Annotated in this window: 59 protein-coding genes, 1 tRNA gene and 2 pseudogenes (1 of these 62 only partly in view); 20 read left to right on the forward strand and 42 right to left on the reverse strand. The window is 58.1% G+C overall.

From position 1 onward, the window contains the following. The 4 genes from RYC18_RS06770 to RYC18_RS06785 all read right to left on the reverse strand — a co-directional run. Positions 1 to 65, reverse strand: partial view of a methyl-accepting chemotaxis protein gene (locus tag RYC18_RS06770; RefSeq protein WP_122358955.1) — the 5' end (the start) only. It extends 1,558 nt beyond the left edge of the window; 65 of the gene's 1,623 nt are visible here — the first part of the coding sequence; the start codon lies at positions 63 to 65; its stop codon lies beyond the left edge, outside the window. 392 nt (positions 66 to 457) lie between these two features. Next, positions 458 to 1,933, reverse strand: coding sequence for an FGGY-family carbohydrate kinase (locus tag RYC18_RS06775; RefSeq protein ID WP_316884656.1), 1,476 nt, complete (start codon positions 1,931 to 1,933; stop codon positions 458 to 460). Between the two features lie 30 nt (positions 1,934 to 1,963). Then, positions 1,964 to 2,896 carry a transketolase family protein gene (locus tag RYC18_RS06780; protein ID WP_316884575.1) on the reverse strand — a complete coding sequence of 311 codons (933 nt, stop codon included), beginning with the start codon at positions 2,894 to 2,896 and terminating at the stop codon, positions 1,964 to 1,966. Further along, positions 2,886 to 3,722, reverse strand: coding sequence for a transketolase (locus RYC18_RS06785; protein ID WP_005753658.1), 837 nt, complete (start codon positions 3,720 to 3,722; stop codon positions 2,886 to 2,888). Before RYC18_RS06785 ends, RYC18_RS06780 begins: the two co-directional genes overlap by 11 nt. Before the next feature lie 360 nt (positions 3,723 to 4,082). Here RYC18_RS06785 and RYC18_RS06790 point away from each other — a divergent pair, with 360 nt between their 5' ends. The 6 genes from RYC18_RS06790 to RYC18_RS06815 all read left to right on the forward strand — a co-directional run bounded on the left by RYC18_RS06790 (position 4,083) and on the right by RYC18_RS06815 (position 10,290). After that, a complete protein-coding gene (locus tag RYC18_RS06790; protein ID WP_316884579.1) occupies positions 4,083 to 5,087 on the forward strand; it encodes an ABC transporter permease in 1,005 nt (334 codons plus the stop codon). A gap of 63 nt (positions 5,088 to 5,150) precedes the next feature. Continuing rightward, positions 5,151 to 6,083, forward strand: a complete 933-nt coding sequence (locus tag RYC18_RS06795) for a sugar ABC transporter substrate-binding protein (protein WP_316884581.1) — start codon at positions 5,151 to 5,153, stop codon at positions 6,081 to 6,083. A 15-nt stretch (positions 6,084 to 6,098) separates the two neighbouring features. Then, complete coding sequence (locus RYC18_RS06800; RefSeq protein ID WP_046832687.1) at positions 6,099 to 7,628, forward strand: sugar ABC transporter ATP-binding protein; 1,530 nt, start codon at positions 6,099 to 6,101, stop codon at positions 7,626 to 7,628. 31 nt (positions 7,629 to 7,659) lie between these two features. Beyond that, a complete protein-coding gene (locus RYC18_RS06805) occupies positions 7,660 to 8,424 on the forward strand; it encodes an SDR family oxidoreductase (protein WP_316884584.1) in 765 nt (254 codons plus the stop codon). 30 nt (positions 8,425 to 8,454) lie between these two features. Next, complete coding sequence (locus RYC18_RS06810; protein WP_316884586.1) at positions 8,455 to 9,255, forward strand: SDR family oxidoreductase; 801 nt, start codon at positions 8,455 to 8,457, stop codon at positions 9,253 to 9,255. An 81-nt stretch (positions 9,256 to 9,336) separates the two neighbouring features. Beyond that, complete coding sequence (locus RYC18_RS06815; RefSeq protein WP_316884588.1) at positions 9,337 to 10,290, forward strand: sugar-binding transcriptional regulator; 954 nt, start codon at positions 9,337 to 9,339, stop codon at positions 10,288 to 10,290. A 147-nt stretch (positions 10,291 to 10,437) separates the two neighbouring features. Here the strand turns inward: RYC18_RS06815 and RYC18_RS06820 are convergent, their stop codons facing one another. The 9 genes and pseudogenes from RYC18_RS06820 to RYC18_RS06860 all read right to left on the reverse strand — a co-directional run bounded on the left by RYC18_RS06820 (position 10,438) and on the right by RYC18_RS06860 (position 17,273). After that, on the reverse strand, positions 10,438 to 11,760 hold the full coding sequence (locus tag RYC18_RS06820; protein WP_316884590.1) for an MFS transporter: 1,323 nt from the start codon (positions 11,758 to 11,760) through the stop codon (positions 10,438 to 10,440). An 82-nt stretch (positions 11,761 to 11,842) separates the two neighbouring features. Continuing rightward, a complete protein-coding gene (locus tag RYC18_RS06825; RefSeq protein ID WP_316884592.1) occupies positions 11,843 to 12,721 on the reverse strand; it encodes an SMP-30/gluconolactonase/LRE family protein in 879 nt (292 codons plus the stop codon). Positions 12,722 to 12,768: 47 nt separating this feature from the next. Continuing rightward, on the reverse strand, positions 12,769 to 13,701 hold the full coding sequence (locus RYC18_RS06830) for a 3-keto-5-aminohexanoate cleavage protein (protein ID WP_316884593.1): 933 nt from the start codon (positions 13,699 to 13,701) through the stop codon (positions 12,769 to 12,771). A gap of 84 nt (positions 13,702 to 13,785) precedes the next feature. Next, the gene (locus RYC18_RS06835) at positions 13,786 to 14,574 is read right to left on the reverse strand and encodes an SDR family oxidoreductase (RefSeq protein ID WP_316884595.1); all 789 of its coding nucleotides are present in this window, start codon (positions 14,572 to 14,574) and stop codon (positions 13,786 to 13,788) included. Continuing rightward, complete coding sequence (locus RYC18_RS06840; RefSeq protein WP_316884597.1) at positions 14,571 to 15,293, reverse strand: GntR family transcriptional regulator; 723 nt, start codon at positions 15,291 to 15,293, stop codon at positions 14,571 to 14,573. The genes RYC18_RS06835 and RYC18_RS06840 overlap by 4 nt, the downstream gene beginning before the upstream one ends. A 187-nt stretch (positions 15,294 to 15,480) precedes the next feature. Beyond that, positions 15,481 to 15,621 (reverse strand): annotated as a pseudogene (locus RYC18_RS06845) (AraC family transcriptional regulator); the annotation flags it as partial. A gap of 159 nt (positions 15,622 to 15,780) precedes the next feature. Beyond that, on the reverse strand, positions 15,781 to 16,074 hold the full coding sequence (locus RYC18_RS06850) for a hypothetical protein (RefSeq protein ID WP_316884599.1): 294 nt from the start codon (positions 16,072 to 16,074) through the stop codon (positions 15,781 to 15,783). 84 nt (positions 16,075 to 16,158) lie between these two features. After that, positions 16,159 to 16,470, reverse strand: coding sequence for a hypothetical protein (locus RYC18_RS06855; protein WP_316884601.1), 312 nt, complete (start codon positions 16,468 to 16,470; stop codon positions 16,159 to 16,161). A gap of 512 nt (positions 16,471 to 16,982) precedes the next feature. Continuing rightward, positions 16,983 to 17,273 carry a hypothetical protein gene (locus tag RYC18_RS06860; protein WP_044323542.1) on the reverse strand — a complete coding sequence of 97 codons (291 nt, stop codon included), beginning with the start codon at positions 17,271 to 17,273 and terminating at the stop codon, positions 16,983 to 16,985. A 185-nt stretch (positions 17,274 to 17,458) separates the two neighbouring features. Between RYC18_RS06860 and RYC18_RS06865 the strand changes: the two are divergent. Then, positions 17,459 to 17,766 (forward strand): annotated as a pseudogene (locus RYC18_RS06865) (site-specific integrase); the annotation flags it as partial. Positions 17,767 to 17,841: 75 nt separating this feature from the next. On the opposite strand, the gene RYC18_RS06870 reads toward RYC18_RS06865, so the two are convergent. The 9 genes from RYC18_RS06870 to thrS form a co-directional block, all read right to left on the reverse strand. Further along, positions 17,842 to 17,918: transfer RNA gene (locus RYC18_RS06870), tRNA-Pro, on the reverse strand. Positions 17,919 to 18,006: 88 nt separating this feature from the next. After that, positions 18,007 to 18,363, reverse strand: coding sequence for a MerR family transcriptional regulator (locus RYC18_RS06875; RefSeq protein ID WP_002553165.1), 357 nt, complete (start codon positions 18,361 to 18,363; stop codon positions 18,007 to 18,009). Further along, positions 18,344 to 18,646 (reverse strand): integration host factor subunit alpha, encoded by a 303-nt coding sequence (gene ihfA, locus RYC18_RS06880; RefSeq protein WP_002553164.1) that lies wholly within the window; start codon positions 18,644 to 18,646, stop codon positions 18,344 to 18,346. The genes RYC18_RS06875 and ihfA overlap by 20 nt, the downstream gene beginning before the upstream one ends. 3 nt (positions 18,647 to 18,649) lie before the next feature. After that, complete coding sequence (gene pheT / locus RYC18_RS06885) at positions 18,650 to 21,028, reverse strand: phenylalanine--tRNA ligase subunit beta (RefSeq protein ID WP_316884604.1); 2,379 nt, start codon at positions 21,026 to 21,028, stop codon at positions 18,650 to 18,652. Positions 21,029 to 21,056: 28 nt separating this feature from the next. Continuing rightward, positions 21,057 to 22,073: a phenylalanine--tRNA ligase subunit alpha gene (gene pheS / locus RYC18_RS06890; protein WP_003367019.1), complete on the reverse strand. Its 1,017-nt coding sequence runs from the start codon at positions 22,071 to 22,073 to the stop codon at positions 21,057 to 21,059. 104 nt (positions 22,074 to 22,177) lie between these two features. Next, positions 22,178 to 22,534 carry a 50S ribosomal protein L20 gene (gene rplT, locus RYC18_RS06895; RefSeq protein ID WP_002553161.1) on the reverse strand — a complete coding sequence of 119 codons (357 nt, stop codon included), beginning with the start codon at positions 22,532 to 22,534 and terminating at the stop codon, positions 22,178 to 22,180. Positions 22,535 to 22,563: 29 nt separating this feature from the next. Continuing rightward, positions 22,564 to 22,758 (reverse strand): 50S ribosomal protein L35, encoded by a 195-nt coding sequence (gene rpmI / locus RYC18_RS06900; RefSeq protein ID WP_002553160.1) that lies wholly within the window; start codon positions 22,756 to 22,758, stop codon positions 22,564 to 22,566. A 60-nt stretch (positions 22,759 to 22,818) separates the two neighbouring features. After that, positions 22,819 to 23,370 carry a translation initiation factor IF-3 gene (gene infC, locus RYC18_RS06905; RefSeq protein ID WP_170855886.1) on the reverse strand — a complete coding sequence of 184 codons (552 nt, stop codon included), beginning with the start codon at positions 23,368 to 23,370 and terminating at the stop codon, positions 22,819 to 22,821. After that, a complete protein-coding gene (gene thrS / locus RYC18_RS06910; protein ID WP_316884609.1) occupies positions 23,370 to 25,292 on the reverse strand; it encodes a threonine--tRNA ligase in 1,923 nt (640 codons plus the stop codon). Before thrS ends, infC begins: the two co-directional genes overlap by 1 nt. A gap of 360 nt (positions 25,293 to 25,652) precedes the next feature. Between thrS and RYC18_RS06915 the strand changes: the two genes are divergently transcribed. Continuing rightward, positions 25,653 to 25,958 carry a hypothetical protein gene (locus RYC18_RS06915; protein ID WP_058407607.1) on the forward strand — a complete coding sequence of 102 codons (306 nt, stop codon included), beginning with the start codon at positions 25,653 to 25,655 and terminating at the stop codon, positions 25,956 to 25,958. Between the two features lie 295 nt (positions 25,959 to 26,253). Further along, a complete protein-coding gene (locus RYC18_RS06920; RefSeq protein WP_002553156.1) occupies positions 26,254 to 26,466 on the forward strand; it encodes a cold-shock protein in 213 nt (70 codons plus the stop codon). Positions 26,467 to 26,531: 65 nt separating this feature from the next. On the opposite strand, the gene RYC18_RS06925 is transcribed toward RYC18_RS06920, so the two are convergent. Further along, positions 26,532 to 26,879: an I78 family peptidase inhibitor gene (locus RYC18_RS06925; RefSeq protein ID WP_005779800.1), complete on the reverse strand. Its 348-nt coding sequence runs from the start codon at positions 26,877 to 26,879 to the stop codon at positions 26,532 to 26,534. Between the two features lie 309 nt (positions 26,880 to 27,188). Here RYC18_RS06925 and RYC18_RS06930 point away from each other — a divergent pair, with 309 nt between their 5' ends. Beyond that, positions 27,189 to 27,383 (forward strand): hypothetical protein, encoded by a 195-nt coding sequence (locus tag RYC18_RS06930; RefSeq protein WP_002553154.1) that lies wholly within the window; start codon positions 27,189 to 27,191, stop codon positions 27,381 to 27,383. Between the two features lie 27 nt (positions 27,384 to 27,410). Here the strand turns inward: RYC18_RS06930 and RYC18_RS06935 are convergent, their stop codons facing one another. From RYC18_RS06935 to RYC18_RS06970, 8 genes are all read right to left on the reverse strand, one after another. Beyond that, entirely contained in the window at positions 27,411 to 28,436 is a 1,026-nt protein-coding gene (locus RYC18_RS06935) for a nucleoside hydrolase (protein WP_057402304.1), read from the reverse strand. A gap of 22 nt (positions 28,437 to 28,458) precedes the next feature. Beyond that, on the reverse strand, positions 28,459 to 28,863 hold the full coding sequence (rbsD, locus tag RYC18_RS06940) for a D-ribose pyranase (protein ID WP_054076388.1): 405 nt from the start codon (positions 28,861 to 28,863) through the stop codon (positions 28,459 to 28,461). Continuing rightward, on the reverse strand, positions 28,860 to 29,780 hold the full coding sequence (gene rbsK / locus RYC18_RS06945) for a ribokinase (RefSeq protein WP_004665169.1): 921 nt from the start codon (positions 29,778 to 29,780) through the stop codon (positions 28,860 to 28,862). Before rbsK ends, rbsD begins: the two co-directional genes overlap by 4 nt. Before the next feature lie 30 nt (positions 29,781 to 29,810). Then, entirely contained in the window at positions 29,811 to 30,827 is a 1,017-nt protein-coding gene (locus RYC18_RS06950) for a LacI family DNA-binding transcriptional regulator (RefSeq protein WP_060403660.1), read from the reverse strand. Between the two features lies 1 nt (position 30,828). Beyond that, positions 30,829 to 31,821 (reverse strand): ABC transporter permease, encoded by a 993-nt coding sequence (locus RYC18_RS06955; protein WP_316884629.1) that lies wholly within the window; start codon positions 31,819 to 31,821, stop codon positions 30,829 to 30,831. Then, positions 31,818 to 33,371 carry a sugar ABC transporter ATP-binding protein gene (locus RYC18_RS06960; RefSeq protein ID WP_316884631.1) on the reverse strand — a complete coding sequence of 518 codons (1,554 nt, stop codon included), beginning with the start codon at positions 33,369 to 33,371 and terminating at the stop codon, positions 31,818 to 31,820. The genes RYC18_RS06955 and RYC18_RS06960 overlap by 4 nt, the downstream gene beginning before the upstream one ends. A 53-nt stretch (positions 33,372 to 33,424) precedes the next feature. Next, on the reverse strand, positions 33,425 to 34,345 hold the full coding sequence (locus tag RYC18_RS06965; RefSeq protein WP_371875231.1) for a sugar ABC transporter substrate-binding protein: 921 nt from the start codon (positions 34,343 to 34,345) through the stop codon (positions 33,425 to 33,427). Between the two features lie 232 nt (positions 34,346 to 34,577). Next, entirely contained in the window at positions 34,578 to 34,802 is a 225-nt protein-coding gene (locus RYC18_RS06970) for a YgdI/YgdR family lipoprotein (RefSeq protein ID WP_002553145.1), read from the reverse strand. A 133-nt stretch (positions 34,803 to 34,935) separates the two neighbouring features. On the opposite strand from RYC18_RS06970, the gene RYC18_RS06975 reads away from it, so the two are divergent. The 3 genes from RYC18_RS06975 (at position 34,936) to RYC18_RS06985 (ending at position 36,364) form a co-directional block, all read left to right on the forward strand. Further along, entirely contained in the window at positions 34,936 to 35,187 is a 252-nt protein-coding gene (locus RYC18_RS06975; RefSeq protein WP_316884638.1) for a DUF1654 domain-containing protein, read from the forward strand. A gap of 4 nt (positions 35,188 to 35,191) precedes the next feature. Beyond that, a complete protein-coding gene (locus RYC18_RS06980; RefSeq protein WP_004665158.1) occupies positions 35,192 to 35,893 on the forward strand; it encodes an endonuclease in 702 nt (233 codons plus the stop codon). 234 nt (positions 35,894 to 36,127) lie between these two features. Then, a complete protein-coding gene (locus tag RYC18_RS06985) occupies positions 36,128 to 36,364 on the forward strand; it encodes a DUF6555 family protein (protein WP_039847515.1) in 237 nt (78 codons plus the stop codon). A gap of 76 nt (positions 36,365 to 36,440) precedes the next feature. Here the strand turns inward: RYC18_RS06985 and map are convergent, their stop codons facing one another. The 4 genes from map to RYC18_RS07005 all read right to left on the reverse strand — a co-directional run bounded on the left by map (position 36,441) and on the right by RYC18_RS07005 (position 38,917). Then, entirely contained in the window at positions 36,441 to 37,232 is a 792-nt protein-coding gene (map, locus tag RYC18_RS06990) for a type I methionyl aminopeptidase (protein WP_002553141.1), read from the reverse strand. Next, positions 37,229 to 37,486 (reverse strand): ParD-like family protein, encoded by a 258-nt coding sequence (locus RYC18_RS06995; protein ID WP_002553140.1) that lies wholly within the window; start codon positions 37,484 to 37,486, stop codon positions 37,229 to 37,231. The genes map and RYC18_RS06995 overlap by 4 nt, the downstream gene beginning before the upstream one ends. 87 nt (positions 37,487 to 37,573) lie before the next feature. After that, a complete protein-coding gene (locus RYC18_RS07000) occupies positions 37,574 to 37,783 on the reverse strand; it encodes a hypothetical protein (RefSeq protein ID WP_004662355.1) in 210 nt (69 codons plus the stop codon). A gap of 102 nt (positions 37,784 to 37,885) precedes the next feature. Then, positions 37,886 to 38,917 carry an Ldh family oxidoreductase gene (locus tag RYC18_RS07005; RefSeq protein WP_057404372.1) on the reverse strand — a complete coding sequence of 344 codons (1,032 nt, stop codon included), beginning with the start codon at positions 38,915 to 38,917 and terminating at the stop codon, positions 37,886 to 37,888. Positions 38,918 to 39,172: 255 nt separating this feature from the next. On the opposite strand from RYC18_RS07005, the gene RYC18_RS07010 reads away from it, so the two are divergent. Further along, positions 39,173 to 40,201, forward strand: coding sequence for a FecR family protein (locus RYC18_RS07010; RefSeq protein WP_010203203.1), 1,029 nt, complete (start codon positions 39,173 to 39,175; stop codon positions 40,199 to 40,201). 228 nt (positions 40,202 to 40,429) lie between these two features. Beyond that, positions 40,430 to 40,822, forward strand: a complete 393-nt coding sequence (locus RYC18_RS07015; protein ID WP_002553137.1) for a Fe2+/Zn2+ uptake regulation protein — start codon at positions 40,430 to 40,432, stop codon at positions 40,820 to 40,822. A gap of 33 nt (positions 40,823 to 40,855) precedes the next feature. On the opposite strand, the gene RYC18_RS07020 is transcribed toward RYC18_RS07015, so the two are convergent. After that, complete coding sequence (locus tag RYC18_RS07020; protein WP_005779813.1) at positions 40,856 to 41,044, reverse strand: hypothetical protein; 189 nt, start codon at positions 41,042 to 41,044, stop codon at positions 40,856 to 40,858. 243 nt (positions 41,045 to 41,287) lie between these two features. On the opposite strand from RYC18_RS07020, the gene RYC18_RS07025 reads away from it, so the two are divergent. Further along, positions 41,288 to 43,096, forward strand: coding sequence for a monovalent cation:proton antiporter-2 (CPA2) family protein (locus tag RYC18_RS07025; protein WP_005746783.1), 1,809 nt, complete (start codon positions 41,288 to 41,290; stop codon positions 43,094 to 43,096). Positions 43,097 to 43,138: 42 nt separating this feature from the next. On the opposite strand, the gene RYC18_RS07030 is transcribed toward RYC18_RS07025, so the two are convergent. The 3 genes from RYC18_RS07030 to moaB all read right to left on the reverse strand — a co-directional run bounded on the left by RYC18_RS07030 (position 43,139) and on the right by moaB (position 45,910). After that, positions 43,139 to 44,065: a glycosyltransferase gene (locus RYC18_RS07030; protein ID WP_002553133.1), complete on the reverse strand. Its 927-nt coding sequence runs from the start codon at positions 44,063 to 44,065 to the stop codon at positions 43,139 to 43,141. Positions 44,066 to 44,152: 87 nt separating this feature from the next. Continuing rightward, the gene (glp, locus tag RYC18_RS07035) at positions 44,153 to 45,364 is read right to left on the reverse strand and encodes a gephyrin-like molybdotransferase Glp (protein WP_316884650.1); all 1,212 of its coding nucleotides are present in this window, start codon (positions 45,362 to 45,364) and stop codon (positions 44,153 to 44,155) included. 6 nt (positions 45,365 to 45,370) lie between these two features. Further along, positions 45,371 to 45,910: a molybdenum cofactor biosynthesis protein B gene (moaB, locus tag RYC18_RS07040; protein ID WP_002553131.1), complete on the reverse strand. Its 540-nt coding sequence runs from the start codon at positions 45,908 to 45,910 to the stop codon at positions 45,371 to 45,373. Positions 45,911 to 45,985: 75 nt separating this feature from the next. On the opposite strand from moaB, the gene mobA reads away from it, so the two are divergent. Next, on the forward strand, positions 45,986 to 46,591 hold the full coding sequence (gene mobA / locus RYC18_RS07045; protein WP_316884653.1) for a molybdenum cofactor guanylyltransferase MobA: 606 nt from the start codon (positions 45,986 to 45,988) through the stop codon (positions 46,589 to 46,591). A gap of 97 nt (positions 46,592 to 46,688) precedes the next feature. Next, positions 46,689 to 46,913: a YgdI/YgdR family lipoprotein gene (locus tag RYC18_RS07050; RefSeq protein WP_002553129.1), complete on the forward strand. Its 225-nt coding sequence runs from the start codon at positions 46,689 to 46,691 to the stop codon at positions 46,911 to 46,913. Positions 46,914 to 46,988: 75 nt separating this feature from the next. On the opposite strand, the gene RYC18_RS07055 is transcribed toward RYC18_RS07050, so the two are convergent. Next, positions 46,989 to 47,879: a pseudouridine synthase gene (locus RYC18_RS07055; protein WP_316884654.1), complete on the reverse strand. Its 891-nt coding sequence runs from the start codon at positions 47,877 to 47,879 to the stop codon at positions 46,989 to 46,991. 184 nt (positions 47,880 to 48,063) lie between these two features. Between RYC18_RS07055 and RYC18_RS07060 the strand changes: the two genes are divergently transcribed. Continuing rightward, positions 48,064 to 48,918 (forward strand): shikimate dehydrogenase, encoded by an 855-nt coding sequence (locus RYC18_RS07060; RefSeq protein WP_316884655.1) that lies wholly within the window; start codon positions 48,064 to 48,066, stop codon positions 48,916 to 48,918. Positions 48,919 to 48,921: 3 nt separating this feature from the next. Here RYC18_RS07060 and RYC18_RS07065 read toward each other — a convergent pair whose 3' ends face one another. After that, positions 48,922 to 49,593 carry a TetR/AcrR family transcriptional regulator gene (locus tag RYC18_RS07065; protein ID WP_004642739.1) on the reverse strand — a complete coding sequence of 224 codons (672 nt, stop codon included), beginning with the start codon at positions 49,591 to 49,593 and terminating at the stop codon, positions 48,922 to 48,924. 107 nt (positions 49,594 to 49,700) lie between these two features. After that, the gene (gene quiC / locus RYC18_RS07070; protein WP_005779816.1) at positions 49,701 to 51,608 is read right to left on the reverse strand and encodes a 3-dehydroshikimate dehydratase QuiC; all 1,908 of its coding nucleotides are present in this window, start codon (positions 51,606 to 51,608) and stop codon (positions 49,701 to 49,703) included. 617 nt (positions 51,609 to 52,225) lie between these two features. Here quiC and RYC18_RS07075 point away from each other — a divergent pair. Then, a complete protein-coding gene (locus RYC18_RS07075; protein WP_016981977.1) occupies positions 52,226 to 53,554 on the forward strand; it encodes an MFS transporter in 1,329 nt (442 codons plus the stop codon). The last annotated feature ends 395 nt before the right edge of the window (positions 53,555 to 53,949 follow it).

Raw genomic sequence — 53,949 nt, forward strand, 5'->3', positions numbered from 1 at the left:
ATTAGAACGACTATAGCAACGAAACTGAAGTACAGCTTTTGCGAGATGCTGAGCTTGCTGAACATGATGTTAATCCTTAGCCGTGCCTGTCCGTGGCAGGGTGATGAGCTATCTAGTCGACAGAGGTGGTGGAACTATTCTGCGCGAGCGATGTCGTTTCGACATCTGTGTTGTCGCCCGTGCTTTCCGTAACTTTAGGGTCCGGCTTTAAACACACTGCATAAATGGCATGCTGTTTTAGTCAACCTAATGATAAGGCTGAAGAAAATAATTTAAATGACGACCAGCCTGTAAATTTTTCGCACACGAATTCGCTAAAATATTGACGTTGGAAAAACGTTATTATTTTCTATATAAGTTTGGACATGCGCGGTGCAATGACTCTTTTGCGCCTTGTTGAGCGGAGACTATCGGTGAGTCACGTGCACCCTTAGTTGGGAAAAGTCATACTAATCGCTCAACATACGACCCGCCGCAGCGCTTCCTTCCATTCCAGATACAAACCCTGCAGATTCCTGCCGGGAACGGGGTCAAAGCGTTCGCGCTGTCTTTCCAGCGCTTGCAGGTCGGCGGCGTTATTCCAGAGGCCGAGGGCTTTGCCCGCCAGGTGCGCGGCACCCAGCGCCGAGACTTCCGGCGACAGGCTGCGGATCACCGGGCGTTGCAACAGATCTGCCAGAAACTGCATGAGCCAGCGATTGCGGGTTGCCCCACCATCCACCCAAAGCTCTTTGAGCGGCGTGCCGATGTCAGCCTGCATCGCATCGAATACATCGCGAATCTGATAACCGATGGACTCCAGCGCAGCGCGCATGATGTGGGCGCCGGAAGCCCCTTCGGTCAAGCCGCAGATCAGCCCGCGGGCGTCAGCCTGCCAGTGTGGCGCGCCCAGTCCGGACAGCGCCGGTACAAAGTAGACACCGCCATTGTCGGCCAATTGCGTGGCCTGTTCGCTCAGGGCATCTATGGATTCTCCGGCCACCAGTCGCGCGGCCCATTGCACCGCTGCGCCGGTGTGTACGATGTTGCCCTCCATTGCATAAGTCGACGCTACGCCATCATGCCAGGCCATTGTCGTCGACAGCCCATGGCTGGAGGCGATGGGCCCGACCATTGGCGTCATCAGCGAAGAGCCGGTGCCCAGGGTCGCCTTGACCAGTCCGGGGGCAAAACCGCCCTGCCCGTAGAGTGCAGCATGCGAATCGCCGATCATCGACAGAATCGGAATACCCGCGTCCAGCCCGCCGACCGCCACGGTATGAGCAAACAGGCCAGCACTGGGCTGAATCGTGGCCAGTGCAGCAGCAGGGATTGAGAACAGCTCGAGCAATTGCGGATCCCAGCAGCGAGTATGCAGGTTGAACAGCTGGGTACGTGCCGCGTTGGAGCAATCGGTCGCGAAAGCTTGCCCTGCGCTGAGCTTCCAGAGCAACCAGCTGTCGATGGTCCCCAGGCAGATTTCCCCTGCTGCTGCACGAGCGTGACCATTGTCCAGGTGATCGAGAATCCAGCGCATTTTGCCAGCGGAAAACATCGGGTCGAGGGCCAGCCCGGTTTTGCTCAGAATCATGGCTTCATGGCCTTGGGCATGCAGCTCGGTGCACAGCGGCAAGGAACGACGGCATTGCCAACTGATGCAAGGCGACAAGGGTGCCCCGCTGGCCCGGTCCCACGCCACCACCGACTCGCGCTGGTTGCTGATGGCCAGTGCGCTGATCGGGCGCTGCAGACCAGTCATGCAATCTGCGATGGCCTCAAGCGTGGCTTGCCAGATCAGCAATGGGTCCTGCTCCGAATAACCGGCCTGCGGGTGGCTGATGCTCAAGGGCCGTGAACCACGTGCGACGACTTGCCCCTGTTCGTTGACCAGCACGGCCTTGGCATTGCTGGTGCCTTCATCGATGGCCAGAATCAGCGGAGAGTTTTCATTCATGGTCTGGTTACTCGACATGCAGAAATGCCCCTAACGCAAACGTGCAGCGGCCGCGACAATGCCGTCCACATCAATGCCGTGCAAGGCACGCGTGGGTTCACGGGCACCGGCTGCTGCGTACTCACCGTCACCGATGCCCAGGCGAATCAGGGTGATGCCCAGCGCGTTCTCGGCGAGCAATTCAGCCACCAGGCTGCCGAGCCCGCCGTTGATGTTATGTTCTTCGACAGTAATCACCCCGCGACTGCCGCTCAAGGCGTTGAGCAGCGCATCACGTTGCAGTGGACGAATCGAAGAAAGGTTGATGACCTGCGCGTCGAGCCCCTGCTCCGCCAACCGCGCCGCAGCGTCTACCGCTTCATGCACCACCGAACCCAGCGCGACGATGGTCAGGTCTGAACCACGGCGCAGAATATCGACTTTTCCGGGTACGAAGCGGTAGCTGGGGTCATGCAGTTCACGCAGCGGCTTGCCATCAAGGCGGATGTACACCGGGCCGTGATAACGCAGGGCGTAATAAATGATCTGCCGGCACTCCAGCGGGTCGGACGGCGCGAAAATCTGTACGTTGCCAAAGCCGCGCATGACCGAGATGTCGTCCAGGCAATGGTGGGTACTCGCCAGCGGCCCATAGCTGGTGCCCGCATTGAGCCCGAACATTTTCACGTTGGCCTGGTTGTAGCAGACGTCAACCTTGACCTGCTCGCAGGCCCTGGAAATCAGGAACGGCGCAGCGTTGCAGGTGGCAGCGATCTTGCCCCCCAGCGCCAGGCCCGCTGCCACACTGACCAGCGACTGCTCAGCGATGCCGACATTGATTACCCGCTCCGGAAAACGCTGCATGAAGGGGGCGATCTTGGCGGTGGACGTCGAGTCGCTGACCACTGGTACCAGGTCCAGACCTTCGTCGACGGCCGCGATAAACGCGTCCACCATCACGCTGGCAAAATGCTCACTCGACATGATTCAACTCCTCCAGTGCTGCGCTGACTTCATCACCTTTCGGCACCCGGTGGTGCCATTCGGATCGCCCTTCGATAAACGACACGCCCTTGCCTTTGATGGTGTGGGCGATCAGCACCTGAGGCGCGCCTTTGCGAAGTTGCATCTGCTCCAGAGCCGTCACCAGTTGCCCGACATCGTTGCCATCGCATTCGCTGACCGTGAAGCCAAACGCCGCCCATTTCTCATCCAGCGGGTCCAGCGGCATGATCTCTGCCGTGAGGCCCGCCAGTTGCAGCTTGTTCTTGTCGACGATCACAAACAGGTTGTCCAGGCCGTACTTGGCGGCTGCCATTGCCGCCTCCCAGTTCGAGCCTTCCGCCAGTTCGCCGTCGCCGGTCAGCACGTAGATTCGTTTGGTGCTACCGGACATCTTCGCCGCCAGCGCCAGGCCTACCGCAACCGGCAGACCGTGGCCCAACGCACCGGTATTGAGCTCGATGCCCGGCGTTTTCTGCCGCACCGGGTGGCCCGGCAGACGCGAATTGAAATGCTGATACTCGGGCAGCCACGCTTCGGGGATATAACCGGCCTGGGCCAGACAGCAATACAGACCACCGACGCCATGGCCTTTGCTCTGGATGTAGATATCGCGCGCCGGGTCTTCGATGCGCTCGGGGCTGATATCGAGAATACGGAAATACAGGGTTGCAAGAATGTCGGTTTCCGAAAGGTCGGCCCCCGTGTGCCCTCCCGCAGGCGATCCGGCATTGAGGGTGATGACATTACGCCTGATCAGGCGTGCCTGTTCTTTGATCTGCTGGGCATCGTAGCGGAAGGCATTCATGGAGCGGCTCCTGCGGGGCTAGCCACGCGGTGATTCATTATTCTGAAAAGCACTTGAATATTTATTCACAGCTGAAAATATATTTATATTTAGACGCTGATCGCTCAGCAGGTCAAGCAGGCGCGCACCTGAAAAATCAAAAAACGTTGATTACATTTTTTGCCGACGACATTTGAATCAGCTGCGCGAGGCTCTGTCTTGAGGCTCACAGGGACGTTTGAGGTGTATTCGCAAGGATTGAAGAAAATTAAACCGCTTGACTTTGCTCAGCCGGAGATGGAATCTGAATTAACAGTCAGGCATGCATATATATTCAGGCAGCCAGAACAAACTCCAACAACAATAAATCCGGAGACCCCCATGGACGCCAAAGCCCCTGCTCATCAGGCTGCCGCAAAACCGTCAGGCCGGGCGTGGTTGCTCAAGCTGTTGCCTGACAACATCGGTGGGCCATTGATTGGCCTGGCCCTGCTGCTGGTGGTCTTTTCCTTCAGCTCCGAATTCTTCTTCACCCTGCGCAACGGTCTGAACATCCTTGACCAAGTGACAGTGCTGGGCATTCTCGCCATCGGCATGACGGCGGTGATCGTCATCGGCGGCATCGACCTGTCTGTTGGCTCGGTGCTGGCGTTTTCGATGATGATGCTGGGCTGGCTGTATCAGGGCCAGGGCCTGGCGCTGGGCCTGGCGATCCCGATAGCCATAGCGACCGGCATGCTCGCCGGGCTGGTGTCCGGCTTGCTGATTACCTACGCCAGACTGCCCGCTTTTATCGCCACGCTGACGATGATGTCGGTCGCCCGAGGCCTGGCAAATATTCTTACCGAAGGCCGGCAGATCGTCGGTTACCCGGAGTGGTTCACCAGCCTGGCCACCGTGCGCCATTTCGGCTTTCTGTCGGCCACAGTCGGGCTGTTTCTGGTCATGCTGGGCGTGGCCTGGGTATTCCTGCGTTTTCGGGCCGGTGGGCGCAACCTGTACGCCATTGGCGGCAGCCCTGAAGTAGCGAGGCTTTCAGGGATCAAGGTGCGAGCCATCACTTTATGGGTGTACGCCATCAGCGGCGCGCTTGCCGGCATCGCCGCTGTGACGATGGCCGCCCGCCTCGACTCCTCGCAACCCAGCGCCGGGCTGACGCTGGAACTGGACGCCATTGCCGCAGTGGTTATCGGCGGTGCCAGTCTCAGCGGCGGTGTCGGCAGCGTCGGTGGCACGCTGGTCGGTGTATTGATCATCGGCGTGCTGCGCAACGGCCTCAACCTGCTTGGCGTTTCGCCCTTCATTCAACAGGTCGTTATCGGCGTGGTCATTGCCCTCGCCGTGACCATCGATACCTTGCGTCGTCGCTCCAACAGTGCCCACTAAGCGTTGTCGTTTTGTGCTTGACCGATGTTGACATCCCCAACAATAAAATCAGGAGTCACCGCCATGTTCATGACCAAAAAACTGCTCCTCGCCACGGCCCTGGCCGCCGCCACACTCACCACAGCAGGCCCGACCTGGGCCAAAGAGCTGACCATCGGCCTGGCCGTAGCCAATCTGCAGGCTGACTTCTTCAACCAGATCAAACAGTCGGTCGAAGCCGAAGGCAAAGCCCGCGGGGTGAAGATCATTACCGTCGATGCGCAGGGCAATTCATCGACTCAGGTCAGCCAGATCGAGGACCTGATCACCCGCCAGATCGACGCGTTGATCTACATTCCCGCAGGTGCCACTGCCGCTGGCGTGCCGGTCAAGGCCGCCAAGGCTGCCGGGATTCCGGTAATCGCTGTGGACCGCAATGCGCCTGACGCGCCCGGCGACACATTTATTGCCAGCGACAGCGTGGCCGGTGCGCGCACGCTTGCCGAATACGTTGGCAAGGTGACTGGCGGCAAAGGCCGCATCGCCATCCTTCAAGGGCAGTTGGGCACAACCCCGGAAAACGACCGGGCGAAAGGTTTCCAGGAAGGTTTGAAAGGCTTTCCCGGCCTCAAGGTCGTTGCCGAACAGCCTGCCGAATGGGCGCAGGACAAAGGCTTTGCAGTCGCTCAGGACCTGTTGCAGCGTGACCCGAACATCAGCGTCTTTTTCGGTCGCGCTGACGCGATGGCCCTCGGTGCTGCACAGGCGGTAAAAGTCGCCAACCTCGGGCAACCGGTGGTCATAGTCGGTTTTGACGGCGACGTGGCAGGCCTCAAGGCGGTGGCAAGCGGCCTGCTGCAAGCGACCATGACCCAGCAGACGCAAAAGATGGGGCGCATGGCCGTTGCCTCCGCACTTGACCTCAAGGCTGGCAAAGCCGTGCCCAAGGAACAACTGCTGGAAACCGTGCTGACCACCAAAGACAACGTCGCGCCTTTCCTGCAACAGCACCCTTGAGCCACGGAGTCCGCCATGCAAGCTGCTCTGGATAACCCGACGCGCCATAACCCTGAGGTCACACCTGCAGCAGTGCTGTGCCTGCGTAACATTGGCAAGACTTACGGCCCGGTGCAGGTCCTTTCACAGATCAATGTCGACGTGCGGCCAGGTGAAGTGCTCGCCCTGCTCGGTGAAAACGGCGCAGGCAAATCGACCTTGTCGTCGATTATCGCGGGCCTCGTGCAGCCTGAAGCGGGAGGCTCCATGAGCTGGCTCGGCGAGGATTATGCGCCAGCCTCGCCGGGGGCGGCGCTGGGCGCTGGCATCGGCCTGATTCATCAGGAGATTCGCCTGCTGTCGCAGTTGTCGATTGCCGAAAACATCTTTGTCGGGCGGCTGCCCATGCGCCACGGCAAGGTCGACCGGGACTACATGCAAGCGCAGGCACAGAAGCAGTTGGAACGCCTCGGCCTCGACGTGTCAGCTTCGCGCAAGGTCGAGGGTTTAAGCGTCGCTGCACAGCAACTGGTCGAGATCGCCAAAGCCCTGACCCTGAACGCACGCCTGCTGATTCTCGACGAGCCCACCGCCGCTCTTGGCGGTGAAGAAACCGAGCTGCTGTTTCAACAGGTCGAGCGCCTCAAGGCTGAAGGCGTGTCGTTCATCTATATCAGCCATCGTCTGGAAGAAATCGCACGAATCGCCGACCGTATTCTGGTACTGCGCGATGGCCGCCAGATTGCGCTCCACGCCACCGCGCAGGTGCCGGTGCGCGAACTGGTCGAACAAATGGTCGGGCGCAGCCTGGAACGTATCTTCCCCGTCCTGCAAGCGCCGCAGGACAGAGTGATGCTGCAGGTCAAGGACCTCGCCTGCCGCGAGTTCGCCTTGCATGGCATCGACTTCAGCGTACGCGCCGGTGAAGTGTTCGGCATCGCCGGAGTGGTTGGCGCGGGCAGAACCGAACTGATTCGGGTGATTGCGGGCGCAGCCCGGGATATTCAGGGGCACATGCAACTGGATGGCGAAACCGTTCAACTGCACTCACCCTCGCAAGCGATTCAGGCGGGCGTGGTGCTAGTGCCTGAAGACCGCAAGCAGCAAGGCGTGGTGGTCGAGCACCGTATCGAAGACAACCTGGTCTACGGCAACACCGACCTGCTGCGAAGCGGCAACTGGGTATCGCCAAAGAGCCTGCACGCGTTTGCCCGAAACGCCATTTCGCGCCTCGGCGTAAAAGGCGCGCCCGAGCAGCGAATCGACAGCCTGTCCGGCGGCAATCAGCAGAAAGTCATCATTGCCAAATGGCTGGCCCGCAACCCCAAGGTGTTCATTCTCGACGAGCCGACCCGAGGCATCGACGTTGGTGCGCGGGCGGCGATCTACGAGGTGATCGCCGAGCTGGCGGCAACCGGCATGGCCGTGATCGTGGTCAGTTCCGACCTCGACGAAGTGCTGGGTTTGTCACACCGGGTCATGGTCATGAGCCGTGGCAGGCAAATGGGCATCCTTGAACGTGGCGAAGCGACACCGGTGTCAGTCATGGAAATGGCCACCGCCTGAGAGCCAACACACTGATTACGTGGAGAATGACATGCAACTTTTTCGTCTGGACGGCCAGGTGGCCTTTGTGACTGGAGCCGGCAGTGGCATTGGCCAGGCCATTGCAGTCGGCCTTGCCGAGGCCGGTGCTGATGTGGCGTGCTTTGACTTGCCAGGCAGCGCGGGCATCGGCGACACCGTAGAACGCATCAACGCACTGGGCCGACGCGCGCTTGCGCTGCAAGGTACTGTCACCGACCGCGCGACGCTGGATGCAGCCATCGCGCGCACTGAGACTGAACTGGGCGCGCTCAGCGTGGCCGTCAACTGTGCCGGGATCGCCAACGCACAGGCCGCCGAAGACCTGGAACTGCAACGCTGGCAAACCATGCTGGACATCAACCTCACCGGCATCTTTCTCAGTTGCCAGGCCCAGGCGGCGGTCATGCTGCCGCGCGGAAAAGGCGCCATCGTCAATATCGCCTCGATGTCCGGCAGTATCGTCAATCGTGGGTTGCTGCAAGCCCACTACAACGCCTCGAAAGCGGGCGTCATTCACCTCAGCAAAAGCCTAGCGATGGAATGGGCGGACAAGGGTTTACGGGTCAACTGCATCAGCCCCGGATACACCGCCACGCCCATGAATTCAAGACCGGAAGTGGCCGAGCAAGTGAAGATATTCGAACAGACCACGCCCATGGGACGCATGGCCAGCGTGGACGAGATGGTCGGCCCGGCGGTCTTTCTGGTCAGTCAGGCTTCATCGTTCTGTACCGGCGTCGACCTGCTGGTGGACGGCGGCTTTGTCTGCTGGTGAGCCCGCCCTGCCCATCACTGGAGCACACTCATGTATCAACGTTTTAGCGGTAAAACCGTGGTTATCACCGGCGCATGCCGAGGCATCGGCGCAGGCATTGCCGAGCGTTTCGCTCAGGAAGGTGCCAATCTGGTGCTCGCCTCCAACGACCTTGAGCGAGTGACGTTCACCTCTGAACAACTGGCCAGCGAATATTCGGTCAACAGCTTGGCGCTGGGCATCGACGTTACCGATGAAGCCGACATACAGCGCCTCTACCAGACCGCCCACGAGCGCTTCGGCAGCATCGATGTGTCGGTGCAAAACGCCGGCATCATCACCATCGACCATTGCGAAAAAATGCCCCGCGCAGACTTCGACAAGGTCCTGCAGGTCAATACAACCGGCGTCTGGCTCGGCTGCCGGGAAGCCGCCCGCTACATGGTCAGACAAGGCAGCGGGCGGTTGATCAACACATCCTCAGGCCAGGGCCGTCAGGGCTTCATCTACACTCCACATTACGCCGCGAGCAAAATGGGTGTGATCGGCATCACCCAAAGCCTGGCGCTGGAACTGGCGCGGCACAACATCACGGTGAACGCCTTCTGCCCAGGCATCATCGAAAGCGAAATGTGGGACTACAACGACCGCGTGTGGGGCGAAATCCTCGGCACCGAAGAAAAGCGCTATGCCAAGGGCGAACTGATGGCCGAGTGGGTCCGCAACATCCCCATGCGTCGCGCCGGCAAGCCCTCGGACGTCGCCGGGCTGGTCGCATTCCTGGCCTCGGATGACGCCGCCTACCTGACCGGTCAGGCGATCAATATCGACGGCGGGCTGATCATGTCCTGACCGCTGTGGCAGGCACGACCCGCTGCCAGTTTGGTATCCTCGCCGCCACTTTGGATATCGCTATCATTTTTTGGGGCCTGCATGAGCCAGATCGAAGAACAACGGCTGATGAGCAAGATCGCCAGCCTCTATTATGAAGAAGGACTCAAACAGTCCGAGATTTCCACCCGCCTCGACCTGTCCCAATCCTTCATCAGCCGCGCCCTGCGCCGTGCGTTGCAGGAAGGCGTGGTGAAAATCACCGTCATGCGCCCGCAAGGCCTGCATCTGGAGCTGGAAAGCCGCTTGCAGTCCCTGTACGGCATACGTCAGGTAATCGTCGTCGAAGCCACCGAACCGGACAACGAAGAAAGCATCAAACAAGCCATCGGCTCGGCCGCCGCGCATTACCTGGAAACCAGCCTTAGCGCTCAGGACCACATCGGTATCTCCTCCTGGAGCAGCACTATCCGCGCGATGGTCAGCCACATGCACCCCCAACCGGGCAAACAAAGTGCCCAGGAAGTCGTGCAACTGCTCGGTGGCGTCGGCAACAAAGGTGCCTTTGAAGCCACCCTGCTTACCCAGCGCCTGGCCACCCTCCTCAACTGTCCCGCCTTCCTGCTGCCGTCGCAGAGCATCGAGCAATCGGTAGAAAGCAAACAGCGCATCGTCGAAATGGAAGAAGTCAAAGAAGTCCTCCAGCGCTTCGACAGCATCACCCTCGCCATCGTGGGTATTGGCGAACTCGAACCGTCACAACTGCTGCGCAACAGCGGTAACTACTACACCGAAGACATGCTGCGCGTGCTCGCTGAACGGGGTGCGGTGGGTGATATCTGCCTGCGGTATTTTGATGCCCAAGGCAAACCGGTGCTGGAAGAGGATGAAGAGTTTGTGGTGTCGATGGGCTTGCCGAAGCTGCGGTCGATCAATCGCGTGCTGGGGTTGGCTGGGGGGGTGAGGAAGGTGCAGGCGATCAGAGGAGCGTTGTTGGGGGGGTATCTGGATGTGTTGATTACGGATTTGGTGACTGCGCGGGGGTTGGCGGGTTGAGCCAAAATCCCCCCTTCTCCTGCATATTATTGTAGGGCTACACGTGTTAGCCCTACACACATCCTGCGGAGCAGTAATAGGCAGACCTTTAAACATCTTTTTCCCTGGCCTGCGTCTTGGGTTCTGTATGAAAAGTCGGCGCCAGCCTCACACTTCGCGCTGCACCGCCAACACTTCCGGCCGATGAGAAAACAGTTGTAGAAACGCCCCGCCCAGCGCGCAGCCCGCCATCACGAAAAAGCACACTGTATAGCCACTGAGGCTGGTCCAGCCGCCGCCCATGGAAATCAGTGTGCCCATGAGTACCGGTGCAATACCGCCGCCGATGAACATCGCTGTGGTGATGATGCCGTTGGCGGTCGACGTTGCAGAGGGTTGTGCAGAATCGGACGCAACCGCGTAGTAGATGGGCCAGACGGCATTGGCGACCAGGCCGAAAAGCAGTTGCACGGCGATGACGATCAGGATGGTGTTGGCGAAGTAAAAGGCACCAACACTGACCGCCATCCATAGGCCGCAAATGATCAGAGTTATGCGCCGACCAATGATGTCCGACAACGAAGGCCAGATCAGTTGCCCGAGGATACCCGTCAGCGTGAATACGACGCTCATTCCTGCCGATTCGGCCAACGACAGGTTGAGGATGTTGTACAGATAGGCTGGCAGGACAATATTCACCCCCATGTACACCACCTGCGTGAGCATGGTGTTACCGGCTGTCAGCGCGATGTTGCGGTTACTCAGCGTGGCCTTCACTGACTTCCAGACCTGGCCTTTGACGTTGGTCGACGGCGTGCTGTCCGGCGGGGTCATGCCTTTGGCGGCAATGTCCACATACAGTTGGGTGATGCGCTCGGCCGTCGAGTAGCGCGCCCAGAAGATCATCAGCGGCAGAGCCACCACGAAGGCGAAGAAGAACACATAACGCCAGTTTTCTTCGCCGAAGGTGCTGATCACGAAGCTGGCGACAATGCCACTGAGCATCGCGCCGACGGGGTAACCGGTGTGGTGGGCGCCCAGAGCAAAACCGCGACGTTCCACCGGCCACCATTCAGCCGTGTTACTGACCCCGACCGGTTCGCCCCAGCCAGCCCCCAGGTTCACTCCCACGCGCAAGGCGATGAAACTCGCAAGGCTGCCACTCAACGCCTTGAAGCCTGAGAGAAAGGACAATGCGGTGTAGCCCAGTACCAATGGGACCTGAAAGCGTGCCCGCTTCCAGCCACCGCCGTAACGATCACTCCAGATGGAGCCTGGAATATCGAGAACGGCCAAAGCCAGCATGACGACGGTGGCCACCGTACCCCACTGGTCAGCAGACAAGTCGAAATGCTTGGAGATCGTCGGCCCCAGGCGCAATACAATCTCGCGATCATAGGCATTCAGAATCCAGATCATCCAGCAGACCAACAACGACACCCACGAAAACCGGTGAATCTTGCCCAGCGACGCATTCTTGTTATTTGGCATGGGAACTCTCCAGGCGTGCCAAGCACGCCCAAGCGAGAAAGGGTCAGTCGTCCTTAACGTTCAGGTTGAGTCTGTTGACGGGTTAACTCGCAAAGCGCCGTTCAGCGATGCCTTGCACGCCCAGCCCGGTGATCGCAAACAAGGCACCGCGTTGCTGGCCATCTTCCGGAAAGCGTGGCAACGGCGGCCTGGCCATGGAGGTGACATACAGCGTGTCCAGGTTCGGTCCGCCGAAGGTCAGGCTCGTCACTTTTTTCACGGGCATGTCGATGATGCGATCCACCTGCCCGTCCGGGGTGTAGCGCACCAGTTTTCCGGCGTAGACCAGCGCTTGCCACAGGCAACCTTCGGCATCGACGGTGCAGCCATCCGCCGCGCCTCCTGCTGAGGTGTCGACCTTGGCAAAGGTTCGTCTGTTGGCGACCGCGCCGCTGGTGTTGTCGTAGTCATAGGCCCAGATATCCCCGGACCAGGTGTCAGCGAAATAAAAGGTTTCACCGCCCGGGCTCCAGCACGGGCCGTTGGACACGATGATGCCTTCATCCAGCGTGTGCAGGCTCAGGTCCGGGTCGAGGCGATACAGCTTCGCGCTGGCCTGATCCTCCCGAGTGTCCATTGAACCCACGATGAACCGGCCGTGCCGATCCACCTTGCCATCGTTGAGCCGATTGCCGGGCAGCCCCGGTTCGGGGTCGACTATCAGCTCGATATCACCGGTCGGCAAATCAAGGTTGTAGATACCCGTCTGCAACGCAACGAGCGCCGCATCGCCACTCCTGCGCAAGGCCATGGAACCGATTTTCTGGCCGACATCCCAGGCTCGTAACTCGCGCCCATCATCCGTGCAGCGCAGAACACGACCGTCGAAACTGTCGATCCAGTACAGACGCTGTTGCTCGACATCCCAGACCGGGCCTTCGCCCAGCGTGGTCTTCACGTCGACAACGATTTCGATACGCATTTTTCACCTCTGTCTTGTTGTTATTGAGATGACACATTTTGCGGAGACTAGAAATTAACCTTGTCCTGCCCCTTCAGGTCGAGCATTTCGCGGGCTTCATCAGGCGTCGCCACCTGCCCGCCCAGCGCTTCGATCACCGTGCGAATACGCTTGACCTGATCGGCATTGGACGCCGCCAGCTTGCCCGGTCCGTCCCACAGCGAATCTTCAAGACCGACCCGCACATGACTGCCCATCGACAGGCCCATGGTGCCCAGCGGAATCTGATTGCGACCGGCACCCAGAATCGACCATTGGTAAGCGTCGCCAAACAGACGGTCGGCCGTGCGACGCATGTGCGCCAGGTCTTCGGGATGCCCGCCTATACCTCCGCGCAAACCAAACACCGACTGAATGAAAATCGGCGCCTTGAGCAGCCCGCGCTGCAGAAAATGCGCGGCGGTATACAGGTGGCCGATGTCATAGCATTCGATCTCAAAGCGCGTGCGGTTCTCGGCACAGGTATTGAGGATGTGCGCGATGTCGCGGAAGGTGTTGCGGAAGATCCGGTCATCACTCTCGGCCAGGTACGGCCGTTCCCAGTCGTGCTTGAATTCGCTGTAGCGATCGAGCATTTCGTAAAGCCCGAAGTTCATTGATCCCATGTTCAACGAGGCGAGTTCCGGCTTGAGTTGCGCCACAGGCTGCAAACGCTCTTCCACGCCCATGGTCGGCGCGCCGCCGGTGGTGATATTGATCACCACGTCGCTCCTGGCCTTGATGTGCGGCAGGAATTGCCGAAACAGATCGACATCCTGACGGGGCCGCCCGTCAACCGGGTCGCGGGCATGCAGGTGGACGATTGAGGCGCCCGCCTCGGCGGCACCGACGGCTGCATCGGCGATTTCCTGCGGTGTGATCGGTAAATGAGGCGACATCGAGGGAGTATGAATGGCCCCCGTGACGGCACAGGTAATAATGATCGGACGTTTCTTGGGCATGAGCATTCTCCGTTCTTGTTCTTAAAGAGAAAGTCTGGTGTGGAACACGACTCGGACGCTGTCCGGTCCTATCGAGCCTGATACTTAGAGGTATTCGACGTTGCCATCCACACTGATGGCCTGACCCGTGACATTGCGTGCGGCGGGCGAGCACAAGAAAAGCGCCATCGCGGCAACGTCCTCGGCGGTGACCATGCGCTTGAGCGAAATCTTTTTCAGGTACTCCTCGCGCATCTCCTCCTCAGGCACATTCATCTGTTGAGCACGGGCACGAATCACACCGTCCATACGCAGGCCTTCGACGATGCCGGGCAGCAAAGCATTGACGCGGATGTCGCTCTCACCCAACTCGGACGCCAGAGATTTCATCAGGCCGACAATCGCCCACTTGGTCGCCGCGTACGGTGTACGCCAGGCGTAGCCCAGACGACCGGCGACAGACGCGATATGGATCAGATGAGCGTTGGGCGACGCCTTGAGCAACGGCACCGCGTGATGAGCAAAACGGTATTGCCCAGTTAGATTGATGTCGATGGTGCGCTGCCACTCCTCTTCGGTAATCGCATCAATGCCTGCCGTAGGGCCGGCGATCCCGGCGTTGTTGATCAGCACATCAAGACCGCCGAACTGTTCGCGCTGCACCCTGAACACCGCTTCGATCTGCACCGGGTCAGCAACGTCTGCGCGGGTGGCAACGCAGCCTGGATGGCGATCAAGGAATGCCGCAATGGCCGCCTCGCTGACATCACACACATGCACCTTTGCCCCGGCTTCCATATAAGCCGCCGCCAACACTTCACCGATCCCGGCGGCACCACCGGAAATCAGCACGCGCAGCCCTGCGTAGGGAACCAGTCGATTGAGAACACTCATGCTTTTTTCACTCCAGAGACACGCGACCTGGAGCGGTCGCTCTTTGCGATCAGGCGCGTCAGAGAATCAGCCGCCTGCATGATGTCGTCGGTGACCGCTGCACGAGCGGCCGCCCCATCACGCGCCGCCAGTGCCTCGACGATACGGTTGTGTGCTTCCATCGAACGCTGAAGGTGCGCCCTGTCAGGCGCGACAAGTGCGAAACAGGGGCCTATGTGCAGCCAGAAGTTCTCTACTGCCGCAACGATAAACTCAGCCTTGGCGACCGCATAAATGCGGCGGTGAAAGGCAAAGTTGGTCCACAGGTAGAGAGCCACATCAACACTGTCTGCAGCCTTCTGCATCTGCTCGCAGAGCTGGCTGATGTCTGCAAGATCGGCGTCATTGATCAGAATGACCGCCTTCTCGGCCAACAGACCTTCCAGCGCAACTCTGGCATCACGAATTTCGCGCAGCCGCTCCGGGGTCATCATGGGCACGCGCAGACGAGCGGTTTCGGTGACTTCGAAGGCGTTCTCTGCACTGAGACGATTCAATGCCTCGCGCACCGGCATCGGGCTGGAGCCCAGCGCCTCGGCAAGACCACGGATGGTCAGCTTCTGACCCGGCTGAAAGCGCCCGCTCATCAGCGCTTCACGGATTTGTCGGTAAACCTGATCCTGGAGGGTATCGCGGGAAACCTGGCGCATGGCGGGCAGGAGGATCGGACGGTCTGTCATAGGGAGTGACTCATATTGGCGTTCTTATGGGGCTAATATGTGATCACAAATAACATATGTCAAATTTTTTTCAGGGAGGTACAACGGGATGAGCTCACGCCTCGGCCTCAGGTGACTCCGGGTTATTTTCACAGGGCCATTGCGCTGCCGTTTAGTCATCGCACGGACATTACCGAAACTTCGTCCCTCAAAATTCCAGTCGTGTCTCTCGGGAAGGACCATACCCAAAATAAGCGGTATAGCACTTGCTGAAATGGCTCGGAGAGACGAATCCGCAGGCCACTGCGACCTGAACAATGGTCAGCCTGGAATGCTGCAGTAACCGACGAACCTAAGTCACTTGAAATTTCGAGGTGGTAAGAGGAATTGCCGCGCCGAGTAAGACCGGGCATCAAGCTGGCCATTCAGCGGACAAGGGAAAGAGCACATATACGACTGAGGCGTTAGACGCCTCCTAACAATCCCGATGAGGCCCCATAGGATGAAATCATTTCACCACTAATGGGATAAAATCGCCTTTGTAACGACGCACGTTCAGTGCTGCATGATGACGAACGCTTATACAGCCCGCTGGTACCATAAATATCCGTCCCGTCTCATTAAAGTGACCATCTTCGATAAGCGATCTAAGCGTTTTTTCATCAATACCTTCAAATGACTTGTTGTCGGATTTGAGTGTGAAGCTAAACAGACCTTTCTCCGGGCCTCTCTGAAATTTATATGGATGGCAGACCAAGCCAGCCTCGTTGATGCCAATCACATCCTCAATGACTTCAAGCATTTTTAGCTCCTTGCGACCCTATACCGGTGATCTCTATCGCTCAAACCCAACCAATTCGCCAAAAAACTACACTCTTTACGCTTTTTAATCAGGAACCCATAACGAGCAAGCTGAAGCAGCCTGTGCGACCAACCAATCATGCTCACGCTTGGCATAGGGTCGAGGCATTCCGGCTGAGACTCTAAGCAAGAAATTATAAGAGCCCCGGAGCTCGTTTTCTGTCGGAGTCGCCGCGCCCAGCTTTGTATTCGTTTTCAGGCCCTTGATGCTTCCCTGTAGTGCGATCTCCTGCTGCATGCCATCCGAGTTACTCTCCAGAACGTTCACTGTGATGTAAGCGGCATTTGAGCAGCGATCCATTTTTTCCCATTGTTTCATTTGGGCTTCGGTAGCCATGGAAACTGATGACACGGAGAGCATCAAGCATCCCATTAGATAACGCATAACTGCATCCTTTCGAAAATAACGTCCGCCGTAATACCTTATCCCAAACCAATTTGCCAGTACCGGACATGGAGGTAGGTGCGCATTCAGGAGAAACACTATGCAGGACGTTCAGGCCGCCGACACTCAACTCCGGCTGCTCGGGCATACCTGGGTCTGATGCCCGAACAGCCAATCCACCGGAAAATCAGCCAAAATCACTTCCCGAGCAGTCCGGGGTTTGATGATGCAAATAATCTGGATGTGGTAGCAAGAGCAGCGAACGCGGCAAGCACGAATATCGTATGACTCGCTACAGGTGCCACGACATAAACCGCTTTAACAGCGCAGAGCGGTGCCATGACAAGAAAGGTGCCAAAGCAAGCCAAAAGACGCCATTAAAAGTAACGAAATACAGAAAAGTACGACGAAAGTTTCTGACTCCCCATCCTCGCCTATTATGCTGAAGGCTACGAACCATTAGTTCAGGACGCTTTGAAAGCCTTCAGATCCATCTTGGCTTTAACCATGAGGTCTGGCGTCATAGGCCTCCCCTGATTATCTAAAAGCACTGGGGTACATGCACAGCGACAGCGCACACGGTTATCCCCCTCTGCCCACCAATCAAGCATCTCCTGCCCGGTGAAGAGCTCACCATGCCTTTCAACATGATGTTCTCTGCTGGTGGGTGTCAGAGCCGACAGGTGCATGAATTTAACGGGTATGCCGAGACGCGCTGAATCAGAGATGTCGTTCTGTAGCTTGCGAATCCGCATTTCATGGAGTTCTGAATCAGAAATTCTACCGACCAAGATTGCGCTCCTCGTTAAGGCCCTCATCAAGTTAATAGACCACTTAATCAACTCACGCCACCCTTCGGAATTCGATATGAGCCAGCGCCACCAGATACGGGTAGGCGACTGCATCGACATAATGCGTACGCTGCCAGATGAAAGCGTGCATGCACCGCATGAAAGACTTTGCTTGGAAAAAGGCAACGGTGCGCGCGGCGAAACTTTGGCAGGAGGAAAACTTTCGCCCCGCTCTCCCAGGCTATCTGTCCATCAGGATTCACGACTTGAGGCACCTTCGGTCGTCGCGGGCGTTACGCAGGAAGATCGAAAGGCATTGCTTGGGCACAAGAACGGCAGCATCACCAGCCCTTAATCGGGCGCTGAATCAGGGCATCTGATTGAAGCCGCGAACATGGTATCAGCCACCGACTCACGCGGACCGGTTCTGACGATTTTGAAGAGGAGGCAGGTATGAAAAAAGAGTCACGCAAAAGTCACGCGCATGAAAAAGGCCAATGCTGCGAACATTGGCCTAAGTCATTGAATTATATGGTCGGGACGGAGTGATTCGAACACTCGACCCCTAGCACCCCATGCTAGTGCGCTACCGGACTGCGCTACGCCCCGACTAGGCGTGTATCTGTTTTGCAACCTGCGAAAACGTTGAGAAATATACCCTAAGCATTTGAATTTTGGAAGTATCCTGGTTGCTCAATTACGCTTTGAGCATAACCAGTACGTCTTCCAGCTCGGCAATCATCTGCCGGATCATCTGCTTGTACTGCTGGGTATCGTCCTTCGGTTCCCCAGTGGTAAGACGAAGTCGGGCACCACCAATGGTGAAGCCCTGATCGTAGAGCAAGCCGCGGATCTGGCGGATCATCAGCACGTCCTGGCGCTGATAATACCGGCGGTTTCCGCGTCGCTTGACGGGGTTGAGTTGAGGAAACTCCTGCTCCCAATAACGCAAAACGTGCGGTTTTACCGCGCAGAGCTCGCTGACCTCACCGATGGTGAAGTAGCGTTTGCCGGGGATCGGCGGTAGCTCATCGTTATGACTTGGTTCCAGCATATGCCTCAACTCGGGCCTTCAGCTTCTGCCCTGGACGAAAGGTGACCACACGGCGCGCCGTAATCGGAATTTCTTCACCGGTCTTGGGATTTCTCCCAGGCCGCTGGCGCTTGTCTCGAAGGTCGAAGTTGCCGAAACCTGACAACTTCACCTGCTCGTTATCTTCCAGAGCGTGCCTGATTTCTTCAAAAAACAGTTCGACCAGTTCCTTGGCTTCCCGTTTATTCAGGCCCAGCTCTTCGTACAGACGTTCGGCCATCTCAGCTTTCGTCAGAGCCCCCATACGCTACTTCCTTAACGTGGCGTTTAACCTCTCCTCAAGCGAGGTGAGGATAGCAAGTGTCGTTGCGTTTACCTCATCGTCATTAAGAGTGCGCGATGGATGCTGCCAGGTCAAGCCGACTGCAAGGCTTTTTCTATGTGGATCAATGCCTTTACCCTGGTAAACATCAAATAACCTGAGGTCTGTGAGCCACTCGCCTGCATTTTCACGAATAACGTCCAGAACCGCACTGGCCGAAACGTCGCGATCAGCCAGCAATGCCAGGTCGCGACGCACTTCCGGGAAGCGCGACAGCTCGTGGAATTTCGGCAGACGGCCTGTCGATACTTCAGCCAGAACCAGCTCGAAAACAAATACCGGACGATCCAGGCCCAGGGTTTTCGACAGTTCCGGGTGAATGGCGCCCAGGAAGCCGACTTCGCGACCATCACGCTCGATGCGAGCTGTCTGACCTGGGTGCAAGGCGGGATGCTGGCCCGGAGTGAAGGTGAACTCACCCAGCGCACCGGCAAAACCCAGAACCGCTTCGACGTCAGCCTTAACGTCGAAGAAGTCGACCGCATCACGGCCTTGCGCCCAACCTTCCGGCAGACGGCTGCCGCATACCACACCCGCCAGCATCGGCTCTTGCTTCAAGCCATCGAGCTGACCAACGAAGCGCAGGCCGCTTTCGAACATGCGTACGCGGTCCTGTTGGCGGTTAAGGTTGTGCTGCAGCGCTTTGACCAGACCCGGCCATAGCGAGGCGCGCATGGCGGCCATGTCATTGGAAATCGGGTTGGCCAGCAACAGTGGCTTGGCACCCGGCGAGAACAGTTCGAACCATTTCGGGTCGATGAAGCTGTAGGTAATCGCTTCCTGATAACCGCGGGCAACCAGCAGGCGACGCAGCTCGGGCAGATCGCCTTTGGCTTCGGCCTTGGCCTGAGGAGCAAGACGGGCTTGCGGGTAACGGACCGGCAGACGGTTGTAGCCGTACAGACGTGCCAGCTCTTCGATCAGATCGACTTCAAGGCTGATGTCGAAACGATGACTTGGCACTTCGACACGCCACTGCCCGTCGGCTTCGGTAGTCACAGCAAGGCCGAGACCTGTCAGCAGACGCTCGATTTCGGCGTTTTCAATGACCAGACCGAGCATCTGCTCGACGCGACTGGCGCGCAACGTAACCGGAGCAATCGATGGCAAATGCTGTTCGCTGACCACTTCTGTTATCGGGCCAGCCTCACCACCGGTGATTTCCAGCAGCAGGCCAGTCGCCCGCTCCATGGCTTCACGGGCCAGTTGCCAGTCAACACCACGCTCGTAACGGTGCGAGGCATCGGTGTGCAGGCCGTAGGAACGCGCCTTGCCAGCCACCGAGATGGTGTCGAAGAAAGCACTTTCCAGGAAGATATCGCGAGTGCCGGCAGTCACGCCGCTGTGCTCGCCCCCCATGACACCGGCGATTGCCAGAGCACGCTGGTGGTCGGCAATGACTAGGGTGTCGGCACGCAGGCTGACTTCCTGACCGTCGAGCAGGACGAGCTTCTCGCCCTCCTCCGCCATGCGCACACGAATGCCGCCGTTGATTTCGGCCAGATCGAAAGCATGCAGAGGCTGACCCAGCTCGAGCATCACGTAGTTGGTGATATCGACAGCGGCATCGATGCTGCGCACGTCGGAACGACGCAGACGCTCGACCATCCACAGCGGAGTAGGACGCGACAGATCAACGTTGCGGATGACGCGGCCCAGGTAACGCGGGCATGCAGCCGGAGCCAATACGTCGACCGGGCGCACTTCATCGTGCACAGCGCTGACAGCAGCGATCTGCGGACGGGTGACGTCAGTGGCGTACAGCGCACCGACTTCACGCGCCAGACCTGCTACTGACAAACAGTCGCCACGGTTCGGGGTCAGGTCGACCTCGATGCTGGCGTCGTCCAGGCTCAGGTAGGCGCGAATGTCTTCACCGACCGGCGCATCGGCGGCCAACTCCATCAGGCCATCATTGCCCTCGCCGGCCTGCAACTCGGCAGCCGAACACAGCATGCCGTTGGACTCGACGCCACGCAGCTTGGCTTTCTTGATCTTGAAATCGCCAGGCAGCTCGGCGCCGATCATGGCAAATGGAATTTTCAGGCCCGGACGCACGTTTGGCGCACCACAGACAACCTGAAAGGTTTCGCTGCCATTGCTGACCTGACACACGCGCAGCTTGTCGGCATCGGGGTGCTGTTCGGTGCTCAGCACCTCGCCTACGACCACCCCACTGAAAACACCGGCGGCCAGCGTGACGCTGTCAACCTCAAGACCGGCCATCGACAGACGAGCAACCAGCTCGTCGCGGGAAACCTGCGGGCTTACCCAGCCACGCAGCCATTGTTCACTGAATTTCATCCTGCTCTCCTGAAAGGTTCGTTACGACTTAGCGAAATTGCGCGAGGAACCGCAAATCGTTGTCGAAGAACAGGCGCAAATCATTGACGCCGTAACGCAGCATGGCCAGACGCTCTACGCCCATGCCAAACGCGAAGCCCTGAAACTCTTCAGGGTCGATGCCCGACATGCGCAGCACGTTCGGGTGGACCATGCCGCAGCCCATGACTTCAAGCCAGCCAGTCTGCTTGCAGACACGGCAGCCCTTGCCACTGCACATCACGCATTCCATATCCACTTCTGCCGATGGCTCGGTGAACGGGAAATACGAAGGACGGAAGCGCACGGCCAGCTCTTTCTCGAAGAACACCCGCAGGAATTCTTCGATGGTGCCTTTCAGGTCGGCAAAATTGATGTCGCGATCAACCAGCAGACCTTCGATCTGGTGGAACATCGGCGAGTGGGTGATATCGGAGTCGCTACGGTACACACGGCCTGGGCAGACAATGCGGATCGGCGGCTGTTGCGATTCCATGGTGCGGACCTGTACCGGTGAGGTATGGGTGCGCAGCAGCATGTTCGCATTGAAATAGAAGGTGTCATGCATCGACCGGGCCGGGTGATGGCCTGGGATATTGAGCGCCTCGAAGTTGTGGTAATCGTCTTCGACTTCAGGGCCTTCGGCGATGCCGTAGCCAATGTGCGTGAAGAATTGTTCGATACGTTCCAGAGTGCGGGTAATCGGGTGCAGACCACCGGAGGTCTGGCCGCGGCCCGGCAGGGTCACATCGATGCATTCGGCAGCGAGCCTGGCAGTCAGTTCTGCCTGCTCGAACGATGCCTTGCGTGCATTAAGAACTTCTGTGACACGCTCCTTGGCAACGTTGATCAGCGCGCCGACTTGCGGACGCTCTTCAGCTGGCAGGTTCCCCAGGGTCTTCATCACCTGAGTCAACTCGCCTTTCTTGCCAAGGTAGTGAACCCGGATTTGCTCCAGGGCATTGATATCTTCGGCGCTTTGCACAGCCTCAAGAGCTTGAGAGACCAGCGCGTCCAGGTTTTCCATGTACAGACTCCAGATACAAAATAGGGGAAGAGCTGAAGGCTCTTCCCCTATTTATGACGTTTAACACCGACCCCGGAGAACCGGGGCCGGTGATTGTCGGGGACTTAGGCCAAGGTGGCTTTAGCTTTCTCGACAATCGCAGCAAACGCCGCTTTTTCGTTCACTGCCAGATCAGCCAGAACCTTACGGTCGATCTCGATAGACGCTTTTTTCAGGCCAGCAATGAAACGGCTGTAGGACAGACCGTTAACACGAGCACCAGCGTTGATACGAGCGATCCACAGAGCGCGGAACTGACGTTTTTTCTGACGACGGTCACGGTAGGCGTATTGGCCTGCCTTGATTACCGCTTGCTTGGCAACACGGAATACGCGTGAACGCGCGCCGTAGTAGCCTTTTGCAAGTTTCAGAATTTTTTTGTGACGCTTACGGGCAATGACGCCACGCTTTACACGAGCCATGAGTTACTTCCTCTATATCTTGATCAAAATTAACGAAGGCGCAGCATGCGCTCGACTTTTGCCACGTCAGACGGATGCAGCAAGCTGCTACCGCGCAGTTGACGCTTACGCTTTGTCGACATTTTGGTCAGGATGTGGCTCTTGAAAGCGTGTTTGTGCTTGATGCCGTTGGCGGTTTTCAAAAACCGCTTAGCTGCACCACTTTTAGTCTTCATCTTTGGCATGTTCGGATACTCCGCATTCAGTTGATAAATATAACCGCAAGGCCTGCCGTGCCCTGGTGGTTATTTCTTCTTTTTCGGGGCGATGACCATGATCAGCTGGCGTCCTTCCATCTTAGGATGCTGTTCGACGGAACCGTATTCGAGCAGGTCACCTTCAACCCGCTTCAACAGCTCCATACCCAGCTCCTGGTGGGCCATCTCACGACCGCGGAATCTCAACGATACCTTGGCCCTGTCCCCGTCACTCAGGAAACGTACCAGGTTGCGTAGTTTTACCTGGTAATCCCCTTCCTCCGTCCCTGGACGAAACTTGATTTCTTTAACCTGGATCTGCTTCTGGTTTTTCTTCGCTGCAGCAACCTGCTTCTTCTTCTCGAAGATCGATTTGCCGTAATCCATCACACGGCAGACCGGAGGAAGTGCGTCGGCAGAAATCTCTACCAGATCCAGCTTAGCCTCTTCGGCAATACGAAGCGCTTCATCAATCGAGACGATGCCAATCTGCTCGCCGTCAGCGCCAATTAAACGAACCTCGCGGGCCGAGATATTTTCATTGATCGGGGCCTTGGGTGCAGCTCGTTTATCTTGTCTCATTTCACGCTTAATAATAATTACTCCGTATCTTGGCGACCACGCCGGGAAACCGCTTGTGCGAGGAATTCAGCGAATTGGGCAACCGGCATCGAGCCAAGGTCAGCGCCTTCACGTGTACGCACAGCGACAGTTTGCATTTCAACCTCCCGATCTCCAATCACGAGGAGATAAGGAACCTTGAGCAAAGTATGCTCGCGGATTTTAAAGCCGATCTTTTCATTTCTCAAGTCGGACTTGGCACGAAACCCGCTTTCAGCCAGAGTTTTTTCCACTTCAAGGGCAAAATCGGCCTGTTTGTCAGTGATATTCATGATCACTGCCTGAGTAGGCGCCAGCCAGGCTGGAAACGCGCCCTCGTAATGCTCGATCAGAATTCCGATGAAACGCTCGAAAGACCCAAGGATCGCACGGTGCAACATGACCGGATTCTTGCGACTGTTGTCTTCCGAAACGTACTCGGCGCTCAAACGGATCGGCAAGTTGAAGTCCAGCTGCAAGGTGCCGCACTGCCAGACCCGGCCGAGGCAGTCCTTGAGGGAAAACTCGATTTTCGGACCGTAGAACGCGCCTTCGCCCGGCTGCAGATCATAGGGCAGACCAGCACTGTCGAGCGCAGAGGCCAGCGCCGTCTCGGCACGGTCCCAAAGCTCGTCGGAGCCTACACGCTTTTCAGGGCGAGTGGACAATTTGAGTTCGATATCCTTGAAACCGAAATCGGCGTAGACATCCAGCGTCAGCTTGATGAATGCGGCAGATTCGGCCTGCATCTGATCTTCGGTACAGAAGATATGAGCATCGTCCTGAGTAAAGCCACGCACACGCATGATGCCATGCAAGGCCCCCGACGGTTCGTTACGGTGGCAGGCACCGAACTCGGCCAGACGCATCGGCAGCTCGCGGTAGCTCTTCAGGCCCTGATTGAACACCTGCACGTGGCAAGGGCAGTTCATCGGCTTGATCGCGTAGTCGCGGCTCTCGGACTCGGTGGTGAACATGTTGTCAGCGTAGTTGGCCCAGTGCCCGGATTTCTCCCAGAGCGAGCGATCAACCACTTGCGGGGTCTTGATCTCAAGGTAGCCATTCTCGCGCTGCACTTTGCGCATGTATTGCTCGAGCACCTGATACAGGGTCCAGCCCTGCGGATGCCAGAACACCATACCCGGCGCTTCTTCCTGGGTATGGAACAGGCCTAGGCGCTTGCCGATCTTGCGATGATCGCGCTTTTCGGCTTCTTCGATGCGCTGAATGTAGGCAGCCAGCTGCTTCTTGTCAGCCCAGGCAGTGCCGTAGACACGCTGCAATTGCTCGTTCTTGGCGTCACCGCGCCAGTAGGCACCGGACAGCTTGGTCAGCTTGAACGATTTCAGGAAACGCGTATTCGGCACGTGCGGGCCACGGCACATGTCGACGTATTCTTCGTGGTAATACAGGCCCATGGCCTGTTCGTTCGGCATGTCTTCGACCAGGCGCAGCTTGTAGTCTTCATGACGGGCGGTGAACACCTCGATCACTTCAGCGCGCGGGGTGACTTTTTTGATGACGTCGTAATCTTTTTCGATCAGCTGCTGCATGCGCTGCTCGATCGCCGCCATGTCGTCAGGCGTGAACGGGCGCTCGTAAGCGATATCGTAATAGAAGCCGTCGTCGATCACCGGGCCGATGACCATTTTTGCAGTCGGATACAACTGCTTGACCGCATGCCCGACCAGGTGAGCGCAAGAGTGACGGATTATTTCCAGTCCTTCCTGATCCTTGGGGGTGATGATCTGCAGGCTGGCATCGTTTTCGATCAGGTCGCAGGCGTCGACGAGCTTGCCGTCAACCTTGCCGGCCACGGTGGCCTTGGCCAGCCCGGCACCGATTGAAAGCGCGACATTGGCTACGGAAACCGCATGATCGAATGAACGTTGACTGCCGTCGGGAAGAGTAATAGTTGGCATGGCGCCTCCTCTCCTAGTGGTGACCCCTACCAAAGGTCACGTGGGTTGGGATGAGCCAGTACGTGATCCGGTGGTATGCCTGCCTCACAGTGGCAGGAGCCTTGGGGCCAACCTTGAACCGGACCAGATGACTGGAATGTACGAAAAACCTGCCTGCGTCGCGTCCAAAGCCATCAGCAATGGGGACACTTGAAAATAACAGGACGCGCATCCTAGCACAGCTCGACCGACACCGGACGTTCATATGCGTAAATCACGCCAAATAACACGTCACCTGAACTGGCAAGCGTGATGGGCGTCTTAACCAGTCAGGATCCTGTACGTTTCCTTGTTCACTAAAGTCAGCAAAAGGAGAACACCATGAAGCTTTCCCGTCTGTCCGCACTCCTCGCCTGCGCCGCCGTCCTGGCCCCTTGGGGCGCTCAGGCCGCCATGGAAAAAACCGTGCAAGACACGTTCACGCAGGAGTGCATCGCTGCGGCGAATCAGCACAAGCAAGATGCCAAGGCCGCGCAGGCTCATTGCGATTGCAGCGCCCGGGTAGTGAACAAGGAGTTTTCTCAGCAGGAAATCGAAGCATTGAGCAGTACCGATAGCGCTCCTGCCCCTGCATTGACGCAAAAACTGCAGAAACTGGTTGCCGAAAACTGCACCAAATCAAAATAAATCATTTTTTTTAACGCAGTAAAGCAGCTGCCTGAAATGCCGAGAGCTGCGCCCCGCCGCCAACCTGAAAGCCTTGCAGAGCGGGGCTTTCAGCATATACCGAACAGTCTTGATGCGAGGCTGGCAGAGACATCATTTAGCCACTTTATGTGTATGACGCTTTGCATATGCAGCGACCCAGACTAAAGAGATCACCTTAGTAGCTGTCTTTTTGCGCATTTCGACTATGATAGGCCCGTGTGCCCAGTTGGCCTGAGCAGCACGTTATTGAAAATTATGTTTCTGGAGATACACCATGTCTAATCGCCAAACCGGCACCGTAAAATGGTTCAACGATGAAAAAGGCTTCGGCTTTATCACTCCACAGGGTGGCGGTGACGACCTGTTCGTACACTTCAAAGCGATCGAAAGCGACGGTTTCAAAAGCCTGAAAGAAGGCCAGACCGTTTCTTTTGTTGCTGCTAAAGGCCAGAAAGGCATGCAGGCAGAACAAGTCCGCGTTGACTGATTCATTCGGCGCAAAAAAACCCCGTCACTGACGGGGTTTTTTATGCGCCACAGAAAAGTGCCGACTCAACCGCAGTTGATGCGTGTCACCTTTCCCGAAGCGTCGGTATTAACGTTTACCCGCTCGGATCGGTATTCCAGCGTAACCATATCGTCAGGCCCGAGAATGCGGGCATCCTGAGAACCGGTACGGGCGCGCACTTGTGACAGAAGGTCGATGGACGCTGGCTTGCCGATTGCGAACTGGCCAAGCCCTGCGTCACAACGGCCGGGTATGGCGTTGGCGTTACTGGCGGATGCGGGAGCGTCTGCCTTGACGGACGCCTCAGCGCCCTTATCAGAGGACGTGCTGCTGCATCCTGCCAGCAACGACGCCACGACCACAAAACCCAATGTTGCGAACTTCCGGGGCATACACCCTCCTCTGCCAATAAAACATTCCAGACCTGTCCGACCGCACTCAGGCGCGTTGGTTGCACACCTCGGTTGAGAAGCCATCGGTAACCTGTTGATCTGCCTGGGCCGAGAGTCTGCCTTGGGATCACACAAGGCGCGCGGTGAAATCGTCACAAAACGTTTACAACCTATGGCCATAGACTCGGACTATCGGGATGAGATGTAAGTAGAAGTGTCAAAATGTGCGCGGGATGGTTTACTGCGAGAGACGCAAGCGCCGGGAAGCGAACAGCGTAGTGCGTGACCCTTTACTGGAGATCAACAGACATGACAGCCATAACTCTGGATGCAGACATCAAGGCCAGATGGCCTCAGGGCCACTGCTCGCACAGCCCTGGAAACCCGGAAGAGCTGATGATCATTGCCGTCGACCTGCTGATCAAGGAACTGGGCACCGAGGGTGCCCGCGCCTTCATCAGCCAAGTACTGAGCCGTTATGCCACGGCAGGGCTGCCGGTCTGATGCACCTGTTGCAGCCCGCGTGATGGGTTACTTCAGTCGCGCCAGACGCTCGGTCAGCAGATCGAAGAAACCCTGAGCGTCGCCATTCTCGACCCAGAATACATTCTGCGGCTGCTTGAGCGTGCCGTACCAGTCAGCCACCGTCTGGCCGAAACCAATGCCCTCGCGGGTGTCGACCGCAACGTTGATCTGCCGCCCGGAAAACAACTCGGGCTTGAGCAACCAGGCAATGACACTGGCGTCGTGAACCGGACCACCGGGCAAGCCGTAATGCTCCATGTCCAGTTTGACGTATTCATTGAGAATGCCGTCGACCAGCTTGCCGGCGTTATTGCCCAATGCGGCAATCTGCTTGAGGCGTTGTTCGCTGGTCAGGATCTTGTGGGTCACGTCCAACGGTACGTAAGTAAGCTTCACACCACTGGCCAGAACGATCTGCGCAGCATGCGGGTCAGCAAACAGGTTGAATTCGGCAACCGGCGTAATGTTACCGCCGTTGAAATGCGCGCCCCCCATGACCACCACTTCCTTGATGCCCTGGGTGATTTCCGGTGCCTGCACGAGCGCCAGCGCCAGGTTGGTCTGCGGACCGAGCATGGCGATAGTGATGCTGTGCGGCTTGGCCTTGCTCAAGGTGCGGATCAGGTAATCGACTGCATTACCGTCGGCCAACCCCTTGGCTGGCTCATGCACGGGCACGCCGGGCAACCCCTCCTGACCGTGAACGTTTTCGGCGTAGATAGGTGTGCGCACCAACGGTTTGGGCGCACCGGCATACACCGGCACTTCTTCACGCCCGGCCCATTCACGCGCCAGCCTGGCATTGCGCGAGGTCTTGTCCAGACGGACATTGCCGGCCACGGTGGTGATCGCCATCACGTTCAATTCTTCGGGTGACGCCAGCGCCAGCAGCAGCGCAACGACGTCGTCCGCGCCGGGATCGGTATCGATGATCAGATCACGCTTTTCTGCCGCCTGAACGGCAGCGCTACTCAGTATGGACAAGAGCAATGCTCCACGAATGAACTGTCTGGAAAACTGCATCAACGTCATATGAAACTCCCTTTCTTGATAGCTAGAACACAACTCCGGAAACCAGCGCCACATTACTGTACGGCTGGCATTCTCCGGTACGGATGATTGCCCTGGCCTTGCGGCTCAATACTTTCAGGTCCTCATGGCTTATCCAGCGCTGCTGACCCAATTGATCATCGAGGTTCAGGCTTTCGATGACCTGCAATGCGGGCGGCTTGACCTCGGCCATTTCGTTGGCCAGCACATGGCTTTCGACCTGCATCTCACTCAGCACCACGTCCAGCACACTGACGAAATCAGGTACGCCGCGAGTCAGCGCCAGGTCGACCAGCTCGACGCCTGCCGGTACTGGCATTCCAGCGTCGACGATCATCAGGATGTCGCCATGCCCCAGCGACGCAATGACGCGAGACAGGGCAATGTTGAGTAGCGGGGTCTTTTTCATAGTGAATCGAATTCCTTTACTTCCTCGAACGTCGGGATGGACGGCTGGGCACCCGCGCGGGTCACGGATATGGCTGCCGCGGCCTGACCGAAGCGAATGGCCTGCGATTCACTCTGACCCGCCGCCAGTGCTGCGGCAAAACCACCAACAAAGGTATCACCTGCAGCGGTGGTGTCCACGGCCTGTACACGACGCGCAGGGATATGTTCCACGCCCGCAGCACTGGCGAACAGGGTTCCGCGTTCACCCAGGGTAATGATTACGTTGCGCGCCCCGGCCGCCAGCATGGCCGCTGCCGCTTCTTCAGCCGCCGCCGAGGAGTCGACAGTCACACCGGTCAGGGTCTGCGCCTCGCTTTCATTGGGGATCAGATAGTCGATCAGGCCATACCAGTTTGCCGGCAAAGGCTCGCTGGCCGGGGCAGGATTGAGAATGACGGTCTTGCCCAGCGCGCGGGCGCGGGTCAGGGTGTGGAAAACCGTTTCAGTCGGCACTTCAAGCTGGCAGATGACGATCCCGGAACCCGCCAGCAATGCGTCGAAACGCTCGATCAATGCCGGAGTGAGCCGACCATTGCCGCCGGCAACAATGACAATTGCATTCTGACTGCTGGCGTCGACCACAATCGAAGCGATCCCGGTGGATACGCCTTCAACGACCGTCACGGCCTGACAGTCGATATGCTCGGCCAGCAATGCTGCACGCAGTTGCTCCCCGTAGGCATCGGCACCCACACAGCCGATCATCGCGACACTGCCACCCAGGCGCGCTGCGGCAACTGCCTGATTGGCGCCTTTACCGCCAGGCACGGTGTCGAACGTTTCCCCGCTCAGCGTCTCGCCGGGGCGCGGCAGACGCTGGGCGCGGATGACCAGATCCATGTTCAGACTGCCCACTATCACTATTTTTGCTTGCATGGCTCATTAATCCGTTGCTGTGCGTGCGCGTCATTCATTGGACAAAGTGTTCGGCGCTGCCGTGGACTCGCGCACCACGACGCAAGGCGTCACGAGTCTTTTTTCGACAGGAACTGTATGCGGTGCGGCGATTCGGTTTAACAACATTTCGGCGGCGGTTTCGCCCAGTTGCATGATCGATTGCCCCACGGTGGTGAGGGCCGGATAGACGTAGCGGCTCATCTGAATGTCATCAAAACCGATGACCGACAGATCCTGAGGCACGCGAATAGAACGCTCGGCGGCAGCGCGCAGCACACCGATAGCGATGACGTCGTTGCCGGCAAAGATCGCTGTTGGCGCATGCCCGGCCAGTAGCAGGCCCGCAGCTGCGTGGCCAGCCGAACTGGTAAATTCGCTGTGCACCGCCCAATCCGGGCCGACCTCGACAGATGCCTGCTGCATGGCCCGTCGATAACCCGCCAGGCGCATTTCGGCGACCATGCTGTCACGCGGCCCGCCAATGCAGGCAATGTGACGATGCCCCAGATCAAGCAGATGTCGGGTTGCCAGCCAGGCACCCTGCTCGTGATCGATGCGCACCATGTCAGCTTCGATGCCTTGCAGCTCGCGGTCGACGATTACCAGCGGCGTGCGCACCTCGGTGAGGCCACAGGCGACGCTGGCATCACCCGCCACAGACGAGACAATCAACCCGTCAACGCGCTTTTCCAGCAAAACACGCAAGTAACTGCGCTGTTTTTCCGGGTTGTCGTCGGAATTACAGAGGATCACGCAAAAACCGTTGCGCTCACAGTAGTCCTCGATGCCCCTCGCCAACTCGGCGAAATACGGATTCATGCCGTTAGGAATCAACAGGCCGATAGTCGATGTGCTCCTGGCCTTCAGCGAACGCGCCACGGCGCTGGGCACATAATCGAGCTGCGCGATGGCCGCCTCGACCTTGAGCCTGACCGGCTCGCTCACCGGCCGGGTCTTGTTCAGCACATGGGAAACCGTGGTGTACGAGATTCCCGCCAGCGCCGCGACATCCTTGATAGTCGCCATATCAGCCCTGGCGCCGTGCCCGGTGACTGCGGTAGGTGTCCAGCACCACTGCGATCACAATCACCGCACCAGTGATGATGCGTTTGGTCGGCTCGGTCGCACCGATCTGCGCCAGGCCTGCGGCCAGTACCGAAATGATCAGCACGCCGAAAAAAGTACTGATGATCGAACCGCGCCCGCCCATTAGGCTGGTGCCACCGATCACGACGGCGGCAATCACTTGCAGCTCAAGCCCGGCACCGGCATTCGGATCAGCCGCTTCCAGTCGCGATATCTGAAACAGCGCCGCCACACCGGCCAACAGGCCCATCAGCGAGAACACCAGAATCTTGTAGGGTTTGGGATTGATACCGGCCAGACGCACCGCTTCTTCATTGGTGCCGATGCCGATCAGGTAGCGACCAAAAACGGTACGGGTCAGCACCGCCTGAGCAATGAAAATAACCAGCAGTGCGATGATGAAGGACGGCGCGATACCGAACGCGATCGGGTCAGACAGCCAGGCGAACGAATCACCAATATAAGCGGTGCGGGAATTGGTCATCTGGTAGGCCGCGCCACGGGCCATCTCAAGCACACCGAGGGAGACGATGAACGAAGGGATGCGCCAGGCAACGGTAATGGAGCCGGTAATCGTACCGGCCAGGGTCGCGCAGGCGATGCCTAGCAAGGCGGCCGGGAACACACTCCAGCCCCAGCCCAGGATGGCCACACTCACAGCCGAAGCAGCCAGCGCCAGCACCGACCCAACGGACAGGTCGATACCGCCGATGATGAGGATCAGCGTCATGCCGACCGACAGCACCATCAGGTCAGGGATCTGGTTGGCCAGCATGCTGAATGTCTGATAGGACAGAAAGTGATCGCTGAGCAGGGAAAACAGCACGATCATCACCAGCAGCGCACCCGCCAGCCCGATGTAGGTGCCAAGACCAAAGTAATTGACGCCGCGACGGGCCGGCACGGTCAGCGTCGGAGAAGGAGTATTTTTCATGAGTCGTTCCTGGGCGCGGCGTCATTGAGCAGCGCGTCACGTTTCTGATAACCGGCAAAGGCAGCGGCAAGCAATTGGTCCTGAGTCCAGCTGTCGCGCTCGAACGTGTCCATCAGGCGACCGGCAGACAGCACACCGATACGATCGCAGATCAACATCAGTTCGCGCAGATCACTGGAAACCACCACCAGCGCCCTGCCCTGACGGGTCAATTCGGCCAGCAGCGCGTAGATATCGAATTTGGCACCGACGTCGATACCTCGCGTCGGCTCGTCGAACAGCATCACCGGGCAATCACGTTCCAGCCAGCGACCGATCACGACCTTCTGCTGATTACCGCCTGACAGCTCGGAGACCAGCTGGTCCGGACTGGAACTGCGAATACGCATGGCAGCCACCTGGCGCTGCGCCAACTTCAGTTCGTCATCGGTGTTGACCAGGCCTGCTCTGGAGATCGAATGCATATTACCCAGCGCAATGTTGGCGCTGATTGACTGTGACATCAGCAGTCCTTCGCTCTTGCGGTCTTCCGTGATCAGGGCAATACCGTGCTCCACGGCGTCCGAGGGTGAACGGATGGTGACGGCTTGCAGTGGCTGCCCAACTTCAATCGCACCACTGTCGGCAACATCTGCACCGTAGATCAGGCGCAGCAACTCGGTGCGCCCGGCACCGATCAGCCCGGAAATACCGAAGATTTCACCTCGTCGCACATCGAACGAAACATCCTGAACCTTGCCGGCACGACTGAGCCCCTTGACTGACAGCGCTACTTCGCCAATCTGCCGGGCGCCCATGTCCATGTGTTCGCCAAGTTCACGGCCGACCATCAAAGTGACCAGTTGCTCACTGTTGTAACGGGCAATCGGCTCGACGCACACCAGCTTGCCATCGCGCAGTACGGCTATGCGCTGAGACACTCTGGCAAGCTCCTCAAGCCGGTGGGAGATGTAGATGATCGAGACACCACGAGCCTGCAGCCGCGTGATCTGCTCGAACAGCATTTCCACCTCGCGTGAGGTGAGCATGGCAGTAGGCTCGTCGAGGATCAGCACATGGCAGTCGCCAACCAGGTTGCGAGCGATCTCGACCATCTGCTGATGACCGATCCCCAAATCGCCGACCAGCGTATCGGGATCAATAGCGTCCAGACCCACTTGAGCCATAGCCTTGATCGCATTTTCACGCAGGCGCTTGCGGTCGATCCAGCCAGCACGACGCGGCAGGTCGTCAAGGAACAGGTTTTCGGCAACGGTCAGGGTCGGCAGCAGGTTCAGTTCCTGCATGACCATGCGAACCCCGAGCTTTTCGGCCTGGGTACGACTCGCAGGTTCATAAGGCTGCCCTTGAAACTCCATGCGCCCGGTAGTGGGCGTCACCAGGCCGCCAATGATTTTCGACAAGGTGCTTTTACCGGCACCGTTTTCCCCGGTCAGGGCCAGCACTTCGCCACGCATCAACGTCAGATCGACGTCACCGAGCACGGGTTGAGCGTAGGTTTTACCGATGCCACTGACCGAAAGAACAGCTGTCTGAACAGACGCTGACATACATTTCTCCCAGCACCCGTCCTTCAAGGACGGGCACCTTTACGCGGCGTGGATCAAGGTTTGGTAACGAGTTCTACTGGCGTTTCGATGACGCCTTTTTCGTTGGTGTCGACCTTCTCGCCTTTGACCAGCTTCAACGCAGCTTCAATACCAAAGACCGCTTGTTTGGCTGCAAACTGGTCAGCAGTGGCCAACACTCGGCCGTCCTTGAGCATCGGTTTGATCGCGTTGATGTTGTCGTAACCCACGACCATGACCTTGCCAGCCTTGCCTGCTGCACGCACCGCAGAAACCGCCCCCAGCGCCATGCTGTCGTTACCGGCCAGCAGGGCTTTCAGGTTCGGGTATTCATTGAGCATCGCCGAAGCAACGGCGTTGCCCTTGTCGATTTCCCAGTTGCCGGACTGTACAGACACAACCTTCATCTGCGCTTTGTCCATGGCATCCTTGAAACCGGCGGTGCGTTGCTGAGCGTTAGTGGTGGTCGGCACGCCTTCGATAATGCCGACTTCGTCACCGCTCTTGAGCTGCTTGGCCAGGTAGTCGCCTACCAGCTCGGCACCTTTGCGGTTGTCCGGACCCACGAACGGGATCATCAGGCTTTTGCTTTTGAGCACGTCGGGATCAAGCTGGTTGTCGATATTGACGACTTTGATACCGGCGTCTGTAGCTTTCTTGAGCACCGGCACCAACGCCTTGGAGTCGGCAGGCGCGATCACCAGGGCGTCGACTTTGGAGACAATCATCTGCTCGACGATACGAATCTGCGCAGAGGTGTCTGACTCATCCTTGATTCCGTTGGAAATCAGGTCGAAGTCGGTGGCGTGCTCTTTCTGATAAGCCTTGGCACCGTCTTCCATAGTCAGGAAAAATTCATTGGCGAGCGACTTCATCACCAATGCGACCTTGGGTTTTTCAGGCGTCTGAGCGTATGCAGCAGAGAGGGGCATGACTGCCGTGACAGCAGCGAACATGGCGACAGCGAGAAGGCGTCCAGCAAATGGCAGCTTCATGAGTTCATCTCCGATCTTGTGATTATTGTTCGGGCGAACGACGCAGGGTCGATGCAAGGCATCAACACGCAAACGTTTGCGAGGGATGAACTATGAAAAAACCCGCAGGGTTTGTCAATCCGTCGGAAATGAAATCTGTTTGTACTGCTCGCCCCCAACGCACAGGGAACGAGCATTAGCGTTCAGTCGGATTTCACTCCTCCGGTCTGACCGTAGCCACTTCGTCGGCCTTGATTCGGACTCTCTTGCCGGAGATGTCTTCAAACTCGTAGAAACCATCACGACTCTTGGTCTTGGGCATGTCCTTGGTGATGTATTGTGTGCCGTTCTGAAGCGTGACGACCGAAGGCGTGGAACAGCCTGCCAGCAGTACAGCAGTTGCGGCCAGTAACGGAAACGTCAGTGACTTGATATTCATGCGCGACTCCGGGAGCGTTGGTTTTTCAAGACAATAGTGTGCCATTTCAAGCGCTTTATCTTACATAGATGTTGCGAAAGATCCGACACTGAAATACTGTATACCCGTACAGCTAAAATCAGGAACCCTATCCGTGGCCAAACAAACCGCAGCGACCGCCTCCACTCCCGGCCCTTACGAGCGCATGGGCATGCGGGTACAGAAGATCATCAACTCGCCTACCGCGCAGAAATCCAGGGCTGCCCTGCTTTTTCGTCAATCGGATGAGTCAGAGGACGACTGGGCGCAGCTTCTTGAAGAAATAGCCGAGAACGACAACGTCACCCTCGCCTGGCGCGACGATGGTGGTGTGCAAATATTCTGGACGTTGCCGAAGGAAGACTGACGGCATGATGTTTCGATTCTCGACACTGCTTTGCACCACCCTGCTCATCACCGCTTCATTCAGCGCTCAGGCCCAAGCTCCGCGTACTTTCAGCGAAGCCAAGAAAGTCGCCTGGGGGTTATATGCACCACAATCGACCGAATTTTACTGCGGCTGTAAGTACACCGGCAACCGGGTCGATATTGCTGGCTGCGGCTATGTCCCGCGCAAGAGCGCCAAGCGCGCCAGTCGCATTGAATGGGAGCACATTGTTCCAGCCTGGCAGATCGGCCATCTGCGCCAATGCTGGCAGAACGGCGGGCGCAAAAACTGCACAAAGACCGATGCCGTTTATAAACGCGCCGAGGCAGACCTGCATAACCTGGTGCCCAGCATCGGCGAAGTGAATGGCGACCGCAGCAACTTCAGCTTTGGCTGGATACCCGAGCAAAAAGGCCAGTACGGTTCTTGCCTGACGCAAGTGGATTTCAAGGCGAAAAAGGTCATGCCTCGCCCTTCCATTCGCGGCATGATCGCCCGCACCTACTTCTACATGAGCAAGCAATACAACTTGCGCCTGTCGCGTCAGGACCAACAGCTTTATCAAGCCTGGGACAAGACTTATCCTCCGCAGGCCTGGGAGCGCCAGCGCAATCAGCAGGTCGCCTGCGTTATGGGTCGGGGTAATGATTTTGTCGGCCCGGTAGACCTCAAGGCATGTAAATGAGGCTTGTTTCAAAACAGAAGATCTTCGTTTGGATGACCATTGGGTCATCCATTCATGCGTATGAGTGAATCCAAAACCACTCATCGGACAACTGGCAACCACATCTCGAAACAACGCGATTTTCGTTCTACGCTCTGAAGACAGCAACGTGACCGGAGAAGGCTTCTCGCGCATGCCCCACTGGAACAATCAAACTATTTTGATGGCATGCCGTCAGGCTTACGAGCAGGAAAGATGAATCATCAAACGGAATTTGAAATTCACTATCAGTTCAATGGCGAGCCTCGTTGCTTTCTGCACCAGACCAGGCAAATGTGCCAGTGCGACGCATTGCACTGCGCAACGCTACACGCCGGCGTCGGCACAGTGAGTGGCAATATGTCTGCTGGGCCGATAGGAATGGCGACCTTGCAAGCCGAGCGTTTTGGCGTAACAGAAGTAAGCTGGAAAAGATCTTCGCCGCAGTACTGAAACATCACCCCTGATCAAAAAAATGGCCTTTCGACAAGGCCATTTTTGTGTACATAAATCGCCAGACCACTGACGTTTAAATGGCAGGATAATCGCCTGTCCCCTCAGGCCAGGGCGTCAGCAGTTCAAAACCGGTCGAAGTGACTGCAACCATATGCTCCCATTGCGCAGACAATGAAAGATCGCTGGTCAGAACCGTCCAGCCATCCGGCAAGGTACGAGTACCGGCCCTGCCGGCATTGATCATCGGTTCGATGGTGAACACCATGCCCGGCTTTAGCCTGAGGCCCTTGCCCTGAGCGCCGTAGTGCAGAACCTGGGGCTCTTCATGGTACTTGCGGCCAATGCCGTGCCCGCAATATTCACGCACCACACTGAAGCCTTCACGATGAGCGATGCTCTGAATGGCATAACCGATATCACCCAGCGTCGCCCCCGGACGCACTGCATGAATACCGGCGCGGGTTGCTTCGTAGGTCGTCTCGACAAGACGTTTTGCCAAGGGGCTGACCTCACCGACCAGATACATACGGCTGGTATCGCCGTACCAGCCATCCTTGATGACCGCGACATCGATATTGACGATATCGCCATCTTTCAGAATATCGGTGGCAGAAGGTATGCCATGACAGACCACTGCATTGGGAGAGATGCAGGTGGTCTTGGTAAAACCGTGATAGCCCACATTCGCGGGAATCACTTTCAACTCCTTGACGATGTACTCGTTGCAGATATCGTCCAGCGCTTCGGTGCTCACGCCAGCCTTGACGTAAGGCGTGATCATTGCGAGTACATCGGCAGCCAGCCTGCCGGCTATGCGCAACTGCACAAGGTCCTGTTCGGTCTTGATACCGATGGCGCTGCTCATGAGGCCGCCTTGGAAAGGCTGGACGCAGAAAGCTCTGCAACGTTGAAGTTCGAAGCAGTCAGCACCGTGCCGCCTGCGTTCTCGATACGGATCAACATCTGGCAGATCTCGCTGTAATCCAGTGCCGGGTGCAATTCGGCAAGCATGCCGATGCGCATCCAGTGCTCAGCCTGCGCATTGATGGAGCGACTGAGCGCAACGCTGGCAGAGCGCAGGTTGGCGTGCATGTTTTCGGAAATCTTTACCAGACCCATGATTCACCTCAAATTGAATATATGAAGCATATACGTTACATATACTCACAATCAACCCGAGACGCATCATGGCCGCTACCAGCAGCACTATTCCATCGCGCTGGCCTGACGGAATTCGCCACTCGCGCGGGCTGCCGCAATGGCTATCGATACATCCTGCTCGTAGCCATTGAACTGACGCAGACCTGCCGCCAGCCGGAGGAAATCCTCACGCTGCATTTCATTGACGGTAGAGAGGGTACGATGCTGCTGGGCAACCGGGCTTTGTACTGACGTTTGCACTGACTTAAGGGACATGACAGACCTCATTCGTTCTTTACTGTTCATGCATACAGTATTTAGAACCGAGCGCCGACACAAGACTGACTGCGACGAATGGTCAGCGAATTTGTAAACGGCTCAACCGCCCGCCAGACCCTGCAAGCGCTCCAGATCAGCCTCAGCGATGTCGATACCGTGCGCCATCGACCGCGCACGCTCGCTGTAGCGTCGGTCCCCCGGCAGTCGCTCCTGCCCTGCCCCGTGGAGCTGCCTTACCAGTTCCTCGCTACGTAGTGCAAAATGCTGACCGCTGCCTTTGTCCGGATCGATGACGATCAGCAACTGACCTGTCCAGGGTGTCCGCGCGCCGGGATGCTTCGACCAGTCGAACTCAAAGGAGAAGTTACCGCCTGTCAGCCCTGCCGCCAGCAGTTCGACCATCATCGACAATGCGGACCCCTTATGACCGCCAAAGGGCAGTAGTGCCCCGCCATCGAGAATGGCGCGAGGATCTTCAGTAGGCCGGCCCTCGCGGTCCACGCCCATACCCGCTGGTAGCAATCGCCCTTCCCGCGCTGCGATCTGAACATCACCATGGGCAATGGCGCTGGTTGCCAGGTCGAAAACAACAGGCTCGCCCCCCGCACGCGGTGCAGCGAAGGCAATAGGGTTGGTGCCGAACAGGGGCTGACGCGCACCGTGTGGCACAACGCAGGTCATACTGTTGACCATGCTCAGGGCGACCAGCCCCTGTTCGGCGAAAGGTTCGACATCCGGCCACAGCGCGGCAAAGTGATGAGAATTGCGTATCGCCAGAACCGCAATCCCGGCACTGCGCACTTTGTCGATCAGCAATGAACTGGCCGCCGCCAGCGCAGGCTGGGCAAAGCCGTTGCCGGCGTCGACCCTGACGAATGCAGCACCGACATCCTCGATCAACGGCACTGCCTTGCCATCCACCCAGCCGCTGTTCAGCGATGAGATGTAACCAGGCATGCGAAAGATGCCATGACTGTGCGAGCCGTCGCGCTGAGCGCTGGCGCAGTTCTCGGCAAGCACATCGGCAACCTCCGGGGAGGTGCCGTGTGCAAGAAAGATCCGCCGCAACAAATCTTCCAGTTGCTGATATGAAACGGTCCGGACCGGCTGATCGTTAGGGATGGCGGACATCTGAGACTCCTGTTCATGTCATGGCAAGGTACCGGGAACAACCACACGAAATAACAGCACCGAGAGTAGCGCTGCAGGCCCTGCAAAAAAACTCCCTGCGCACTGCACGTACTCGATTGTCGCGGAAAGGTTTCAATGAGAGCTGCTTGCATTCACAAGGAATTACGCTGTGCGTTGACGGGTAATATCCTGCAAATGTTCTCTCTCCCTGACATCCAAGGGTAGAATGCGCCGACGGTATAGGCCGGAGCGCCCATGAGCGACCCTCTTTTCAGCAAGGCAGAACACGACGCGATCACCGATGCCGCTGCGCATTGGTGCATGCGCCTGCACGCCGAAGACTGCACCGCCGCAGAACGAAAAGCGTTCGAGCAATGGCTGAAAGCACATCCTTTGCATGCGGTGGAGTATGAGGCGATGCGGGAAGTCTGGGACATTACCGGACAAATCGAACCGCTCAATCCGGCCCCGGCACTCCCGATTCAGGCTACACAGAGCAACCAGCCCGTACTTCGTCGCAAGCGCCGCGTGGCACCACTCGCGGCTGCCGCGGCGGTCATTGCTCTGGCTGTGCCAGTCACCGGTTATGTGGGCTGGAATCAGGGCTGGCTGCCTGACACCTACGAGTCCTACAACGCCGATACCGCGACGCGTCTTGTGGTACTGGCAGATGGCAGCCGTGCCGAACTGAACCTCGGCACCGAGCTGACCTACGCCAACTACAAGGATCGACGCAGCGTCACGCTGAAAAAGGGTGAGGCGTTTTTTGAGGTCAGCCACGACAGCACACACCCTTTTGTAGTCGATGCCGGCAAGGGCAGCATCAAGGTCACGGGCACACGCTTCAATGTGTGGATGTATCAGGACCAGGTACGTGTAACGCTGGTCGAGGGCTCGGTTCAGGTCAGCAGTGATCGCGCACATCCGTCGTCAAGCCATCATCTTGACCCTGGCATGCAGGCCAGCTACAAGGCAGGCGACGACGCGCCCCTGATCAGCCAGACCGACACAAAGGATTCGAGCCTGGCGTGGCGTAATGGCAAGCTGATCTTCAATGATCTGCCTCTCAGCCAGGCCTTGCCACTGATCAATCGCTACCTGCAAACGCCTATTCTGCTGGCCGATACCGCAACCGGTGCCATGCGCCTTGGCGGCAGTTTCAACACGCGCGACCTGTCCAGCCTGCTGGCCTCTCTGCCCAAGGTGCTGCCGGTTTATGTCACGCAGAACCAGAACGGCAACCCGGTGCTCAACCGCCGGATACCCGACGCTCCGAAAGGCTGAGCGCTCTCGCGCACCTGACTGACGCAGAGCGATTTTGTATCCGCCGATAGCCGGATCAACCGTCCCTTCGCGACTGCCCGATCTTCATCTACCCTGAAACGCACAGCGCTGCGGCCACCCCGTGCGTGTTGGCGTTTTCATTTTTTTCCATTGATAACTGAGGTTTTGCTGCGCTCGTTCGTCTTAGTAACTGAGATTGTTTAAAAAAGCCTGAAAAGGAGTTTGTGGATGTTCAATCGCCAAGGAATCACGACTCGCACCCTGCTGCGCCAAACAGCACTGGCTGCGCAGGCACAGTCGCCCGCTCTGGAGACAGAGCGGCCCGGAAACGAGCACATCCGACTGCTCCTGAAAAGCTTTGGTCTGCGTACCAGCCTGGTCAGGCTCAAGGTGCTCGATGCGCTTCTGGTATCGAGCGAGGAAGGCCAGCCATTGGGAGTACGGGGCGTGCACAGCCAGCTGCTCAGGCTTGATGTACCGCTGTCGTTTCTAAGTGTGCGCGAAGTGCTCAAGCGCCTGTGCGATGAAGGCGTGATTCACCTCAATGACGACAAGACCTACAGCCTGCACCCTCGTGCCCGACAATGGCTGGGTGATGCGAGCAAGGATGGTGCCCAGTAAAACGGGCCTCGTCATCCTTGCCACTTGCCGCGCTTACCGCTTGACCTTGCGGCGCATGATCCCGTTAAGAATCACGACCAGTACGGCCACGCTGATTGCGATGTACTGAAAGGTTTTTTCGGTGATGACACCGCTGTTTTGCAGGTGCGACAAGCCCAGCATGATCGCCAGAACGCCGAGGGCGATCAGAATCGAGTAAATCAAACGCTGCTTGTTGGTCATAACGGTTTCCTGAATGCTCGTGAGCGGGCAGTTGGCACTGCCTGTTTGCGCGCATAGCTTACGCCGATGCGCGACGAATGGCATCGTCAGCCTGCCCTGCTCCTCTCCTTCGCATCCTTCACGCGCGCTCTATCAACCGCGTTGATTATTGTCATGCCGCGATGAACGTTGCCGTGTAAAACTCCCATGCTTTAATACCGCCCTGCTCAAACAGTGTGTTCAATTATTACCAAGGAGTTTTACATGCCCCATGAAGGCAGCCTGTTGCAGGCCGCAGTAGTGTTTCTACTCGCCGCCGTGCTGACAGTACCGCTGGCCAAGCGCCTGAAGCTGGGCGCGGTGATCGGCTATTTGTTCGCGGGAGTGATCATCGGCCCTTCGGTGCTGGCCTTGATAGGCGACACGGAGAGCGTCAGCCACATTTCAGAGCTGGGCGTGGTCTTGTTGCTGTTCATCATTGGTCTTGAGCTGTCGCCAAAGCGTTTATGGGTCATGCGCAAATCGGTGTTCGGCGTAGGCATGGCGCAGGTGTTGCTGACGGGCCTGGTCATTGGCGGGATCGCGTTGTTTGCCTTCGGCCAGTCGCTGAACACTGCGGTCATTCTGGGTCTTGGCCTGGCGCTGTCATCCACAGCCTTCGGCCTGCAGAGTCTGGCCGAGCGCAAGCAGTTGAATAGCCCGCATGGCCGGATGGCGTTCGCTATCCTGCTGTTTCAGGACATTGCAGCAATTCCCTTGATTGCCATGGTGCCATTCCTGGCCGGGGCCGATCACGCAATGGACACCGGCGAAAGCATTAACCACGGCCTGCGCGTGCTGGGCAGCATTGCCATTGTGGTGATCGGCGGCCGCTATTTGCTGCGTCCGGTATTTCGCATCGTTGCCAAGACCAAAATCCAGGAAGTCTCGACCGCCACTGCCTTGCTGGTAGTGATTGGTACGGCGTGGCTGATGGAACTGGTGGGCGTGTCCATGGCGCTGGGCGCATTTCTCGCCGGTCTGCTATTGGCAGACTCCGAATACCGTCACGAACTGGAAGCACAGATCGAACCGTTCAAAGGGTTGTTGCTGGGGCTGTTCTTCATCAGTGTCGGCATGGGTGCCAACGTCGGCTTGCTGCTCAGCTCGCCCCTCGCGGTGCTGGGCCTGACGCTGCTGTTGATCGGAATCAAGCTGCCGATGCTGTTCCTGATCGGTCGTACCGCTGGCGGTCTCAATAACCGCAGCGCGCTGCAATTGGGCCTGGTGTTGGCAGCCGGTGGCGAATTTGCCTTCGTGGTGTTCAAGATCGGCAGCGCTCAAGGGCTGTTCGAGGCCGGGCTGTACGACATGCTGGTGCTGACCATCACCTTGTCGATGGCGATCACGCCGTTGCTGTTCATTGCCCTGGCGCGCTGGATCAAACCCAGGATCAAGCCTGTCGAGGTGCCGGACGAGTACCGCGATATCCAGACCGACAAACCACGCGTGGTCATCGCTGGCATGGGCCGTATGGGGCAAATCGTAGCGCGGATTCTGCGGGCGCAGAAAATCCCTTTCATCGCTCTGGATACCGCTGTGGAATCGATCGAGTTTTCGCGCAGCTTCGGCAATGTGCCGGTGTTTTATGGCGACCCGCTGCGCCCGGAAATACTGCGTGCAGCCAAGGTTGATGAAGCGGAATACTTCGTCATTGCGACGGATGATCCGGATACCAACATCAAGACCGCCGAGTTGATCCGCAAGCTGTATCCACACATGAAGATCATTGCCCGTGCACGTAACCGCCAGCACGTCCACCGGTTGATGGACATTGGCGCTCATGCCGTGCGTGAGACATTCTATTCAAGCCTGGAGATGAGCCGTCAGACCCTGATGGGGCTGGGCCTGACCGAGGCACAGGCCGATGCGCGCATCAGCCGCTTCAAGCGCCACGACGAACAGGTGCTGGCCGCACAACATGAAGTGTATGACGACGACGCCAAGGTTCTGCAGACCGCCCGTGAAGCCAGGGCCGACCTCGCGCAACTGTTCGAGGCCGACCGTCTGGACGAAGAAGCCGCGAAAAGCTGATGTGCCAGACGCCGGGCGCTCAGCGTCCGGCGCAGGGTTCGGTCAGGCGTAAGGACTGTCCCAATAGCGCTTGTACATCCCGAGTTTTTTCTTTACGCCACGGGGCAGGCGCTTCTCCTGCTTGCTCAGCTTGTAGGCCAGCAGCTTCAGCGCATTACGTACGAACGACATGGGCCACCAGAGAATTCGCCGGGGGCCGAGGAATTTAAGCTCGGACTTGACGTAACGCATGCCCTCGCCGCCGATGCCGCCAAAGGTTTCGTAGATCCACGCTTCACGGGACTGGAACACACCGATATCAAAGTAACGGCAAAACTCCTCACGCAGGCTGTAGTTATGCGAGTGACGGCATACAGCCGAACCTTCATAGGCTGCTTTCCAGCCATCGATCAGCATTTTGGCGGTGACGTACATGTCTTCGGAAAGAATCACATGCCGGGGAAAGCCGCCAATCGCCCGCAACGCTTCACCGCGATAGGCCGCGAACGAGTTGGACATGAATGGCGTCTTGATGCCCAGCGTGCGTGCATCGGCCAGAGTCTTGATCTGCGACGTCGGAGGGTAATTGAACAACCGTGCATGCTGGGCCAGCAGGTTGGCGTTCTTGTGCGGCAATTGACGCCCGCAGACCGCGCCGACCTTGGGGTCGGCGAAAGGCAGCAGAATGTTGGCAATGGCATTGATATCTTCAACGTAGGCGTCTTGGGTCAGATAGACATAGACATCGTAGTCGGGATGCAAATCGACCATCATCTGCCGGGTGCCACCGTGGTTGAAGTCCTTGCTGTCGATGCGCAATACGTTGGCACAACGGGCTTGCGCCAGCTCCAGCGTGCCATCTGAAGAACTGGAGTCGACGATCAGTGTATCGAAGCTCGCAGTCTGCGTAGCCAGCGAGTCCAGTAGACGTTCCAGATCCTTGCGTCCGTTGTAGGTCGGGATCACACAAGCCACTCTCAATGGCGCCATAACAATACTCCAGGGCGAAGTCCGGTTGCCCAACTTGTCAGCGATGTTGAGAGTAGCTCATGCGTGCCCGCCCAACCATTAATCCACTCAGCCCAGCACTTCACTCAACGGGATGAAGTTGACCCAGTCCCCTTCGGCCACGGTTGAGCCTTCACGCACTTCAATCAGGCCGTCAGCCCAGGCAGCGCTGCGCAATACACCCGAGCTCTGGTTGCGATAGGCCACGGCCCTGCCCTGTTCCAGACGCCCGCGCAGGTATTCGCGACGATTGCCCGGGCGCGTCCAGACGAACCCTGCGGGTACCGGAAACTGCAACGGCGCCACGTCAATCACACCTTGGCGACGCAGCAGGTAAGCACGCGCCAGCAAAGCGAAGGTGACCAGCGTGGAGGCGGGATTGCCGGGCAGGCCAATCACCGGTACGCCACGAAAATGCCCGAAAGTCAGCGGTTTTCCGGGCTTGATGGCCAGCTTCCAGAGCGTCAGTTCGCCTTCCTCACGCAATGCGTGACCAAGGAAATCCGCTTCGCCCACCGAGACGCCGCCCGTGGAGAAGATCAGGTCGACATCGTGCAGATTCGCCAGCGCAGCACGAGTCTTCGCCAGATCGTCCGGCAGGATGCCTGCATCCACCACCTCGCATTCGAGCCGCTTCAGCCAGCTGCACAGCAACACCCGGTTGCTGTTGTAGATCTGCCCCGGCCCCAATGACTGACCTGGTTCAATCAACTCGTCGCCGGTGGACAGCACCGCGACACGCACCCGTCGGATCACCTCAAGCTCGGCGAGGCCCAACGAAGCGGCCAGGCCCAATTCAATAGGACCAAGCCGCGTCCCGGCCGCCAGTACGGTGTCGCCGACGCGGGTTTCCTGCCCCTGTGGGCGAATGTTCTGCCCAACGCTCAGCGGCTCGCTGAAGCACACGCGCTGATCCGCCAGCACCTCGGCGTTTTCCTGCATCTCGACGCAATCGGCACCTTCAGGCATCGGCGCACCGGTGAAGATTCGTGCACAGGTGCCAAGTGCCAGCGGCTCGGGTGCCTGACCGGCAAAGATGCGCTGGCTGACCGTCAACGGCTCGCCGCTCCAGTCCGCTACGCGCAGGGCATAACCGTCCATGGCGCTGTTCGGCCAGGGCGGCAGATCCAGAGTGGAGATCAGATCTACCGCCAGCACACGGCCTTCGGCATCGGCCAGCGGAACACGCTGGCGATCAGTGATCGGCGTGGCCTCGGCCATCGCCAGCAGCCGTGCGATAGCTTCTTCGACAGGCAGCAAGGTTTTCGGCTCGTTGTTCATCAGCACTCAACCACGAGTTGCACAGGGCTCGGCCTGCTTGAGGTGCGGCACGAAGTTGCAGGGCCGGAAGCGCGAATCCAGTTGCTGGGCGAGAATCCCGTCCCACGCCGTGCGTACCGCATTGGTGGAGCCCGGCAGGCAGCACACCAGGGTGCCATTGGACAGGCCCGCCAACGCACGGGACTGAATGGTCGAGGTGCCGATATCCGGCACCGAAATCTGCCGGAACAGTTCACCGAAACCATCGACCTGCTTGTCGAGCAAACACGCCACGGCTTCCGGCGTGCTGTCGCGACCGGTAAAGCCGGTGCCGCCGGTGATCAGCACGACCTGCACCTGATCGTCGGCAATCCAGGTCGCTACCTGAGCGCGGATTTTGTACAGGTCATCCTTGAGCAGCACGCGCTCGATCAGGCCATGACCGGCATCGGTCAGGCGGTCGACGAACATTTGGCCCGAGGTATCGGTTTCACGGGTGCGGGTATCGCTGACGGTCAGCACGGCGATATTCAGGGGTACGAAAGGTGTGTCAGCCTTGGCTTTCATGGCCTCATCCAGTTGTTAAGGAAACAGGCCGGTGTTATATCACAGCACTCCTTTTGACTGCCCGCCGAGTGTTTGATGAATGTCCCTGCCGCACTGCCTCCCTGCTCTATTCTGCTGCTGGCCGGAGGTCGCGGGCAGCGCATGGGCGGGCGTGACAAGGGCCTGATCGAGTGGCAGGGCAAGGCGCTGATCGAGCACCTGCACCGGCTGACCCGGCCGCTGACCGACGACCTGATCATTTCCTGCAACCGCAACATCGAGCGCTATGCGCAGTACGCCGATCAACTGGTGCAGGACGACGATGCCGATTTCAACGGTCCTCTGGCCGGAATTCGCGCCGCCCTGCCACTCGCCCGGCATCAGTGGTTGCTGGTTCTGCCCTGCGACGTACCTTTGGTCGATGAACCGTTGCTGCAAGCGTTACGCGAAAAGGCTGTTGAATGCCCGGAGCGACCAATAATGGTGCGTGAAGGCCAGCACTGGCAGCCGCTTTTATGTATGATCCCCATCGCTCACGCCGCAACGCTGGAAGCCGCATGGCAGGCCGGCGAACGCAGCCCGAGACGGGCCCTGGAACCGCTGCAACCAGTCGCCCTGCAACTGGAAGCTGGCGATCGACGCCTGGCCAACCTGAATACTCCCTGTCTGTTGACCGGGATCAGCGAAAACTGTGGCAAGTGACTGGCTATTGAACTTGCTGACGGTGTATACGGAACTTTGCCGACGGTGTATCCGTCTGAGAGTTCAGTAAATCAAGAATCCATCTGGAGACACAGTAATGAAACAACGGACCCTTCCCGCTGCCTTCCTGCTTGCATTGAGCATTGCCTCCCTCGCCGGCTGCGCATCGCCCACTGTGATCACCTTGAACGATGGTCGTGAAATCCAGGCTGTCGATACGCCAAAGTACGATGAAGAATCGGGCTTCTACGAGTTCAAGCAACTCGACGGCAAGCAGACCCGCATCAACAAGGATCAGGTACGTACCGTCAAGGATCTGTGATCCGGGCGTCGTGTGACTGATTTGAAAAACCCGCCGAGTGCGGGTTTTTTTTGGCCGTCAGCCCGGCTTTACCGCTTACCAGTCGAGTTCAAGCAGGCTCCCGAACTGACGCTGTTTACCGCTGAGCGGGTCGATGAAGCGCAAGCCCTTGGCCAGCAGCTTCAGAGGGTTTTGATAATCGTCGACAGGGTTCTTTACCACGTCCGGGTAGAACGGGTCGTTGCAGATGCCCGCGCCCAGTGCCGCCATGTGCACGCGTAGTTGATGTTTCTTGCCGGTCACCGGATAAAGCCCGTACCGCCACAATTGATCCTGCCGTTCGAGCACCTCGATCTGCGTCCGGGTATTGCTCGCCCCTGCTCCTTCCTGCATGCGAAAGAATGGTTCGCCTTCGACCAGACGGCTTTCGTGCAAACATGGAAACTCCAGCCCCGGCAACGCTGGCGCAATGGCTTCGTAGAACTTGTCGATCTGCCGGGTGGGAAACAGCGCCTGATAAGCCGAGCGCGTCTGCCGGTTGGCGGAAAACAGCACCAGCCCGGCGGTGTGCCGGTCGATACGGTGCAGCGGCACCAGATCGGGGTTGCCCAGGCGATGGATCAGACGGCGCAGCAACGTCTGCTCGACGTACTCACCTGCGGGTGTCACCGGCAAAAAGTGCGGTTTGTCCGCCACCACCAGATGCTCGTCGGCGTACAGAATCGTTTCAAGCACCGGGATCGGCGTTTCGTTGGGCACCTCACGGAAATAGTGAATGCGCAGGCCCTCGCGGTACGCAAGGTCAGGCGCGATGGCCTTGCCGTTTTCGTCCAGCACCCGTCCGCGGGCAATACGGTCCAGCCATTGTTCGCGGCTGATGGCGGTGAATTTCGCGCACAGGCAATCGAGCACTGTGGCCCACGCGCCTGGCGGCAGGTACAACGTGCTGGCTTGTTGCTGTGCGGCGCTGAAAACGGAATCGGGCATGTGCGGCGTGAACTCTGGCTGATCTGAAGCGGCTGGCCGTGGATTATCACTGATTAGGGCGATCACCGCACAATATCGCTGCATGGCAATCGCCTGCCACCTGCGGCACTATTAACCATCTGGTACATTCCGCTCAACACCTGCTCTGGACCGGGCAGTGGCACAAAAACAAGAGACGTATTCTATGACCCATGCTGAAAAAAAATCCGTTCTTGCCGGCCTGATCGGCTCGGGCATCCAGGCCTCGCGAACGCCCGCCATGCACGAGCACGAAGGCGACGCCCAGGGCCTGCGCTACTTGTATCGGCTGATCGATATCGACGCCCTGCAACTGGATATCAGCGCCCTGCCCCAGCTTGTCGAAAGCGCACAAAACTGCGGCTTCACCGGCCTGAACATCACCTTTCCGTGCAAGCAGGCGGTTATCCCCTTACTGGACGAACTTTCCGCCGAAGCCCGCGGTATCGGCGCAGTGAATACCGTGGTGTTCAAGGACGGCAAGCGCATTGGTCACAACACTGACTGCCTGGGTTTTGCCGAAGGCTTCCAACGCGGCCTCGACAAGGCTCCACGTCAGCAGGTGGTGCAAATGGGCGCAGGTGGCGCAGGCGCTGCCGTGGCTCATGCGTTATTGAGCGCTGGCGTCGAATGCCTGACAGTATTCGAAGTCGAGCCGCAACGCGCGCAAGGGCTGGTGGACAACCTCAACGAGCATTTCGGTGCCGGACGGGCAAAGGTGGGTATCGATTTGCCCGCCGCTATGGCCGAAGCCGATGGCCTGGTCAATACCACGCCGGTCGGCATGGCCAAACTGCCGGGCACGCCGTTGCCGGTCGAGTTGCTGCGCCCTGAGCTGTGGGTCGCGGAAATCATCTACTTCCCGCTGGAAACCGAACTGCTCAAGCATGCCCGCGCGCTGGGCTGCCGCACGCTGGATGGCAGCACCATGGCGGTGTTTCAGGCAGTCAAGGCATTTGAGTTATTCAGTGGCCAGTCAGCCGATGCAGAACGGATGATGGCGCACTTCCATACGCTGTAAACCTCAGCGCTTAAGATAACGCAGCACAGCGTCGCAAATCATCGCCTTGTGACGCTGTTTGACCTCCTCGCTCCACAGCTCGATCTGGAAAATTTCGCTGAAGGTATGGCGGTTGGAGATCCGGTAGAAGCAGAACGAACTGATCATCAGGTGCAGGTCCACCGGATGAACACCATCGCGGAACAAGCCACTGGCCTCGCCGCGTCGCAGGATGCCATCGAGCGCCCTGATGATATTCTGGCTTTTGGCCTGGATCGAATCGGACTGTTTGACGTTCTCGCCGTAATGAATGTTTTCGATGCACACGATACGCACGAAATCGACGTTGCTGTCATGGTGATCGAAGGTGAATTCAACCACGCGATGAATCGCCTCGACAGGCTCCAGCTCACTCAGGTTCAACTCGCTCTCGGTATTGCGAATCGCACCGTAGAGTTTTTCCAGCACTTCGACATACAGCTGCTCCTTGCTGCCGAAGTAGTAATAGATCATCCGTTTCGAGGTTTTAGTTCGCTCGGCGATGGCATCGACGCGCGCGCCTGTAAGACCGTGGGCAACGAATTCGGCGACAGCAGCCTGAAGAATATCTTCGCGGGTTTTTTCCGGGTTGTTCTTGCGGCCCTTGGGCGCAGTAGCGGCAGGTTCAACGGCAACGGCGGAGTCGATTTTTTTCATTGTTGGCTCATGACCACGGGTAATGCGCGAAGTATGAAGCTGACCGCAGGCAGAGGGAAGCTGCGAGGCATTCGCACCCTCGCAGCAGCTCTGCAGTCGGTCTCGCGTTACAGCCGCGCCTGACGCGCTGCCACATTGCGCGCCTTGGCCATCGCCGCCAGACGCACCGGCACGTTGGCCGCGCCATAGCCCACGTAGCCATTCTTGCGTTGCAGGATCTCGAAGAAGAAGCGCCCGTCGAAGGCATCTGTGTAGACGTGGAACAGCTCGCCGCCCTGCGCATCGCGGTCATAAAGCACGTTGTAATACGCCAGTTCGCTGAGAAACTCTTCATCGAAATCGAAGCGGGCTGCCAGGTCGTCGTAGTAATTGAGCGGGATGTCCAGCAACGGCACCCCCGCTTCCTTGGCGCGGCTGACCTCGGCAAAGATGTCTTCACAGGAGAACGCAATGTGATGCACCCCAGAGCCGCGATAACTCGACAGCGCGTGGGAAATGGCCGTGTTGCGATTCTCGGAAATGTTCAGCGGCAGGCGCACGGTACTGCAACGACTGCGCAGGGCACGACTTTTCACCAGACCGTAGGGGTCGGGCAGCACCACCTCGTCATCGGCCTCGAAATCCAGAATGCTTTTGTAGAACAGTACCCAGCTGTCCAGGCTGTCGGCGGGCAGCGCCATGGCCATGTGGTCGATACGCTGCAAACCACCCTTGGCAACCGCTTGCGGGTCGACGACAAAATCGCTGTCGTAAATCGATTCTCCGGGCGCAGCGCTATCAACCAGATAGATCAGGCTACCGTCGGGCGCGCGGACTGAAGGAATCTCCCGCTCATTGGGGCCGACCAGCCCGCGATACGGCTGGCCTTTGAAGGCCCGCGCACGCTCCAGCGACTGATGGCCGTCATCGACGCGCAAGGCAGTGGCGCACAACGACGGCCCGTGGGCCTCGAAAAAGCTATGGGCAAAAGAATAGGGTTCGGCATTGAGCACGATCTTGATATCCCCCTGCCCCAACAGACTGACCGCCTTGGAGCGATGCTGACCCAGCTTGGCAAAGCCCAGCCGTTGCAGCCAGCCCGAGAGGCGCGCGCCGTGGCTCTCATCGACCGCAAATTCCAGAAACTCGACGCCGTTGTAAGTGCTGGCAGCGGGCGGGTTGAAAAGTATTTCAGGAACAGCGGCTGGCTCGTCACGCGCCATCAACTGGCGGGTTTTTTCTTCCAGATAAAGCAGCGAACGCAAGCCGTCCGCCGCGTTGGCGCGAGTCGGGGCGGCACGGAAACCGTCGTTGAACACTTCCAGCGACAATGGGCCGGTGTAGCCGCTGCGCAGAATCGGCGCGAGGAAACCGGCAAGATCAAACTCGCCCTGACCGGGGAAGCAGCGGAAATGGCGGCTCCACTCCAGCACATCCATGGCCAGAATCGGCGCGTCGGCCATTTGCACAAAGAAAATCTTGTCACCCGGGATTTGCGCAATCGCGCTTGGGTCGCCCTTGAGTGACAAGGTATGGAAGCTGTCGAGCAACACACCCAGAGCAGGATGATCAACCTGACGCACCAGGTTCCAGACCTGTTGCCAGGTGTTCACATGCTTGCCCCAGGCCAGCGCCTCATAACCGACACGCAGGTTACGGGCTCCGGCACGCTCGGCCAGCAGGCTCAGGTCATCCAGCAGAATACTTTCGTCGCCCACCGAATCGGCAGACGCATTGCTGCAGACCAGCACCAGATCGGTGCCCAGTTCCTGCATCAGATCGAATTTGCGTTCGGCACGGTCGACATTGCGCTGCAGACGATCACGGCGGCAGCCTTCAAAATCCCGGAACGGCTGGAACAGGGTGATGGCGATCCCAAGATCGGCACATATCTGCCTGACGTTGCGTGGGCTACCGTCGTAATACAACAAGTCGTTTTCGAAAATTTCGACGCCGTCAAAGCCGGCTGCGGCGATGGCTTCGAGCTTTTCGGGCAGAGTACCGCTCAAGGATACGGTAGCAATTGAACGCTGCATGCTTTTCAGCTCCTGGATGAACGCGACCTGTTTCAGTCGCGACTGGACAGCACCGCATTCCTGGCCTTTCCCGGCCTTATTCAGAGGTGCGAGTAAAGTATTTGCCTGTCAAAATACTACAGCAACATAAAGTGTACGAACCGGTTAGTTTTACGTTCGATTATCGAACAAAAGCCGTTTTACTCAATTGACGCTGTATCGCGCAATGCTCAACATCAGCATCACATTGCAGGGTAGACCCGCAGTCAAACGTTTTGATCTTTTGCTTCATCAGCAGCAACCCATAACAATTCAAAAAACAGGAACATTGCTCATGTGCACCCTTCTCGCTTTGCTCGCCCGCTCGCCCGTCCGTCTCACCAGACGTCAGGTTCAACGAACTCGTCCGGCCAAAAGCCCCGCGCGGATCTGCGTCGCCTGAAACATTCCAACACACTTGCGCGGCCCAACCTGTAAATTGTCGGCCCGACGGATCGTCTCGATGAAAGCCTGAGTCAACAGGCCAGTCGAATCACGGTTCTACGACTTCACTTTACCTGCACAACGCCTGCATCGAGTGGACTTCTCAGTCCGACTGTTGCCAGCAGCACAGTCCTGGAACGGATGGTTAGAACATCATGCTTAACACCCAGACCAACCCTGTCGCCCAGGCCGCCCGTGCCGGGATGGGCGAAAAGATTCGCGGCGCACTCGCCGTGGGCAAGACGCGCTGGGGCATGCTCGCCCTGGTGTTCTTCGCCACCACGCTGAACTACATCGACCGAGCGGCGCTTGGCGTCATGCAGCCCATCCTCGCCAAGGAAATGAGCTGGACGGCGATGGACTACGCCAACATCAACTTCTGGTTTCAGGTCGGTTACGCGGTGGGCTTCGTGCTGCAAGGCCGCTTTATCGACAAGGTCGGCGTCAAGCGCGCGTTCTTCCTCGCGGTGCTGCTGTGGAGCCTGGCGACCGGCGCTCATGGCCTTGCAACTTCCGCTGTGGGCTTCATGGTCTGCCGGTTCATTCTCGGCCTGACCGAGGCGGCCAACTACCCGGCCTGTGTAAAGACCACGCGTCTGTGGTTCCCGGCAGGTGAACGTGCCGTGGCGACTGGTATTTTCAACGCTGGCACCAACGTCGGCGCAATGCTGACCCCGGCGCTGCTGCCGCTGATCCTTACCGTCTGGGGCTGGCAGGCGGCCTTTATAGCGATGGGTTCGCTGGGGCTGATCTGGGTCATCATGTGGCGCCTGAAGTACTACAACCCCGAAGAGCATCCGACCGTCAGCAAGGCCGAGCTGGATTATATTAATCAGGAAGTCGAACCTGCGCCGGTCAAGGTGCCCTTCACCGGCATTCTGAAGATGCGCGGCACGTGGGCGTTCGCGCTGGCTTACGCGATTACTGCGCCGGTGTTCTGGTTCTACCTGTACTGGTTGCCGCCGTTTCTCAATCAGCAATACAACCTGGGTATCAGCGTGACGCAGATGGGCATCCCGCTGATCCTGATCTGGCTGACCGCTGACTTCGGCAGCGTGGGTGGCGGCATTCTGTCCTCCTGGCTGATCGGGCGCGGCATGCGTGCGACCACTGCGCGTCTGCTGTCGATGCTGATCTTTGCCATCACTATCTGCAGCGTGGTATTCGCCGCCAACGCCAGCGGCCTGTGGGTGGCGGTACTGGCCATCTCGCTTGCGGTGGGTGCGCATCAGGCCTGGACCGCAAACATCTGGAGCCTGGTGATGGACTACACGCCCAAGCACATGATGAGTACGGTGTTCGGCTTCGGCGGCATGTGTGCGGCCATTGGCGGTATGTTCATGACCCAGATTGTGGGTGCGGTGCTGACCGCCACCAATAATAACTACAACGTGCTGTTCACCATGATCCCGGCGATGTACTTCATCGCGTTGATCTGGCTGTACTTCATGGCCCCGCGCAAGGTGCCGACGCTCAGCGAGTAATCGTCTGACACCGTCATAAAGGCCCGGCTCACTCAGTGACCGGGCCTTTTTGCTATCGTCCCCACGCTTTGCGCAGAGTGACGAAAAGTGCTCTCCCGGACGCCTCTCGTGGGTCTGCGACCTCAGGTAGATTTAGGTTCGACTAAGGTCGCCTTTTCGCCCCTCCGCGACTCACTTAGTTATCCCAGACGCCGCTCGTTCCTCACGCTCCGCGTGGGAATGCAGTTCGTGACGCTCCGCGTCACACGGAGGTTCTGCGATGGCAGGTGGATCGGGGTTCGACTCAGGTCACCTTTTCGCCCCTCGGCGACTTACTTTGATGGGGCCAAAGTAAGCAAAACCCCTCGCTCCTGTTTCCGGCCCGACTTCGTCGGGTTCCTTCGCCCTGTCACTGA

It is taken from the genome of Pseudomonas syringae group sp. 247E2, from assembly GCF_032587795.1.
Taxonomy (GTDB): Bacteria; Pseudomonadota; Gammaproteobacteria; order Pseudomonadales; family Pseudomonadaceae; genus Aquipseudomonas; species Aquipseudomonas amygdali.

Coding starts and splice junctions, on each gene's coding strand:
- RYC18_RS06795 (WP_316884581.1), top strand. CDS start 5,151: ATGTTCATGACCAAAAAACTGCTCCTCGCCACGGCCCTGGCCGCCGCC.
- RYC18_RS06785 (WP_005753658.1), bottom strand. CDS start 3,722: ATGAATGCCTTCCGCTACGATGCCCAGCAGATCAAAGAACAGGCACGC.
- RYC18_RS06985 (WP_039847515.1), top strand. CDS start 36,128: ATGAATCATCAAACGGAATTTGAAATTCACTATCAGTTCAATGGCGAG.
- RYC18_RS06925 (WP_005779800.1), bottom strand. CDS start 26,879: ATGCCCCGGAAGTTCGCAACATTGGGTTTTGTGGTCGTGGCGTCGTTG.
- RYC18_RS06800 (WP_046832687.1), top strand. CDS start 6,099: ATGCAAGCTGCTCTGGATAACCCGACGCGCCATAACCCTGAGGTCACA.
- ihfA (WP_002553164.1), bottom strand. CDS start 18,646: ATGGGGGCTCTGACGAAAGCTGAGATGGCCGAACGTCTGTACGAAGAG.
- RYC18_RS06860 (WP_044323542.1), bottom strand. CDS start 17,273: ATGCGGATTCGCAAGCTACAGAACGACATCTCTGATTCAGCGCGTCTC.
- quiC (WP_005779816.1), bottom strand. CDS start 51,608: ATGCAGCGTTCAATTGCTACCGTATCCTTGAGCGGTACTCTGCCCGAA.
- RYC18_RS06830 (WP_316884593.1), bottom strand. CDS start 13,701: ATGCCCAAGAAACGTCCGATCATTATTACCTGTGCCGTCACGGGGGCC.
- RYC18_RS06935 (WP_057402304.1), bottom strand. CDS start 28,436: ATGACGTTGATGCAGTTTTCCAGACAGTTCATTCGTGGAGCATTGCTC.
- RYC18_RS06780 (WP_316884575.1), bottom strand. CDS start 2,896: ATGTCGAGTGAGCATTTTGCCAGCGTGATGGTGGACGCGTTTATCGCG.
- map (WP_002553141.1), bottom strand. CDS start 37,232: ATGAGCAGCGCCATCGGTATCAAGACCGAACAGGACCTTGTGCAGTTG.
- RYC18_RS06815 (WP_316884588.1), top strand. CDS start 9,337: ATGAGCCAGATCGAAGAACAACGGCTGATGAGCAAGATCGCCAGCCTC.
- pheT (WP_316884604.1), bottom strand. CDS start 21,028: ATGAAATTCAGTGAACAATGGCTGCGTGGCTGGGTAAGCCCGCAGGTT.
- RYC18_RS06835 (WP_316884595.1), bottom strand. CDS start 14,574: ATGAGTGTTCTCAATCGACTGGTTCCCTACGCAGGGCTGCGCGTGCTG.
- pheS (WP_003367019.1), bottom strand. CDS start 22,073: ATGGAAAACCTGGACGCGCTGGTCTCTCAAGCTCTTGAGGCTGTGCAA.
- RYC18_RS06965 (WP_371875231.1), bottom strand. CDS start 34,345: ATGTTCGCTGCTGTCACGGCAGTCATGCCCCTCTCTGCTGCATACGCT.
- RYC18_RS07075 (WP_016981977.1), top strand. CDS start 52,226: ATGCTTAACACCCAGACCAACCCTGTCGCCCAGGCCGCCCGTGCCGGG.
- RYC18_RS06950 (WP_060403660.1), bottom strand. CDS start 30,827: ATGGCGACTATCAAGGATGTCGCGGCGCTGGCGGGAATCTCGTACACC.
- RYC18_RS06980 (WP_004665158.1), top strand. CDS start 35,192: ATGATGTTTCGATTCTCGACACTGCTTTGCACCACCCTGCTCATCACC.
- rbsD (WP_054076388.1), bottom strand. CDS start 28,863: ATGAAAAAGACCCCGCTACTCAACATTGCCCTGTCTCGCGTCATTGCG.
- RYC18_RS06930 (WP_002553154.1), top strand. CDS start 27,189: ATGACAGCCATAACTCTGGATGCAGACATCAAGGCCAGATGGCCTCAG.
- RYC18_RS07055 (WP_316884654.1), bottom strand. CDS start 47,879: ATGCCCGATTCCGTTTTCAGCGCCGCACAGCAACAAGCCAGCACGTTG.
- RYC18_RS07015 (WP_002553137.1), top strand. CDS start 40,430: ATGTTCAATCGCCAAGGAATCACGACTCGCACCCTGCTGCGCCAAACA.
- RYC18_RS06820 (WP_316884590.1), bottom strand. CDS start 11,760: ATGCCAAATAACAAGAATGCGTCGCTGGGCAAGATTCACCGGTTTTCG.
- rpmI (WP_002553160.1), bottom strand. CDS start 22,758: ATGCCAAAGATGAAGACTAAAAGTGGTGCAGCTAAGCGGTTTTTGAAA.
- RYC18_RS07010 (WP_010203203.1), top strand. CDS start 39,173: ATGAGCGACCCTCTTTTCAGCAAGGCAGAACACGACGCGATCACCGAT.
- RYC18_RS07050 (WP_002553129.1), top strand. CDS start 46,689: ATGAAACAACGGACCCTTCCCGCTGCCTTCCTGCTTGCATTGAGCATT.
- RYC18_RS06850 (WP_316884599.1), bottom strand. CDS start 16,074: ATGCTTGAAGTCATTGAGGATGTGATTGGCATCAACGAGGCTGGCTTG.
- RYC18_RS07025 (WP_005746783.1), top strand. CDS start 41,288: ATGCCCCATGAAGGCAGCCTGTTGCAGGCCGCAGTAGTGTTTCTACTC.
- RYC18_RS06805 (WP_316884584.1), top strand. CDS start 7,660: ATGCAACTTTTTCGTCTGGACGGCCAGGTGGCCTTTGTGACTGGAGCC.
- RYC18_RS06995 (WP_002553140.1), bottom strand. CDS start 37,486: ATGGGTCTGGTAAAGATTTCCGAAAACATGCACGCCAACCTGCGCTCT.
- RYC18_RS06810 (WP_316884586.1), top strand. CDS start 8,455: ATGTATCAACGTTTTAGCGGTAAAACCGTGGTTATCACCGGCGCATGC.
- RYC18_RS06840 (WP_316884597.1), bottom strand. CDS start 15,293: ATGACAGACCGTCCGATCCTCCTGCCCGCCATGCGCCAGGTTTCCCGC.
- RYC18_RS06825 (WP_316884592.1), bottom strand. CDS start 12,721: ATGCGTATCGAAATCGTTGTCGACGTGAAGACCACGCTGGGCGAAGGC.
- glp (WP_316884650.1), bottom strand. CDS start 45,364: ATGAACAACGAGCCGAAAACCTTGCTGCCTGTCGAAGAAGCTATCGCA.
- RYC18_RS06875 (WP_002553165.1), bottom strand. CDS start 18,363: ATGCTGGAACCAAGTCATAACGATGAGCTACCGCCGATCCCCGGCAAA.
- RYC18_RS06960 (WP_316884631.1), bottom strand. CDS start 33,371: ATGTCAGCGTCTGTTCAGACAGCTGTTCTTTCGGTCAGTGGCATCGGT.
- RYC18_RS06790 (WP_316884579.1), top strand. CDS start 4,083: ATGGACGCCAAAGCCCCTGCTCATCAGGCTGCCGCAAAACCGTCAGGC.
- RYC18_RS07000 (WP_004662355.1), bottom strand. CDS start 37,783: ATGTCCCTTAAGTCAGTGCAAACGTCAGTACAAAGCCCGGTTGCCCAG.
- rbsK (WP_004665169.1), bottom strand. CDS start 29,780: ATGCAAGCAAAAATAGTGATAGTGGGCAGTCTGAACATGGATCTGGTC.
- RYC18_RS06970 (WP_002553145.1), bottom strand. CDS start 34,802: ATGAATATCAAGTCACTGACGTTTCCGTTACTGGCCGCAACTGCTGTA.
- RYC18_RS06855 (WP_316884601.1), bottom strand. CDS start 16,470: ATGGCTACCGAAGCCCAAATGAAACAATGGGAAAAAATGGATCGCTGC.
- RYC18_RS06920 (WP_002553156.1), top strand. CDS start 26,254: ATGTCTAATCGCCAAACCGGCACCGTAAAATGGTTCAACGATGAAAAA.
- rplT (WP_002553161.1), bottom strand. CDS start 22,534: ATGGCTCGTGTAAAGCGTGGCGTCATTGCCCGTAAGCGTCACAAAAAA.
- thrS (WP_316884609.1), bottom strand. CDS start 25,292: ATGCCAACTATTACTCTTCCCGACGGCAGTCAACGTTCATTCGATCAT.
- RYC18_RS06955 (WP_316884629.1), bottom strand. CDS start 31,821: ATGAAAAATACTCCTTCTCCGACGCTGACCGTGCCGGCCCGTCGCGGC.
- RYC18_RS06775 (WP_316884656.1), bottom strand. CDS start 1,933: ATGAATGAAAACTCTCCGCTGATTCTGGCCATCGATGAAGGCACCAGC.
- RYC18_RS07065 (WP_004642739.1), bottom strand. CDS start 49,593: ATGAAAAAAATCGACTCCGCCGTTGCCGTTGAACCTGCCGCTACTGCG.
- RYC18_RS07005 (WP_057404372.1), bottom strand. CDS start 38,917: ATGTCCGCCATCCCTAACGATCAGCCGGTCCGGACCGTTTCATATCAG.
- RYC18_RS07060 (WP_316884655.1), top strand. CDS start 48,064: ATGACCCATGCTGAAAAAAAATCCGTTCTTGCCGGCCTGATCGGCTCG.
- RYC18_RS07030 (WP_002553133.1), bottom strand. CDS start 44,065: ATGGCGCCATTGAGAGTGGCTTGTGTGATCCCGACCTACAACGGACGC.
- mobA (WP_316884653.1), top strand. CDS start 45,986: ATGAATGTCCCTGCCGCACTGCCTCCCTGCTCTATTCTGCTGCTGGCC.
- RYC18_RS07020 (WP_005779813.1), bottom strand. CDS start 41,044: ATGACCAACAAGCAGCGTTTGATTTACTCGATTCTGATCGCCCTCGGC.
- RYC18_RS06915 (WP_058407607.1), top strand. CDS start 25,653: ATGAAGCTTTCCCGTCTGTCCGCACTCCTCGCCTGCGCCGCCGTCCTG.
- moaB (WP_002553131.1), bottom strand. CDS start 45,910: ATGAAAGCCAAGGCTGACACACCTTTCGTACCCCTGAATATCGCCGTG.